The organism is Xenorhabdus japonica (genome assembly GCF_900115195.1).
Taxonomy (GTDB): Bacteria; Pseudomonadota; Gammaproteobacteria; order Enterobacterales; family Enterobacteriaceae; genus Xenorhabdus; species Xenorhabdus japonica.
Window position 1 is genome coordinate 1 of the sequence record NZ_FOVO01000017.1, and the last position, 57,671, is coordinate 57,671.

The window sequence follows — 57,671 nt, forward strand, 5'->3', positions numbered from 1 at the left end:
GGATTGTAAATCACAAACGATCATCAATGTTCCTACCTTTATGTACTGAAGGCACATCACTGAACTAACTGTTCAATTTAGACCCGTTTGCCCTAACTTCTGCCTCAGCCATAATTAAGCGTTGCATAATGTTATCTGGCATTTTACAGAAGGCTTTGGTGATAAATATCATCAATAACCCCATATCCCGTGCCAATTCATTCATTCGTGCAGATATGGGCCAATTCCATGATGGATCGCTATTCCATCCGCACCTGATGTACTTTTGTGAATGAGGCAAGGTATGAAGATCAGAGAGAAAAATAGTTTCATCCAATTGATTAACGACTCGCTTACCAAAATCAATACCATTTTCCCAACTGGAAACAGCAGAAAAACACATTCCATAACAAGCCATACTTTCTGGTAAGCATCCTGTTACAACATCAGTAGTTAAACTATTAAATGGCAATCCTCCAGCAACTCCTGCTCTTATCAACATTGGCTCTGCGGGTTTGAGTTTATGCTCGTTGCTATATGCTTCGTTACTTTTCCTGACTAATTGTTTAATAAATTTTTCCTGTTCTTTTCCTATATACATATTAGGTATCCATTATTTCCCGGCCGGGTATTTTATTTTGATAAGAAGTATCTGGATAAATTTTTAATGCCTTAATAAATCTATCTCCGGTAAAAAATTCACGACGATGCAAGAGTTGACTGTTATCATACAAAAGTAAATCACCTTCACTCCATTGATGTGAGTAAATGTTTTCTGGTGATAATATTTTTTCTAGGATAGCTTCTTTAAGCTCTTTTGAATTTATCAGGAGCTGATTATCATCAAGAAATTCCATAGTGTTTTCACTGACATAAATATATTGCTGCTTTGTTCGTACATTTTCAATTATCACGGGATGAGCAACTGTGATACGAGGAGCATTGTCGTGTGAAGCCGCAGGTTGGCGGGTTGACCACAACTTGTTTAATATTGAAAGCTCATCAGGGGTAAATTCCAGATGATCTACAGCAGTGGAAACAAAAGAAGTATTTCCCCCCTGACATCTCACAACTTCACTGTAAAGTATGCTGACGGAAGCTGGATTGATGCGAAACTCTTGATCTGAATGCCAAAAATCTGTTTCATTACCAGCAAAACCTAATTGTTCCCCTTTGCTATCACGTAAGTTGGTTAAATAAGCGATATATTTCCGGTTATCTGATAGAGAGACTTTCCGGGCTGGTTCTTCAAGTTTTCCATTTCCTATATGTTGGGCAAAGCTGACAAGATCCTCATCATTCATTTTCTGATTATTAAAAATCAGCAAACCATAAGTGGATAGATGTGATTTTAGAGTAATGTAATCCTCATTTGATATCTCAGAAACATTTTCACAGATAACATAAGCACCAAAATGCTTTCTGAAAGGTTTTATCGTAAACGGCATGAAAATCCCTCATATTTATTACAATTAATCATCTTCAATAAATACCAATGAAAGATTTATAAACCTCATAGGAGTAAATTAAATATATGAAATTTATTTCATATATTTATATGTATTGAAGATGTTTTGGTATTTCAGGAGAAGATGATAACTCAATGGCTCATCAGTTAAGGTAATTAAAAATTATTGGTTAAATAAAAACCTTTTTGGATAATGCTATTTTCAAATTTTATTAGTTAAAATTTTTTATTTTTAACAAAATTTAACGTAAGAGTAATACAAATAATTAATAGTAAAAAGAGCCTATTTTCATAGGCTCATTATAAGTAATTTATTATTTTTTCAATCTAAAAAAACTTGGTTAATTAATGTTCTAATTTTTGTTTATCAACCCATAAATGGTACTTTCTGACCCAAATTTATCCGTTCTTTTTTCTCTTCTTCATCAACAAATTGGTCCAATTTCTTGACAAAGATAGCTTGAAGCTGTTCCCAGAACTCTTCAAAGTGCTCTTCATCGCGTAAGCAGTAAGTCATTACCGCAGCGCGTAATACATAGATACTGCGAATCTCTTCCCATTCACTACGGTTAAAACCACATTTCTCCGCATAATGCCAAGGCGTATCACCATATTCTTTATAACTCAATATAGTTGATGATGTGAGAAAATCGTTGGTATAAGCACGTCCTGTGGAATATGAGCAAAGTTCATATAGACGCTTGTTGAGAGCATTATGATTGCTCAGGCTGTCATTACCGATTTCTTTGAATGTAAAGTTGATCATATGAAAATCAGGAGATGGAAAAATATGCGCTTCAAATCGATATTTACCGATTTCTATTGGCGGTAAATTTGCCAATTTATTCAATAACCTTTGTGCTGTGACAATACCAGCAGCAATGACTTTTCCGTACCCATTGATATTCAAAGGCAATAAACGATGAGCAGCCCAAAGTGCCGCTGCTGTTGCTCCTGATTTTGAACCTTCCATAATGGATGAGCCAAGTACTCCCCGATTTACGGTAGTCTTTTTATCATTATTATCTTCGAATACATACGCTGCATGAGAAGAGATCAGGTCGAGGATACGCTTGTCTTTCATGCAGATGGCACCCGCTGCATATTGAATAAAACCAACTTTATGCGGATCTACTGTAATTGAGTCAACTTCTTTCAATGCCTTGAAGCTCTGGTAAACTTCTGGTTTAGGCCAACTGGTATTTTCTGGCATGATCCCTACCGACTGGTAGTAACTGGCCAGCTCATCATATTCTATAAATTCTCCCTGCTCATTCAGAAGCATGGAACACGCATATCCCGCATAGGCAGCGTCAACGTGAATATAAAATGATTCGCCATAACGTTCTTCACATTCTTTCCTCAACGCAATGGTTTCATCAATCCGATCAATTGCGCCAACTTCAGTTGTTCCTACTACAGCAACCATTGCCAGAATTGGTTCACCTTGCTCAATTAATTCAAAGGTGATTTTCCTCATTTGAGCAACGTTAGTTTGGTAATTTTCATTTACAGGCAGTGGAATAATATTTCCCTGACCAATTCCGAAAATATCTGCGGCTTTCATCCAAGAATAGTGCTTGGATTGTGGAACCAATAATTTGCCCAAAATTTCCTCTTTAACTCCCGTACCACGGCATGTCATATCGCGAATTTCATTAAAGAGTCCACGTTTTTTCAGTTCGGTAATCAAATCCAAAACTTCAGCGGTTGGCATATTTTTTAATTGCCGAGATGTCTTATGGCTGACCAGATCTTTGGCTTTAGGATGTTGAGATATTGCAAAAGGCAATGTTTTTAAATTCCTGGCTACCCACATTCCTTCATAATTAGCCACTGTGCCACCAGAAGTAATATGTCCCCAAGATTGTTGAGGGTTATAGCCAAACATGCGGCAGAGATCTAATCCTGATTCAAGCTCTAGCTCTGTTGTTGTCGGGGAAGCTTCATAACTACAGTTATTCGGGTTGTACATCATGGCCATAACGTAGGCAAGATTAGAAACCATTAAGGTATCACTACTGATATGACCGAGGTAACGGGGGGAGAAAAAAGGAATAGATGAGTTTTTCAATTTTGCAGATAGCTGGTTTAAGATCCCTTCTGTGCGATAAAGTGTTTCTCTATAGTTATGTTCGTAGCGATCAACGGATGTAACTAAAGTAGTATCTTCAGGGTGAAAACCTGATCGCCAATGCATATGTTCGCTAACCGCATAATCCATCATCTCTCTAAAAAAAACAGCGTTCTCTGATTTTGGACCTAAAAATAACGCATTTACATTTAAATTCGGATGAAATGGCTTAGTCATAATCACACAACCTTTTAGTTGGTTCTTTGTTTTTGTCGTAAATTAAAAATTTATTAATAATTTGTTTTGATTTTCTGTTTTAATGTCGAATGTCTTGCGACAGTGATAAAACACCCACAATAACTAACTGAAAATACTTTGTTTGATTTTCGAACGTTGCGTAAAAAACATTCTGCAACATATGTCTAATCAATCTATTTTATATATATAAAACATAGTTCTTAGAATATTAATAATAAGTTAATAATTAACTTTAAATTTGTGCACTACCACAAAAAAATGAGAATAATATCTTATAGTATTTTACTATAAATATTTCTTTGTAAACTATGCAGCAGAAAAACTATAAAATAATAAAAGTAGTAAATAATAAAAATAGTGATTTCCATATATAACAGAAGCTGTGACAACGTCACAGCTTCTGTTATATATGGAACTAAAAGCGAAAAGAATAGGATAATCAATCGAGATAGTATGAATTATTTATCATACATTTCACATAATAAAAAATGTGTATCGATTGATCACTTCAGCGATAAACATGAAAACCTCTCCAATCAAAATATAATTTCTTACATCTAATCAATGAATTATCTCTTTTCATCCTAAAAGAGTAAGTTTAGACTGCCATTTCAACAATATATAAGCATTATGAAAGCATTCTTAATTTTAAGGCGCTTTTAACGTAAGTAATTGTCATACAATAAAGATCTATGACAACATCATCTACGCCGATTAAATCCATATATTATTAATTAAATTTCATTTTGTTTAATATATTATATTTAGTAACTAAAATGTTATGTAAATTCGAAATGAATCCAAAAAAATTTCACTTTTTTGCTTAGTGATGATAAATACCGTGATTAATGGGCGTACCTAGCTCTTATCAGAACAATCTAAATATGTTAAATTTACGCATATCAATCACTTCTCATGAGCATCTCCTATGATCCCGGAAAAACGTATTATTCGTCGGATTCAATCTGGTGGTTGTGCAATCCACTGTCAGGATTGTAGCATTAGCCAGCTTTGCATTCCTTTCACCTTAAATGAACATGAACTTGACCAGCTTGATAATATTATTGAGCGTAAGAAACCTATTCAGAAAGGACAAACGTTATTTAAGGCTGGTGATGCGCTGAAATCACTCTATGCCATCCGCTCTGGGACTATAAAAAGCTATACTATTACTGAAGAAGGTGACGAACAAATTACAGGTTTTCATCTTGCTGGTGATTTAGTTGGATTTGATGCCATCATAAATACTGAACATCCAAGTTTTGCCCAAGCATTGGAAACATCAATGGTGTGTGAAATCCCATTTGAAACATTGGATGACCTTTCTGGGAAAATGCCTAATCTTCGCCAACAGATGATGCGTCTAATGAGTGGGGAAATTAAAAGCGACCAAGAAATGATATTGCTGCTTTCCAAAAAGAATGCTGAAGAAAGACTGGCTGCCTTTATTTACAATCTGTCACGCCGCTTCGCACAGCGTGGTTTTTCTCCTCGTGAATTCCGCCTTACCATGACACGCGGTGACATTGGTAATTATTTAGGCTTGACTGTTGAAACAATTAGTCGCCTACTTGGCCGGTTCCAGAAAAATGATATCTTGGCTGTCAAAGGCAAGTATATCGCAGTCGAAAATATGGATAAATTGGCTGAGTTGGCAGGAAAGGCTCCAGCTAATGTGTATCAACGTTAGTTAAATTTTAAGCCAGATCACTATATTTTGCTGATCTGGCATACCCTTAGCCTGTTATAGTTGCTTATATTGGTTTATCTTTCTATATGAGAGAGGCATCCAGACTCTGCGAGGAACTCAATATGGCAAACTACCAAAACCTCTTGGTTGCAATTGATCCCAATCAGGATGATCAACCCGCATTAAGACGCGCAGTTTATATCGTGCAACGTAATGGGGGGAGAATTAAAGCGTTTTTACCTATTTATGACCTTTCATATGAAATGACCACTTTACTTTCTCCGGAAGAAAGAAGTGCAATGCGAAAAGGTGTAATAGGCCAACGAGTCGCTTGGATAAAACAGCAAGCCCATTATTATCTCGAATCAGGCATTGATATTGAGATCAAAGTGGTTTGGAATAACCGTTCTTATGAAGCCATCATTCAAGAAATTATCACTGAAAATCATGACTTATTATTGAAAATGGCACATCAACACTCTCGGTTGGAATCCATGATTTTTACTCCACTTGACTGGCACTTGTTACGTAAGTGCCCTTGCCCGGTCTGGATGGTAAAAGATCAAGTATGGCCAGAAAATGGTTCTGCTGCTGTCGCTGTTAATTTATCCAACGAAGAACCTTACCATAATGAACTGAATCTAAAATTAGTACGTGAAACGCAAGACCTTGCCAACCGAATTGTAAAAGATCCTTTGATTCATCTTGTCAGCGCTTATCCGGTCGCGCCTTTAAACATAGCAACTGAGCTGCCTGACTTTGACCCGAATGTATATAACCAAGCATTGCGCGGTCAACATTTGATCGCCATGAAAGAATTACGACAGAAATTTTATATTGATGAAAAGCAAACCCACGTTCATGAAGGTGTACCAGAAAAAGTAATTCCTGAAATATGTGATGAATTAAATGCAGGTGTAGTTGTTTTAGGTATTCTTGGACGAACTGGGCTGTCAGCCGCGTTTATTGGTAATACAGCAGAACATGTTATCTATCGACTTAAATGTGATTTGTTGGCTATAAAACCTGATGGGTTTGTTTGCCCGATCAAGGTAGAAGAAGAGTAACGGGGTTGAACCGTGATTAATAAGTGATAAGGGCTTGTTGATAGATAAATTACAGATGGGTATTAACTAAAAAGCTCCTATATTAGGAGCTTTTTAGGATAAATGAAAAAACTCTCTGTTTTAGTAAATTGGTAAAAATGATTAAATAGAATAAAGGTTATCTGCTTTATCAAAAATTGAGATTTCTGGCTGCATTCTTTAAACGTTCATCTCCTCGGCGATCATATTTCTGGGTTGTGGTGATGCTTGAGTGCCCCATCGCATCTTTGACGGTTACGATATCTTCACCATTGTCTAACATAGCTGATGCAAATGTTCTACGCAGATCGTGTGGCGCAAATTTTTCCAGCCCACTTTCTATCCTGCGTGACTCAAGGATGTGATAAATTGCTTGGTCTGACAAACGGTTATCAGTTACATCATCATGGCGACGAATTCGGGTAAAAAGTGGGCCTGAATGATCCCCGCGTACTTCATCTATCCAACGAGTTAAACGTTCCCATGTTCCTTCCGGCATATAGGATAACCGTTCTTTATTACCTTTTCCCATAACTCTTAACGCTTGCTCGCGACGAATAATGTGTTTCATGTCGAGTGAAACTATTTCTGAACGACGAAGTCCGCATCCAACAAGCACACCAATGATAGCTGCATCACGTAATCCTTTTGTGCTGATATCATTTTCACAAGTAAAAAATAAAGTTTTTATTTCATAACGTTCAAGTGCCCTGCCTTTTGGTAACCTATTTCCCCTGACAGATCGCACTTGTTTTATATGCTGAAAACAGTCGGTATCGAGTTGTTTCATTGTCCATGCTTCCAATGCAACGCCTTTCAACGCAGAAAGATAAGTATTAATTGTTGCGGGCGCTTTACCTGAATCTGAAAGCATTTCCATAATTGCTTGAACATGATGACGACGAAGTGCGTGCCAAGTGCAATCTTGTACATTTTGGTATCCCAGCATTTTTGCCACGATATCCAGAAATGATTTCATAGTTTGGCGACTACGTTTCGATCCAAGACTGACAAGATATGCAATTGCAGGATTGTCGTATATTTGTTTTCCAGATGCAGATAACGACATCAACATACCCTGTTCTTGTTGAGAGTCGGTCAGCACAATAAGTGATTTTTTATCACCGTTATTTTCGTGGTTATTTTGATTATGGTTGTTCAAAGCTATCTCCCGACTTCAATGTCTGCAATTCGCCAAAACATAATCCATAGATAGAGTTTAAACGGAACAGACATTTCCATTTTCCTATTCCTATTCCTGATGGTTTGTTTTTTGCTCACCTCGAGCGCGTATTATTGATTGAGTTACGTAAAAATTACGGCAATTTAACTCCACACTATCTTATTCAATAAATCTTACTTTTTCAAATGTATATTTTAATAAGTAGAATAAATTAAATATTCTCAATAGACTGTAATTGTATGTTTTATAAAGATAAAGTTTTATAGATAGTCTATCTGTCAACTATTCCAGCATTGAGGTAACGGATAATCTGACTCGTTATAACGTCTATATTTTGTTGAGTGTGTTGTACATTAAAAGATGAAGAATATAAATAGCATTCCATGTTATGGAAATATAATGAAAAAGAGCCTCGTGTTATAACATGAAGCTCTTGGTTATTTAGAAGGCTCAAAATCTATTAGACATATTAGACATATTAGACATAGCAGTCATAAAGCGCGAAGAATTGTTTCTACACTCCCTTTAGCATCGCCAAACAGCATTTGTGTATTCTCTTTGAAGAATAATGGGTTTTGTACCCCGGCATACCCTGTATTCATAGAGCGCTTAAACACGATGACGTTTTGGGCTTTCCAAACTTCCAATATTGGCATTCCGGCGATAGGGCTTGAAGGATCTTCCTGAGCAGCCGGATTTACGGTGTCATTTGCTCCGATGACTAAAACTGTATCGGTTTCAGAAAAATCATCATTAATTTCATCCATTTCCAAGACAATATCGTAAGGAACTCTAGCCTCTGCAAGCAGCACGTTCATATGTCCCGGCAAACGTCCCGCAACAGGATGAATACCAAAGCGAACATTGATACCTTTATCACGCAATTTCGCTGTGATGTCATGAACAGGATACTGCGCTTGTGCAACTGCCATGCCGTAGCCTGGTGTAATGATTACTGATGTGGAATTTTTCAGCAATTCAGCAACATCTTCCGCCGTTGTTTCACGATACTCTCCCATATCGTGTTCATCACTGGATAAAGCACCATCTGTACCGAAACCACCCGCTATGACACTGATAAAGGAACGGTTCATCGCCTTACACATAATATAAGAAAGAATTGCTCCTGAAGAGCCCACTAAAGCACCAGTGACTATTAGCAAGTCATTACTTAGCATGAAACCTGCCGCCGCAGCTGCCCAGCCTGAATATGAGTTCAGCATGGAAATAACGACAGGCATATCCGCACCACCAATGGAAGCAACTAAATGCCAGCCAAAAGCGAGTGCGATGACTGTCATCACCAGTAAGGTGAAAACTTGTAAGCCAACATTTTCTGTTTTTATAAAAGTTAACATTAATATCAGAGAGACAATCAATGCTGCCAAATTAAGTTTATGTCGGTGTGGTAACATCAATGGCTTGGAAGATATTTTTCCACGCAATTTACCGAATGCCACAACCGAACCGGTAAATGTTACAGCACCAATAAATACCCCAAGGAAGACTTCTGTCAAGTGAATGTTTTCCATAATGGGAGTAGCGAAAATATCATGGGTAATGAAGCTATTGAAACCAACCAAAACTGCTGCCAAACCGACAAAACTGTGCAGGATAGCAACTAATTCTGGCATTTCGGTCATTTCGACTTTTTTGGCGAGGCGAATACCAATGACTGCACCGATAACCATAGCTAAAATGATCCAACCAACTTTACCCGTATCAGGCCCTAAGATAGTAGCAAGTAACGCAATCGTCATACCAACGATGCCAAAAATGTTACCGCGTTTGGAGCTTTCGTGGCGGGAAAGCCCGGCAAGACTGAAAATAAACAAAATGGCGGCAACAATATATGCTGCTGTAACTATTCCGCTTGATATTATTCCGTTTAACATAAGTAACCCCTTATTCTTTACGAAACATTTTCAGCATACGTTGGGTGACAGTAAAGCCACCAAAAATATTAATGCTGGCAATTAACACTGCAATGAATGAAAAGAAACTCACCCATCCACCTCCACCAATTTGTAGTACGGCACCAACCACAATAATTCCGGAAATAGCGTTGGTGACAGACATCAATGGCGTGTGTAATGAGTGGCTGACATTCCAAACAACGTAATAACCCACCACACAGGACAAGGCAAAAACGGTAAAATGAGATAAAAATTCTTTCGGTGCAACATGTGCTAACCAGCCATACAGGATTATCGCTAACGCAAACATTCCATACTTCAGCCACGGAGATTTGGGGGGTTCTGTCGGTTTTTCCTCTTTTTTTGCTGATGTTGGTTTGGTAGTTGCTGGCTGAGCTGAAACCTGAATCGGTGGCGCGGGCCATGTGATTTCACCTGCTTTAATAACAGTGACACCACGAACAACGATATCATCAAAATCAACAACGATTTCTCCATTTTTCTCTTTGCACAGTAGTTTCAGCAAATTGACGAGGTTTGTTCCATAAAGTTGTGATGATTGAGTGGGTAGGCGACTGGGCAAGTCGGTATAACCGATAACTTTCACACCATTTGGTGTCACAACGAGTTTATCAGCCTCCGTGTATTCACAGTTGCCCCCATTTTGGGCGGCCAGATCGACAATCACGCTGCCAGGTTTCATGGAATCAACCATTTCTTTTGTAATAAGCCGTGGTGCAGTTTTCCCCGGAATCAAGGCGGTTGTAACGATAATGTCGACTTCTTTTGCTTGTGCAGCAAACAATTCCATTTCTGCTTTGATAAAGGCTTCTGACATCACTTTTGCGTAACCGTCTCCACTGCCTGCCTCTTCTTTGAAATTCAATTCCAAAAATTCGGCTCCCATGCTTTGTACTTGTTCCTTAACTTCTGGACGTGTATCAAAAGCACGGACAATCGCACCAAGGCTACCTGCTGCCCCAATAGCAGCCAGTCCAGCAACACCTGCCCCAATAATCATCACCTTGGCTGGTGGTACTTTACCTGCTGCTGTAATCTGCCCTGTGAAAAAACGACCAAATTCATGGGCAGCTTCAACAATGGCACGATAACCAGCAATATTCGCCATTGAGCTAAGAGCATCTAAAGATTGTGCACGAGAAATTCGTGGAACTGCATCCATGGACAAAACAGTAATCTTGCGCTCTGCAAGTTTTTCCATTAACTCCGAATTTTGCGCTGGCCAGATAAAACTAATCAGCGTAGTACCTTCTTTCATCAAGGCAATTTCATCATCTTCAGGGGCGTTTACTTTTAAAATGATATCTGATTGCCAAACCTGGTGGCTTTCTGCTATATCAGCCCCTGCTTTTTGATAAGCCATATTATCAAAACTGGCAAGTTGCCCTGCTCCCGTCTCAACTGTGACATTAAATCCCAATTTACGCAATTGCTCCACGGTTGATGGTGTGGCAGCAACGCGCGCTTCGTTGGAAAATCGCTCTTTTGGTACACCAATATGCATAATGTTTCCTTCTTTAAGAATGAAATATTGCTGATTATTACCTTGTTGAAGCCTATTTAACGATTAGATTGATTTTATTTCTGCTATCAGCAAAACCTATCAATAGAATATAAAATAGTAACGTAATAAAAATAATGTCAACGAATTATCATAATAAAGTCAGAAAAATCAAAATAACCTGTCAAGGTAAACAATTATTCAGCTTATATAACTTACTATATTTATTAAAATTCTCAGTGCCATGTACTACAAATTAGTAATCGTTTCTTTAGAAGGCATAATTTCTTGCGACAATTAGCATTATTACATGTAATAATTGCGATCTATGTGATGCATAACAATGTTCAGCACGTTATAAATATTTTAATGCGCAAGGCGAAAGGATTTTTTATGAAGCTGAAGACAACGATCATCGCTACTGCGGTGTTCTCGTTAACTACTATTTTAACTACTACTATTACTGTTGCACATGCGGCTAAAGAATTGACTCCAGAACAAGCCGCAGAGCTTAAACCTTTTGAGCGGATCGCAGTCACTGGTCGTTTTAATGCAATTTATGAAGCTGCTGATGCGGTTTCCCGTCAGGCGGATAAAAAAGGCGCTGAGAGTTTTTACATCCAAAGTCTCGACGATCTCAATGGACGTGGTAATTTACGTGTTGTAGCCGATTTGTACCATAAAGATGCGGAAAAAGCAGATAAAACACCTAATTATCGCATCTATCGTGGCATCAAAGAGTTACCTAAGACAGAAGCAACCACTTTGGAACCTTTCGATACTGTAACAGTAAATGGTTATTTCCCTACTGATCCTGACCTGAAAGAAGCTATAGCTAAAGCAGCAAAAAAGAAAGATGCAGCATCTTTCTTTATTGTTCGTGATATCGCACCAAATAATGGCGGCAACCAAATAGTCACAGCATATGTTTATAAAGAAGATGCGCCAAAACGTAAAGTTCAATCTAATGAAGCTGTAATTCCGGCCGATTCTGAATCAGGGCGACAAGCTTTGGCACAAGGTGAAGAAGAAGCTAAGAAAGTCGAAATTCCAGGTATTGCTTCTTCAACTTCAACAAGCAATGTGGTTGGTCGATTTTTTGAAACCCAGTCATCAAAAGGTGGACGTTACACGGTAACTTTACCTAATGGCACAAAAATTCAAGAGTTGAATAAGGCGTCAGCTGCTCAGATGGTTCCATTTGACTCCATCACCTTCTCTGGTTATTACACTACCGCACCTGAGGTTTCTTATCAGGTTGCTAAGCGTGCAGCAGAGAAAGAAGCAAAATACTACCATATCACTAGAGAATGGCAGTCTAATGGTGGTAACGTTACCATCAGTGCAGATTTATTCAAATAATCACAATCTTTTAGTTAAGCTGTTCATGAAGAGGGCACAAAAACATTTGTGCCTTTTTGTTGGCTTTTTGAGCGCTTCATCCGCTATCTGTATCAGTAATCCACCATACGGAAACTTATTTTTAATTTGTTTTCTTATTGATAAGCACAATTTTATGCATAAAATTTATGTTTTTTTGCATAGTCAACCATTGCATACAATCCTTTCACTCCGTAGAATCGCCCTGTTTTTTTAGATTTATCGACTAAATCTTTCCTGCAATCCATAGCATGGATGCAATAAATGTCCAATATGTGTTCGATATTCAGGACAAGTGTTCTGGCTAATCGTCTCGATTATATTATTTTTAGGAACGTATCTTTGGAAAAGAAATTAGGCCTTACGTCTCTGACAGCACTGGTACTCAGTTCTATGGTCGGTGCCGGCGTATTCAGTTTGCCGCAAAACATGGCGCAGGTAGGTAGCCCTGCTGCATTAATGATTGGTTGGGGAATAACAGGCATAGGTATTCTCTTTTTAGCCACTTCCTTACTTTTACTTTCACGACTTCGCCCTGATTTGGATAGCGGTATTTTTACTTATGCAAAAGAAGGTTTTGGAGAATTAGTTGGATTTTGTTCTGCATGGGGATATTGGTTCTGTGCAATTATTGCCAATGTTTCTTATTTAGTTATCGTTTTTGCCGCATTAAGTTTTTTCACCGATACTGAACAATCTGTAATCTTTGGTGATGGCAATACTTGGCAATCCTTGATAGGTGAATCCATATTATTGTGGTTTGTTCACTGGCTGGTACTGCGTGGTGTACAGACGGCTGCAGGAGTCAACCTACTGGCTACAATAGCAAAATTATTACCATTAGGCATATTTATTATTTTATCCATCATCGCCTTCAAAATGGATGTGTTCTCTTTTGATTTCAGTGGCATTGAAATGGGCGTTCCTGTTTGGCAACAAGTTAAAGATACAATGTTAATTACACTATGGGTTTTCATTGGTGTTGAAGGCGCAATTGTTGTTTCAGCACGAGCCAGAAAACGCAAGGATATTGGCATCGCAACCGTATTGGCTGTTATCTCTGCATTAGGGGTATATGTGCTTATTACTCTGCTTTCATTAGGATTGGTTTCTAGACCTGAATTAGCAGCCATGCGCAATCCTTCAATGGCAACGCTGATGGTCGAATTAATGGGTTACTCTGGTCAAATTGTAATTATTGCTGGTTTGATCATTTCTGTTTGTGGTGCTTATCTGAGTTGGACAATCATGGCGGCAGAAGTACCATTTATTGCTTCCTTACACGGTTCATTTCCCAAAGTATTTAAGAAACAAAACAGCAAAAAAGCACCTGAGTCATCACTTTGGATCACAAACAGCGCAATTCAACTTTCTTTGATTGTAATTTGGTTAAGCAGTTGTAATTACAATACATTACTTTCCATTGCGTCAGAGATGATTCTTGTACCCTACTTTCTTGTTGGTGCATTTTTAATGAAGGTTGCTTTTCAACGTAGTAGTCGTGCTTTACTCACTATTGCTTTAGGTGCTTGTATTTATGGCTTATGGTTACTGTATGCTTCTGGTTTAATGAATCTTTTGCTATCAGTTGTTCTATATGCCCCTGGATTACTGGTTTTTTTATATGCACGCGCACAAGATCAGGAAAAACCCCCTTTGAATGTAGTAGAAAAACTAGCTATGGTGGTTCTGTTTCTGATAACGATTCCATCTATGTGGTTGTTAATTCACTGATAGTAATTCACATCATCAGATTGTTTTTCTAAAGCAGAATAGCTTTTTATTTCACACCCAAATGGGTAGTTTAAGAGGAGAAATACATTTCTCCTCTCCTTACTAATGACATATCACGTTTTAAATTGTTTTTGATTTTTTCTCTATTGTTTCATATTTCTTTTGTTTGGATATCAATATTTATGTTGTAACTAAATGGATAAATGTAGATCATTATGCGATCAATACATAAGAATTAATTCTATTTTTATAGTGCGGTATTTTTGGGTGAAATGATAATTCTTCTGTGAACATATTTTTTTCTGCCAATAATTAATAATATTAAGTTAACTTTACGCGGATTAAAATTGTATAAATTTAATTTAAGAATAGATTTAACGGCCGACATAATAAGAATAATTGATATAAAAACTCTATTGATAAACAGTGGTTACAAATTGATAACATTCGGTTAAAGAAATAGCAAAAAAATATTTAACAAACATATATATGTTTTACATTATCTTTATTTTTACAGGATATCATCAATTAATAGTAAATCTTATAAAACAGAATAAAAATTCATTAGCATTCAAAAAAAACTACACCTTATGAATAACAATGCTATTAATGATAGCTTAATAGTTTAAAAACTCTGAATAATGAGATTAGTCAAGTTATTATTTTAATCTTTGTTAATTACTCGCTACTATATTCTTTACCTTATGCGTTAATAAGGGAATATGAACTGTTGTTATTTATTGTTTTTTTCAGATGTAAACCTAAGCAATCCACTTGCTGTATTAATATACGGCCTTAACGTTAACTTAATAATTTATTTCTCTGTCGAATAAGTTCGTCTGAGATGGGATGTATTAAAAGTGAAAACAAAATTACTTATTTCATCTTTATTTGTATCATCTGTATTTATGTCCACAGCACACGCTGCCGATGGACAAATCAAGTTTACGGGAAAGATTACCGATACTGCGTGTAAGGTTGATTCAAGCTCAGCTAATCAAACCGTAAATATGGGGACTATCAGCTCAAATGCATTCAATGGGCCTTATAGCACCTCCGCCCCTACCCGTTTTAGTATAAAATTGTCTGACTGCCCAGCAAATATTAAACATGCACAGGTAAAATTTGATGGTCAAACGGATAGAGCCAGTAGTCATCTTTTGGCATTAAACAATAGTAATGGCGAGAGTGTTGCTCAGGGTGTCGCTATCGCTCTTTATGAAAATGACGGTAACTCAAGAATCAATATGGCTGAAAATTCTCGTTCTCAGAGATTGAGCGGCCAAAAAACTAACGAAATGAATTTTGTTGCCAAGTACATAGCGACAGCTGATAAAGTAACTCCTGGTTCGGGTGATGCAGTAGCTAACTTCACTATTATCTATAATTAAGATAACCAAGTTAATCATATAATTAAGGCATTATTTAGATAAAACACTATCAACTAAATAATTTATAACCAATGGAATTAATGGCAAGGAAGCCAAAACAATATATAAACAATCTAAATATGCCTGTTTATTAATAAATAAAAAACAAAGTGCATTGGAAAAAATTTATTGTTTGGAGCAGCCATTTTGAAATACTTTCGCATTTTAATTCTTATTTTCATCTACATTTTCAGTACCAATATTGCCCTTGCAGGTGTTGTGATTGGTGGCACACGCGTTGTTTATATTAGTGATCAAAAAGAAACATCCATTTCTATTAACAATCCAGAAACTGATATTTCTTATCTCATTCAATCGTGGGTTCAAGGCGAACATGATGAAGCTAAAGTGCCTTTTATTATCACCCCCCCGCTTTTTAAATTAACGGCTGGGAATGAGAACATTTTACGCATTGTTAAATCTGGAAATAATTTACCAAATGACAGAGAATCTTTATTCTGGCTTAACATCAAATCTATTCCTGCTACAAACAAGTCAGAACAAAACCAATTGCAAATCACAGTGAAATCTCGGTTTAAATTATTCTATCGTCCAGCCAATTTAGTGGACAACGCCAGCGTGGTTTATAAAGAACTGAAGTTCAAAACTGATGGGCATAAACTGATCGCTAATAACCCAACGCCCTACTATATTTCTTTTTCTGAGCTATCTACCGGTAATGGTGCAAAAAATTATGAAATCCAATCAGCTGGAATGATTCCGCCTTTTGGACAAGCAAGTTGGGATATTCCTATTAAAAACATCAATCAAGTGGCCTGGAAAACGATTAATGATTTTGGCGGTATAACGCCAGAAGAAAAACGCACGTTCTGACCAAAAAATTATAAAATCTACATATACCTAATAACTTTTAAGATATAGCTTGAAATATAGCGGGTATATAAAAACTAGAAAACTATCTTAGAAAATCATCATGGATAAATATCGACATTATCTTCAACAAAACATTTCTGATAGTTGGGTGTTATTTATCAAGCTAAGCTTACGCTATTTATACAGAAAATTTTTTATCTGTATATTTTTAATCACATGGTTTTGGTCACATACCAATAAAGCTTATGCTGAAGAGTATTTCAATATCAATGCATTGGAAACCCACTCAGGATTTCCTAAAGATATTGATCTATCTGTTTTTACTCAAGATGATCAACAACCACCTGGGCGTTATTGGGTAGATATCTATCTAAACCGAGAAAAAGTAGATACCGGTAATATTGATTTTGTTATTGTAAACAATAAGCTTTTTCCTAAACTCAAGATACAGCAGCTCAAGGAAATGGGAGTGAATATTGACTTATTCCCATTATTGCGCGATCTGCCGCAAGAAACAGAACTCACTGATCTTGGTCAGTATATTCCATCCGCATCGTCTTCTTTTGATTTTAAGCACCAACGGCTGGATATCAGTATTCCACAAGCTGCGTTAAACTACCAAATCAGAGACTATGTTCCTCCTCATTTATGGGAGCAGGGATTAACTTCTTTGTTGGTTAATTATAATTATAGTGGTTCCATGACTTGGCAGGATAATTACTCTGGTTCGACGACGAATCATTTTCTTAATCTCAGAGCAGGTGCAAACTGGGATGCATGGCGTTTACGGAATTATTCTACCTATAGCAGTCAGAATAAAAAATGGCAAAGCCTTACTACTTATCTCCAACGAGATATTCATGTATTAAAAAGCCAGTTAACACTAGGAGATAGTTATACATTTTCCCCTATTTTTGATAGTTTCCAATTTCTTGGAATACAGTTAGCTTCTGATGACAACATGTTGCCTGATAGCATAAAAGGTTTTGCTCCGACAATTAGGGGAGTTGCGCAAAGTAATGCCCAGGTTACCATTAAACAAAGTGGTTACATTATTTATGAAACCTATGTTTCTCCCGGGCCTTTTGTCATTAACGATCTCTATCCAACTATTGCTACTGGCGATCTGGAAGTCATTGTCAAAGAAGCCGATGGAAAAGAACATCGTTCTGTGCAAACCTTTTCTACTGTGCCCATCATGTTAAGAGAGAATGGCCTGCATCATTCGCTGGCTCTGGGAAAATACCATTCTAATTCCCAGCAAGGTAAAGAACCTTATTTTATGCAGGGTACGGTGATTTATGGTATTTCCAACCGTGTCACAACATATGGTGGAACAACCATCGCAAAGGACTATCAATCCATAGCTTTGGGGACAGGTTATAACCTTTCTGATTGGGGGTCTCTGTCTTTTGATGCGACTTATGCCAAAACTAATTTTATCTCTAATTCCAGTGGTTATGGGCAATCCTATCGTTTCCAATATGCCAAAGATATTTCTAAAATCGGCACTAATGTTACCCTAACAGGTTATCGTTATTCGACTCAAAATTTTTACGATTTCAAAGAAGCCAATGAGTTAGATACAACCAATAATGGCCATTACCACGCCAATAAGCGAAGTAAATTGCAGCTACACATCAACCAAAATCTGGGTGATTGGGGCAGCGTTTATTTATCTGCTTTTCAACAAGATTATTGGTATCAAAAAGGTTATGAGAGGAATATCAGTGTTGGCTATGGTACGAATTACAATTCTATTAATTATAATCTGAACTATTCATACAGTGTTCTTCCCGGTTCAAATCACAATGAGCAGATTGTGTCATTCAGTATTCAAATTCCTCTTGAACACTGGCTAAAAAACAGCTGGACAAGCTATAACATGACCAGTAGTAAAAATGGTGATACTTCTCATCAGCTCAGTTTAAATGGTAGTGCTCTTGAAGATAACAATCTGATTTATAGTATTCAACAAAGTTATTCCCGTCACAATAAAACCAGTGGCGGAAGTATCAATGCCGAATATAAAGGAGCATTTAGTCAGATCAGCGCGGGTTACAATTATGATGAACACTCTAATCAGCTGAATTATGGGTTAAATGGTGGGTTAGTTGTCCATCCTTACGGAGTTACCTTTTCTCAATCTCTTGGTGATACGTTGGTGTTGGTGCGTGCCAATGGCGCTCAGGGAATTAAAGTACAAAACCATATCGGCATTAAAACTGACCGGAAGGGTTATGCCATTGTGCCTTATGTTAGCAGCTATCGAAAAAACCGTATTTCTCTGGATACGCATTCAATGGGCAATAATGTTGATATTGATATCAACACACAAACCATTATCCCAACCAGTGGTTCACTAAGTCTGGCTAATTTCCAGACTCGCATCGGGCATCGTGTTTTGTTAACGCTTTCTCATAATGGTAACGAGGTTCCATTTGGTGCAATAGCAACGTTAGAGCAGAAAAATAATATAGATGAAGCCAATAGCGCTATTGTCAGCAATGATGGGCAAGTTTATCTCAGTGGGATTCCCAAATCTGGCAACATATGGGTGAAATGGGGACATAAAGAAATACAAGAGTGCCGTGTCAATTATCGACTATCTGATGAAGAACCTGCTTCAGGTTTGTATATGGTTGAAGCATCTTGCGAATAACAAGATCGACACATTCTTTAATATGCAATTGAAAATAGTGGAAATTATTCTATGGCCAACAAATTAAAATTATTATTGGCAAGTACATTTTTCATTGGCACGATGAGTAGCTTTGACAGTTTAGCGAATTATTATTGCCAATATTCTACGGGTTTTGTACCCGGCAGGACTCCGGTTTCTTTTGGTACAATTACGGTTCCTCGGAGTCATCCTATCGGAACAACCATTAAAGAAATACGTCTGGATCAAGTGGATGAAAAAGGTAATATCGTTCTCTGTAATACTCCCACCCACACAACATGGGAAGCCCCTGATCTTGCATCTGCAAACTATAACTATGATGCTATTTATGAATCTGGTGTTCCGGGAGTTGGTATCCGCATTAATACGTGGGCACCGGGTTATGGTATTGATTGGCTACCCAGAACGGCGACCAATCCATTCACTTGTCCCCCACCGAGGCAATTTCAACGGGGAAAACAATATTGTGGTAAATCATGGGGTTATTTAACAGTTCAGTTAATCAAGATTGCGCCAATAACCGGTTCAGGAGCCGTCAGACGGGTGAACTTAACTCGTGCTAAATTAGGTTATGATACTCTTGTTCACACTTTCTATTTGTCGAATACGTATATCATGACTAAAGGCTGTTCTCTCAGTCAAAAGGTGGTTCCAGTCAATATGGGAGATATTAAAAAAAGTGATTTTCGAGGTATTAACAGTACGGCGGGCATGCGGCATTTTAATATCAAAATAGAGTGTGATGCTAATGTAAATGTTGGAGTGACTCTGGATGGAAACCCTGCAAATTGGAATACCAAAAATATTTGGGCATTAGATTATAGTGACAACGTCACGGCAACAGGAGTCGGTTTGCAGATATTGTATCTAAATCGCCCCGTATCAAACTCCCCGTTTATATTTGGTTCCAGCCAGTTAGGTGGAAATATAACAATTCCATTGCAAGCCCGTTATGTTCAGACGGGTGCGGAAATTACACCGGGCAAAGCAAATGCCACAGCAACAATCACGTTAACTTACCAATAAACTCTCGCCCTCCATAACAGCAATATTATTGTTATGGAGGGATATTAAAATTGCCTTAGAAACTGCCCGTCTGCGACCTTTTGGCTCTGTCGCCATACATAATCGCTTGGCTGTGCCCAATAAATGTGTCGATTAACGATAAACACGGGTGATTGCTAATGATTTAAAATTCCGACTATTTTCGATTAACTTCTGGTGTCAGAGAGACATAAATTTTGGCAAAAATCATCAACGCCGCAGTAAAATTCTTCTAAAGTAATCATAGCCTGAAGGTCCCCACTATTTTGTTTTCTTTGATAAAAACTTTGATCTTGCCTCAAGTGCTTTAATTCCCTTCTTAAGCGAAATTTAGGTAAATTAGCTTGAATGTAACCACAAAATACGGATCGCATATCATCAGGAAAATTTAATTTCTCTTTTTTTAATTTACTCCGGGGAATAGTGACAGATCTTACTCTTTCCGAACCATATCTGCCTTGAGCAAAAATAGGTGGAATCGTAAAGGATTAAGCTGTTAATTCATTATATTGTCATGAGTGGGTGGTTAATTATTATGCGTTCAACTCAATCTTCGGACTCTTCATCTGCCAAGGAAAAACAGGCCAATTTATCTAAATTTGATCCTGCAACGTTTGATAAATATGCAGAACTCTATGAAAGAATGATCTCTTGGCCTTATCGTAAGGAATTAGAGCTTCCAACGTTAGAAAAATTACTTGGAGATCTCTCTGGTTTAAATGTGCTGGATTTCGGGTGTGGGCCTGGTGTAATTTCGCGCTGGTTGAATGAGCAAGGAGCAAAATGCATTGTTGGTCATGATATTTCCGAAGGCATGCTTAATTATGCCCGCCGACGTGAGGAAAAAGAGCAGCATGGAATTCACTATATTTCAAAGATTAATGAAAATTATAACGTATATTTCGATGTAGTCCTTGCTGTTTATGTGATGCCTTGTGCGGCTAACTACGAGGACTTAATGGCGATGAGCCAAACCATGGCCAGAGTGTTAAAACCGGGTGGTCGGCTGCTCACACTACCTATCCACCCTGATTTCAATTCAGATCCGGAATATTATCGCCCCTTTGGCTTTCGTCTGATTGAAGAGCAACCGCGCACGGACGGTAGCTCCCTTCGGCTTCACATCTGCCAGCCACCTTACGATGTTGATATACAGGCCTACTATTGGTCGCGTCCGACACTGAAAAATACGTTACAGCAGGTCGGTTTTCAGACTGTAAACTGGAAATCGTTGAATGTGTCGGCCAACACTCTGATCTCGAATCTTTCATCCTACGTTCAATGTCCACATGCAGCCATTCTTGAATGTATCAAGGGGGATGCATGTTAATCAATTCTGACCAGCCTTCTTTCTCCCATAAGTCCAGGTTGTTCTATCTGCCAGATTACTTCCTCGGATTGGAAGGTCCTTGGCAACAGCCATTCTTGTGGGGCGGTCCCCGTCGTTCCACGCACAATGAAATCCCCTGCGTGCAGGGAACGCACCGTAGTGAAATATTATTGACCATTGTTGAAATGCTGTTTAGTTAGTTTTAGTGTTTTTTGGGGTTATTGGTAGTAGTTAAAAGTATGTTGTAACTAACTAGGTTGATAATCGAAAAAACGGGTAATAAAAATATTATCCATCTTTTCCAAATAAAAATTTTAAGTAAAACTCACGATTAGGGTTGTAGTCATTTGACTACAACCCTATACATATCACGATGCAATATTTTCCATTACCTGCAAAATACGCTTGTCTGATATTGGGTACGCAGTACCCAGTTGCTGGGCAAACAAACTGATCCGAAGCTCTTCAATCATCCAACGAACTTCTTTTACTTCCGGCAATTGTTTCTGTTGGATTGAAAGTTTTGCCAACCATTGTTGCCATTGACGCTGGATATTCTCAATCCTGCTCATATGTGCTCTATCCTTGTTAGGATCCACTGCTAATTTTTTCAGTCGGCGCTCAATTCCATTCAAATAGCGCAGAACATTTGCCAAACGCTTCCAACCGTGGGAAGTCACGAATCCATTAAAGACCAAACCAGAAATTTGTTCTTTGATATCCGATAATGCCAGTGCGAGGGAAATATCTACCCTCCCTTTAAGACGCTTATTGATATTAAAGACTGCTGTCAGGATCTGTTCTACTTGTTTGGCGATATCAACTACTGCATCATTCAAATCAGCACGAACTTTATCCTGTAAGCTGGAAAATGCCTGTTCACTCCATGCCAGGCCGCCATTTTCTGAAATCAACCTATCAACACCACAGGAAATACAATCATCAATCAAATCCAACACTTTTCCATATGGATTGAAATACAGCCCCAGTTTAGATTTATTCGGTAATTTTTCATGCAGATATTTAATCGGGGATGGAATATTCAGTAATAGCAAGCGGCGCGTTCCTTCCCACATTGCATGCTGTTGTTCGGATTCGGTTTCGAACAATTTAATTCCGATACAGTCCTTTTCATCCACTAATGCCGGAAATGCCTTAACGGAATAACCCCCGCGCTTCTGCTCGTAGCAATCAGGCAATTCACCAAAGCTCCAGATATGTAATCCACTTTGCTCTATGCCATCGTCTGCAACCGCCGAAAGTGTTTCCTGAACTTTTCCTTTCAATTTCAGCTTCAATACTGACAGATCTTTCCCTTCTGCTAACGGTTTATTTTTTTCACCTGTTCTTTTCTCTCCAAGAATGCGGAATGTGATCTTTAGGTGTTCAGGCACTTGTTCCAATTGCCAGTCATCACGTGACACCGTCACTCCCGTCATGCGACGTAATTCTTTCTCAAGGCTGTCCAGTAAAGGAGCCTGAGGTTGTGTAACCCGCTCCAGAAATGCCTGCGCATAGTTAGGTGCCGGGACAAAATTACGACGTACTGGTTTTGGTAGTGATTTAATCAATGCAACAACTAATTCATGGCGAATGCCCGGAATTTGCCAATCAAATCCTTCATCCTTGACCTGATTCAATATCGGTAAAGGAATATGTACGGTAACGCCATCAGCATCAGTTCCCGGTTCAAGTTGGTAACTCAAGCGGAATTTCAAGTTATCTTGATACCAGTAATTCGGGTAATCCAATGCACTGACTTTGTTTGCATCTCCCTTGATCAACATACTCTTTTCAAAGTTGAGTAATTCCGGTTGATTTTGACTGGCAACTTTCCACCAGCGATCAAAGTGACGCGATGAAACAACATCTTTACCAATTCGCTGATCATAGAAACTAAACAAAATTTCATCATCTACCAGAATGTCCCGTCGACGAGATTTATGTTCCAGTTCTTCTACTTCTTCACGCAATTTCAAATTAACGCGGAAAAATGAGTGGCGAGTTTGCCAATCACCTTCTACCAAAGCATGACGGATAAACAATTCGCGGCACAGTATAGGGTCTATTAGGCTATAATTGACCAATCGCCCTGTCACAATTGGCAGTCCATACAAGGTAACTTTTTCTGTTGCCATCACCGCACCCTGAGACTTCTGCCAGTGCGGTTCACTATAGTGCTTTTTGATTAGATGAGCAGCCAGTGGTTCTACCCACTCTGGTTCGATCCGTGCCGCAATCCGTCCCCACAGGCGACTGGTTTCCACTAGTTCAGCAACCATTCCCCATTTAGGCGACTTTTTAAATAATCCGGAACCAGGAAAAATAGAAAAATGGGCATTGCGTGCACCAGTATATTCCTGTTTATCCGTATCTTTCTGGCCAATATGGGATAATAACCCTGTCAGCAAGGCAACATGGATACTGCGATAATCGGCTTCCTGAGCGTTGATCGGTAAACCAATTTCTTTTACAACTTGCCTGAGCTGAGTGTAAATATCCTGCCATTCTCTAACACGGAGATAGTTCAGATAATCTTGACGGCAAAGTTTGCGGAACTGAGAACTGGAAAGCGCTTTTTGCTGTTCTACCAGAAAATCCCACAATCTCAAGAAAGCGATAAAATCTGAATCCTTATCTGCAAAACGGCGGTGTTTTTCATCAGAAGCCTGCTGTTTTTCTAACGGCCTTTCCCGTGGATCTTGAATCGATAGTGCTGAAGTAATCACCATCACTTCGCGAACACAACCATGCTTCTTGGCTTCCAGTACCATGCGAGCCAGCCGGGGATCGATAGGCAACTGAGCCAATTGGCGTCCCATTGAGGTCAAGCGATAAGTCGCATCTGACAATGACTCTGGGTCAATAGCTCCCAACTCTTCCAATAGGCGAACACCATCTTGAATATTGCGTTTATCCGGTGCCTCAACAAATGGGAATGCGCTGACATCTCCCAAACCAATAGAAGTCATTTGCAAGATAACGGAAGCCAGATTAGTACGCAGGATTTCAGGATCAGTGAATTCTGGGCGTGACAAAAAATCATCTTCCGAATAAAGGCGAATACAAATCCCGTCTGAAACACGACCACAACGCCCTTTTCGTTGGTTGGCAGATGCCTGCGATATAGGTTCTATAGGCAAGCGTTGTACTTTGGTTCGATAGCTGTATCGGCTAATGCGTGCAAAACCTGTGTCGATCACGTATTTGATGCCAGGCACAGTCAATGATGTTTCCGCCACGTTAGTGGCCAAAATAATACGACGACCAATATGAGGCTGAAAAATTCTGTTCTGTTCACTGTTAGACAACCGAGCAAAAAGTGGCAGAATTTCGGTATGCGGGAAATTTTGTTTATTAAGTGCATCCGCCGTATCACGAATTTCTCGTTCACTGCTCATGAACACTAGTATGTCACCAGCGCTTTCACGTCCCAATTCATCTACTGCGTCAATGATGGCTTCAAGCTGATCCCGATCACTGTCATTATCATCACTAGCCACGGGACGATAGCGCACTTCAACCGGATAAGTACGTCCAGATACTTCAATAATTGGCGCATTGCTAAAATGGCGGGAGAAACGTTCAGGATCAATGGTTGCAGAGGTAATTATGACTTTCAGATCAGGCCGCTTTGGCAATAATTGACGCAGGTAACCGAGAATAAAATCGATATTTAAGCTGCGCTCATGAGCTTCATCAATAATCAACGTATCATATTGCAATAACAAACGATCTTGTTGCAATTCTGCTAACAAAATACCGTCAGTCATCAATTTGACTAAAGTATTTTCACTGACCTGATCATTAAAACGAACTTTATAACCGATCGTCGAGCCAAGTACTGTTTCCAATTCATCCGCAATGCGATTAGCAACTGAACGTGCTGCCAAACGACGAGGTTGGGTATGGCCGATCAGCCCTTTGACCCCTCTTCTCAATTCAAGGCAGATTTTGGGGATTTGGGTCGTTTTACCCGAACCGGTTTCCCCGGCGATGATAACGACCTGATTATCCCTAATGGCTTTATAGATATCGTCTTTTTTCTGGCTAACTGGTAGATTTTCAGGATATTGAATCGAAGGACATGCGACCTGACGATTTATGACTTTCTGTTTTGCAGTAGTAATATCCGCAGCAATAGATTGTGCTACAGCCTGCAAGGAGGCTTGATTCTTTATTTTTGCTGCTCCATGCAGACGTTTTCTTAAACGGAACTGATCGCGCAGCGATGTGTGATCAAGTTCAGCGAATAATTCAGCAAATGGTGCTGTCAAAGGTGATTCCACGTGATAAATCCTTGTGACGTTTTTAACTGAGTAGCGCTGTCTTTGCAGGCTCAGAGGATAGTTCTTTATGATTTAAATATTAGAAGTGTAACATATCTTATGCAATTCCATGTACTCCACACATCGCGCCCAAAAGATGCCATCTGCCTGTAATGATGATGTTCTTCCTGCATTGCTTCAATGAATTTGAATGTATATCTCAAAATATTGAGCTATTGACTGAACAACTCTCTATATAAAATATGATGCATAAGCGATATTATCAATGAAGTTATTAGTATTTCAGATAACTCGCGTTGTAAATAATGAGAATTACAGATCACTCGAATTGTAAGTAGCTAGAATTGTAAATAAATAAGGAAGTAAAGAATGAGTAAAGTACTAGTTCTGAAATCCAGCATCCTGACGCAATATTCCCAAAGCAGTCAACTGGCCGATTATTTTGTTGAAAAGTGGTTAGCCGATCATCCAAAGAACAACATCACTATACGCGATCTGGCTGAAAACCCAGTTCCAGTACTAGATGGAGAATTAGTCAATGCCTTGCGCCCAAACGGTTCTGAATTGACAGAGCGCCAACAATCAGCATTGACGCTGTCAGATGAGCTAATTGCAGAGTTACAAGCACACGATGTTATTGTAATCACCGCACCAATGTATAATTTTACTATCCCCACTCAACTAAAAGCCTATTTTGATCTGATTGCCCGTGCTGGCATGACTTTCCGTTATACTGAAACAGGCCCTGAAGGGTTGTTGAAAGGCAAACGTGCCATTATTTTAACCAGCCGTGGCGGCATCCACAAAGACAGCCAAACAGATGTGATGACACCATACTTACGCATTTTTCTCGGATTTATCGGTATTACAGATGTGGAATTTGTATTTGCTGAAGGTTTGGCTATGGGTGCAGAATCCGCTAATCAAGCACATCAAGATGCGCATAACGTGATGAATGGGATCATAGAGAAAATAGCACAAAAACAGTCCGAAGAAATCATTGCTTAATAAAGATTATTTTAACAAAAATGCTATTTAATAAAGAAATAAGCGCGCCACATAGCGCGTTTATTTCTGTACCCAGTGACCATTAATGCCGATCCTGAAACAGCACGGCTTACCAATTTTTCTCCCACTATTTTTGCGACTTGCTCTATTGTCATGTTATTTTGAGCCGCGATCTCAGCATATTTCTTTTTACGCTCATCATTAATTTTTTTAACCATTGATTGAGCATCTTGGGTATTTTTTACTGGTGCCAAATAGCCACTGAATGTCTCCCCCACCAGCCTTTGTTGTTTTGCTTCACTCAGCGTCATACCCACAGCAGAAGAGCTGAACAGCAGACTCAACACAAGTATCACTCCGACTTTTTTCATATTCCAGCCCTTAGAATAAGTTAGAGTTATTTTTAAACATATCTTCAATTTGCCTGTCGACCTTAATATGAATTTCATGCTCGATCTTTACGTTCATGTTTATATTGATGGGCTTATCCGGTGTTGCTACTTCCAGTCTGACACAACCCACCAATGCCATATTAAGTAAAGCCATACTGACCAACATCACACTCATTTTGAGTGTCGGCAACTTGAATCCAAAATTCATTATCATTTATCACTCCCATTCATTACAGATATATTTTTCTGTAACCATTCTTCCAGATTACTGCCAAACCGCAGGCTACGCCATAACTGAAAAATATTCTCCTCATGATGATAATTCAGCCTAACTTCACGTTTTTTATCTACCATAGGATTCACTCCGCTAATTTCTGAATGTAATGTCAAGATCCCTAAATTATCGAGGGTAACATAGGCTTTTGAACGACTGATCTCCAAATAACGCAGCCAATCCATTGCCATACCTGCTGATAAGTCATTATTTCCTATAGAGTCAACTGTATCCTTATCCAATCTCAGTGTCAGATAGCCTTCATTAGATATCCATCCTCGCGGAATAATCCAACGTCTATCATTAAATAATACGGGTAATTCACCGCTAATCCTCCCTGACATCGCTATTTGTTTAACTTTTAATACGCCAAACAACTTACTCAAACTCAGTTTATTAAACCGTAATACAGCAGCTTCTTTTTGTGGAATCTGTAATCGCTCTATGTCTAATTTACCATCCAGCATATCCACATTCACGTTAGTCAGTTTCAATGGCTGATTATCAGTTGGTGGATAGTAGCCCAATAGATCAGCTGCTACATTTTGCATCTCAAACAACCCATTAATTGTTTTGATCCGCAACTGAACGGGAGATGCCAGCCCTAATTGCCATGTATGCTCTTGTAAACGCCAAGGTAAAATAAAATTCAGGCCATCAATTTCTCCATTTTTCAGCCACATACCTGCATCTTTTACCACCCAATGACCACCAGCACGCAATCCCTGTCCCTTTGCTGCCGAAAAAGCAGCTTGGGCATAAATATTTCCACCACGCACGGTAATACCCAAATCTGGCGGAATCAAGGATTGAAAGGCTAATAAAGATTGTCTCGGCCAATGAGCTTTTCCTCTCAATCGCTCCCCATCCCAACGGCTATAAAATGGAATGGGACCAATACCCTTAGAATACAGCTTGCCATTCATTATAAAATTATTCGGGGATTCTCCTGCAAGCGTGGCATTAAAATCAAAAGGAGGAAGAAAGCCTCCAGAGTGAAATTCTGTTTTCTGAACAGATAACTGTAAATCTCCGGTTAAGTTACAGCGATTTGCCGCACGCTCCCAAATTATCGGTTTGGTTAGTTTTAAACGCGGTACTTGCATCTTCACGAGGCCATACTGAATAAGATCAAAGCCGGTATTTAATGCATCTACCGTTATCTGTGATTGGTTCCAACTTCCTTTACCCGCGATATCCCATTTGGCTTGCAACGGAGGTAAATTTCCACCTCCCCAATAACGCCAATTCCAATTCCCCTGATCGGGTATAAAATCTTTTGCAGAACCATCCATATGGAGTTTAAATTTCCCCCAATAACTGTCTTGTGCCGTCAAAATGGCCTGAAGACGGCCTGTAAAGCCATTACGAGTCAAATAAGTACCCGCCAAAGGTAACCGGGCTTCTTTGACCGTAAATGTTTCACTGATTTTCCCCCATGCCCTAAATAAAGCACCTGAACGAAAAGTAATTTTGGGGTCAACTAAAGGCCCTGTGACAACAGCAGGTAATGACATGGCCATCACCATCTGACCACCATTCATTTGCCCAGTTAACTGAAATGGAATATGAGCGTTAGCTATATTGATTGGTGTCGGTTTTACGGAAAGAACAATATTGCCTTTACCCTGATCATTTTGAGTGAGCAGATTAATACGCCCACTGACAGACATACCAAGCAAGCCTTTTTTCCATTGTTCAAGTGTAATATTCACCCCACCAGATAATACTTGGTTAGCTTCTAACCATTGCCATTTACCATTAACTATCCGGAACTGCGTTTCGTCGAATGACCAAGGTAATTCTGCCAGCATCTGCTTATTTTTTTCTTCAATAACAGTGAGCAGCCCACTCTGCCCCTGCCATTTCAATACCAGTTGCAATGGATCCGGATATTGGCTCAGAGATAAGCGCGTTATAATTTGTCCTTGCTCTGGTAGCGTTGCAATATTCAAGGGCAATGTAATATTGCCATTCAGGGAAATCACCTGTTCAGGTAACTTGATAAAAAAACGCTGAATAATGAGATCTTGTTTATCTGTAACATGCGCATTGAGTTCTAATTTCTCACCTTGATAAGAGAGTATTTGCCCCTGAGGTGATGAGATTAATTGGAGTTTACCAGCAAATTCCGTCCAAGGCGTGAGAGACAGACGATCAACAGTAAGATTAATCGAAGGTAGCGCGGATAATATCTCTTGAACAGATAATGGGGTCGATTGCTTTTCCCCGACAGGTAATTGCGCCAAACACTGACTTTGACTATCAATATTGGCAGCATGAATATTCCAGTAGCGATCTTCACTCTTTTCCTTGGATATTTCCCTGAATAAATACTCTACAGATAACCCTGAGGCATTGATCCACTCACACTCTTTTGCTTTTAATGATAGCTCATCTAACCATAATGTATTCTTTGCCCACCGAGGCTGGCTCAAAGAAAAAGTGACTCCCTGTGGTAACCAATGACTGGCAATCAATGGCAACCAGCGTGGAAGTGTATACCATCCCGACAGCGCCGATAAAGCCAGCAGTATCACTACCACTGCAAACACTTTGAGTATTTTTGCCATTAAATCCTTATCCCTTCTTTATCAACCTGAGAACAACTTCCTGTTATGATAATCTCATATCAGGTTCTAAGCCGGTTTATTATATAAGCTATTGCTGTGAATAGCTTATCAGGCGATTTATTCGAGTATAGCGAAAAATTAATGCTTAGAACCCTCAATAGACGTCATTATTGCCAGCAGTTTTGCAGCAAAGTGAATTCAATAATTGGTTCGGATGATTCTATAGTTACTGTATTATGGTGGAGATGTTGTTATGAAATTAGTTGTTTACAGTACAAAGCAGTATGATCGTAAGCATTTTGAAATGCTCAACCAAAAACTTGGTTTTGGCTATCATATTGAGTTTTTTGATTTTCCCTTAAGTCCACAAACTGCCAAAAATGCCGTTGATGCGGATGCTATTTGTATCTTCGTCAATGATGATGGTGGGCGCGAAGTGCTGCAAGAATTGGCAGAGATGAACATCAAGGTCTTGGCATTACGCTGTGCCGGATTTAACAATGTAGATCTGGATGCAGCGAAAGAATTAGGTATTCAAGTTGTTCGAGTACCTGCTTATTCTCCTGAATCTGTTGCCGAACACACGGTTGGATTAATGTTATGCCTTAACCGACGTATTCACCGAGCTTACCAACGCACCCGCGATGCCAATTTTTCCCTTGAAGGATTAACTGGTTTCAATATGTATAAACGAACTGCGGGCATTATCGGAACGGGAAAAATCGGTCTTGCAACTTTACGGATTCTGAAAGGTTTCGGTATGCGTTTACTGGCACATGATCCCTACCCCAGTTCTGAAGCCTTGGGTATGGGTGTAGAATATGTGGACTTAGATACCCTATATGCTGAATCTGATGTGATCTCCCTGCATTGCCCCATGACACCAGAAAATCATCACCTGTTGAATGAAACAGCATTCAGCAAAATGAAAGATGGCGTGATGATCATCAATACCAGCCGAGGCGCTTTAATTGATTCCATTGCAGCCATTAATGCGCTGAAACAACAAAAGATTGGGGCATTGGGCATGGATGTTTATGAAAATGAAAGAGATTTATTTTTTGAAGACAAATCAAATGATGTTATTCAAGATGATATCTTCCGCCGCTTATCTTCTTGCCATAATGTCCTGTTTACTGGTCATCAGGCATTCTTAACTGAAGAAGCATTAACCAGTATCAGTGAAACGACTTTGCAAAATATTCAGCAATTGATTTCCGGAAAAACTTGTCCGAATATTGTTGAATAATCTTCAATATTTGGAAACCGTACGTGGCAGATTGCCCAGTATCAACTGGGTAATCGAAAAATACCAACGAATTCAAACAATAAAACCCCGCCAAGGCGAGGTTTAGGGTTAATTTTCTATTTTATTCTTATGACAACATAATTCCAATCATCAATGTTACTGTAATCCAAACCCCTACAAACGTTACATAGCTTATCCATCTGTTATTCATTTTGCTTTCCCTCATTATCAAACAAACGTCCATAGCTGCACGGTAGTGGTCCTAACTGTCTGACATAGAAAAACGACAAACAGTAGTTCATATATATTTGGTATGCAGCATAAGTTCCATACTAATATTTATTACAACAGGCATAAAATTAGCTAATTTGTTGTAATAATAAGACAATGCTTAGGTAATAAATGACTTCATTCAAGATTGGGTTTTTCAATTTAATATACGAACTATGACAATATATAAGAAAAAACGTCCAAAGTGGAGAATTGTGGCAAATTAACAAATACTCTACGGAAGAAAATATTAACAATAGGCGTAGGTAGTTGTATAGAATAATGCTGATTGTAATGTTAAGTTATACATTGATTAATCCCTAATTAATATATTTCAGAAAATATCAACAGCAACATAAAAAAACTCTATATTTGATGGCAATAAAAAACCCCACAAAGCGAGGTTTCTCTCATTGTTTTAATAAATTACTCACCTGAACCAGATTCAGTACGCTGTTTTTCGGGATATAGCGATGCACTCCAGTTACTATAAGTACAGACGAATATCGAAGGATCTCTGTTTGAAAATGGCATAGCCATAGATTTGATTTTTTCCGCCAACTCAATAGATTCCATCGTCGAATTTCCGATATAAGTCCCACTAGGCAGGTGATGCCATTTTCCGTTAGGAAAACGGATAGATTGACTGAATTGATTAGCCGTCATCCTTTTATGGAGTTTTTCATAACCGTCAGAACCAGTGCCATAAAGTTCCACGCGAATCAAATAACTTGCCATTTTTCTTTCCTTGTTTTGACTATTGCCTTGTTATGACTATTGAACAAACAAGTTATCAGTTTTGCTTTATTATTTAAAGTCAGAAAAATGAGAAAAAAATCCGATACTTATAGCAATTTCAGTGCTAGCGCACTAATGTCTCTGGAATTAATATTCTAATAAGAGTGAATTACATACGGTATGAATCTAATACATTAAATCAAATGTGGAATAGGTAATCTTTGAAAAGTGCCATCAAGAGTAACCTCTTTGTTCTTCTTCATAGCACTTTTCAGTTTATTAGCAGCAAAGTCCCTTTTAGATAAATTAATTTATATCAAAAAAATAACTATTCTGGTCTTAAGATATGGTCTTCCCAATTCACCACATCCGCTTCACGTACAGCAATATGCCTAACAGAAATAAGCTCCACATGCATTGCCGATTTTGAACCTCTGACCAATGGATGCCACGGAAGAAGTTTTCTCCCCTCACCAACCAGACGATAAGCACATGTCTTTGGCAACCATTCAAAAGTATTCATGTTCTCACGGGTCAATTTGATACAGTCAGGTTCGTATCTGAAACGATCCTCATAATTCTTGCACTGGCAGGTTTTAATATTCAGTTGATTGCAGGCAACATTAGTGAAATAAATTTCATCTGTATCCTCATCCATCAACTTATGCAGGCAACACTGGCCACAGCCATCACATAGAGCTTCCCACTCTTGGTCTGTCATTTGTTCTAGGGTTTTCACCTGCCAGAAAGGTTGAGACATAATTTCTGTCATTCCTCGTGGTTAAATCACTCTGGTTGTCAAAACGTGTTCATTGAGAGAAACGTTTAATACATCACCAGATTGTAGTGGCCCTACGCCTTCGGGTGTTCCCGTCAAGATAATATCGCCCGGGCGCAAGGTAAAAAAGCGTGACATATAGCTAATCAACGGAATGATAGGCGTTCGCATGTCACTCGTATTGCCGTTTTGGCGCAATTCGCCATTTACAGCCAAAGAAAGCTGGATATTTTGTGGATCTTCAAAAGCACTAACTGGAATAAACCCTGATATCGGGCATGATCTGTCAAATGCTTTGCTTTTTTCCCAAGGCTGTCCTGATTGTTTAAATACACGCTGCAAATCACGTAATGTCAAATCCAGTGCAACTGCAAAGCCTGCAATCGCCTGACTGACTCGCTCTTCATTGGCATTCTTGAGTGTCGAACCAATCAAGACTGCCAATTCTATTTCGTGGTGCACAGAACCCAATTCCTGCGGGATAAAAATAGGTTGACATAGATCACACAGCGCCGTTTCAGGTTTGATGAATATCACCGGCTCTTCAGTGGATTGGGAGCCCATCTCTTTCATATGCTTGTCATAATTACTGCCGACACAAACAACTTTATTAGCAGGAAAATCCAACAATACGCCCTGCCAATCCCGATGCTGGTACATAACATTCTTCCTTTATCTTGTATTCAAACCCGATAATCTCAAATTGGATACTTTCAAGATCCGATTTTCAGTGAGTGAGGAAATTAGTACTTTGCTTAATGCCGTCCGCCATCATACCAACACTGAGTGCAAAATAGTAAGAACGATTCCAATGCATGATAGTGCGGAAATTTTGTGTTACCCAGAATGCTCGGTGTTCCGGATCATCAGTAATGACTATCCAACCTTTAGTATTTACAGGCAGATTAGCAAAATGCGGGGATGAAATCCCCAATGCCTGCCATTGGGCAATGGTTTTTCTCTGTACGGGTTTAATGCCTTCCAATGCGGTATTAAAGCCGGCGGGTAACGAAATGGCATATCCCCAGGGTAAATCTTGTTGCCACCCTTCCTTATGCAGATAATTGGCAGTCGAGGCAAAAACATCCTCTTTATTATTCCAAATATCAATTTTGCCATCATCATCACCATCAGCCCCATACGTTAAATAAGATGTCGGCATGAATTGACTTTGCCCCATGGCACCTGCCCAAGAGCCTTTTAGCGTTTGATTTTCATTGATATATTGATTTTCAATTATTGTTAACGCTGCCAATAACTGTTTTATAAAAAACGCTTCCCGACGTCCCTCAAAAGCCAAAGTGGATAATGCCGAAATGACATCTTCTTTTCCCTGAATTTTCCCAAAACCACTTTCTAAACCCCACAGAGCAACAATGTAGGCTTTGGGTATACCGTATTCGCGGCTTATCCTTTCTAACTGAGGTTTATTGTCTTCGTATTGTTTGGCACCCTGTTCGATCTTCCAGGCTGGCAAGGCGCGCTTTAAGTAATCATCCAGAGTGACTTTTTTTTCTGGCTGGTTACGATCAGATTTAATGACACGCGGAATAAAATGGATATTGGCAAATGCCCGATCCAAAGTTTTTTCACTGATTCCTTTCTCCCGAGCTTGCTGTCTCAGCAAAGCCACATAAGCAGGAAACTGTGATGGCTCACGGGAATTCAATGGAAAATCGTGCCCCAGTACCCTGATTTCTGCTTGAGATAACGAAGTCAGCATGGATTGATTATACAATTGTTTGCTATTTGATTTACTACTTGATGTACCACACCCCACCAACAGAGTTGCTGTCAATAAAGTTAGCCCAGTGATTAATTTCATAAATCAGCTCCTCAATTCTGGATCAGCTCAGGATCAGGCCGTCGCCAACAATTATTGTTGCTTGGATAGCTTATTTGAAGCCAAATGTTCATTGATCAAACTTTCTACAGACGGTGGTACTTGCAGGTAAAAACCTTGTTCATTCAATGCGGTTTTTACTTTTTCAATATCAGCATTCGCTAATTTTTTTCTTTCAGATAATGAAATCATCATTGAATATTGAGATTCCCCAAATGCCTTTAACAGATCTTCAGGAACGCGTGAAAAATCACCTTTTTTTTCAATATACAGATATGTTTGGTCACGTTTTGAACTTTTGTAGATTACACAAATCATTGTCATAAACTCTTTTAAATTAACTCTGCGACTTGCTTGAATAATTCACTAACTATAACATGCTTATTATATTTAAGAATATCGTCTCCCAGAGACGGTTCTAGGAAAATGTTAGTGTAAACTACTTTGGGAAACTTAACCTTGCTGAGTCAAAATATCGATGTCACAATCGCCAATTGAGCTAAAAGGCAGTAATTTTACGCTTTCGGTCGTTCACTTGTATGATGATCAGCCGGAAGTTATTCATAGAGCCATGCAGGAAAAAATGGAACAAGCACCTGAATTCCTGAAAAATGCTCCCATTGTTATCAATATATCAGCTCTCCCTGTTGGTGCAGATCTTCCTGCACTCCACCGAGCTATTGAATCAGTTGGGTTACGCATTGTTGGTTTCAGTGGTTGTCAAAATGAAGAACAACGAAACATTGTTCTAAAATCAGAACTTCCTTTATTGAAAGAAGGTAAAAGTCAGAAAGTTCTTACACAAGAAAATAAACCCACCGAACCTATTTTCAAAAAAACTCGTATAATTAATACACCTGTTCGTTCAGGACAAAGAATTTATGCGCCAAACAGTGACCTCATTGTGACAAATAATGTGAGTGCTGGTGCAGAATTAATCGCTGATGGAAATATTCATATATATGGTGTGCTGCGTGGACGAGTATTGGCAGGCGCATCTGGTGATCAAGAAAGCCAGATTTTCTGCACCCATTTAAACGCTGAACTCACCTCTATTGCAGGTCAATATTGGATCAGCGAAAAAATCCCGGAGAGTTTTGTTGGTAAAGCAGCGAAATTACGTCTGGTGAACAATGAATTAACTATTGAAACCTTAGTCTAGCCCTTATAACAAGGAATCGCTTCATGGCACGCATTATTGTTGTTACATCTGGTAAAGGTGGCGTTGGCAAAACCACTTCAAGCGCGGCCATTGCTACCGGTCTCGCCCAAAGAGGAAAAAAAACCGTCGTTATCGATTTTGATATCGGCTTACGAAACCTCGACCTAATTATGGGCTGTGAACGCCGAGTGGTTTTTGACTTCGTGAATGTCATTCAAGGTGATGCCAGTTTGAATCAAGCACTTATCAAAGATAAGCGAACAGAAAATCTATACATTCTGCCCGCCTCCCAGACCCGTGATAAAGAAGCCCTCACCCGAGATGGCGTCGAGAAGATTCTGAATGAATTGGATCAACAGGGATTTGATTTCATTATCTGTGATTCACCTGCAGGTATTGAAAGCGGCGCATTGATGGCACTCTACTTTGCCGATGAAGCAATTATTACAACAAATCCGGAAGTTTCTTCTGTTCGTGACTCTGATCGTATTTTAGGTATTTTGGCGTCCAAATCACGCCGTGCAGAGCAAAGTAATGATCCTATCAAGGAGCATCTTCTACTTACACGTTATAACCCAGGACGCGTAAACCGTGGTGATATGCTGAGCATGGAAGATGTACTGGAAATTCTGTGTATCCCTTTGCTTGGTGTCATTCCAGAAGATCAATCTGTTCTCCGCTCATCCAACCAAGGAGAACCCGTCATTTTGGACAAAGATTCTGACGCGGGTAAAGCATACGAAGATACTGTTTTACGTTTACTCGGTGAAGAACGGCCTTTTCGTTTCATCGAAGAAGAAAAAAAAGGCTTTTTAAAACGCCTGTTGGGGGGTAACGCATGGCTTTGTTAGATTTCTTCCTGTCGAGAAAAAAACCGACAGCCAATATCGCCAAGGAGCGGCTACAAATCATCGTGGCAGAACGGCGCCGTGGTGACTCTGAGCCTGCCTATTTGCCCGAAATGAAACGGGATATTCTGGCTGTAATTTGTAAATATGTACAAATCGATCCAGATATGCTTTCTGTACAGTTTGAGCAAAAAAATGATGACATCTCTGTACTGGAACTTAATGTAACATTACCTGAGGTTGAGGAATCGCCAAAATAACAGCCTCAAATGGCGCTATTTAATTTAAAACGGTGATTTTTCAAGAATAATAAATCGGGATACTAATGCATCCCGATTTAACATTCAGACACATATTTGATCGATATCTTTTTACTGAGCCTTTCACCTGTTTTTCCTCTTCTCGCATTTCCTTCTGATATTCACTATACGATTAACGAATAATGGACTATCTTCCCTACCTGATATACAGGCGGGGAATTTAAATCACATATTAAGGCTACATATTAAAACTACATATTAAAACCATATATCCAAAAGAGGTATGATCATTACTATTCTGAATAGCTTGCCAATATTTCAGTTATAGGTTCAGCCAGCAATCTGCCACGCCAGCCCCTGATTAACTCAGGTTGATACTCCGGCGATTTCAATTTCCAATGCCAGCAAAGTAATTGATTGATTTGACGGCGGGAAGCCAATAGCTCTGCACTGAAATGATGGGATTCCCCTATTTGAGTGACTAATGATTTAATTTCCTTGAACACCTTGCGATAATCGGGATAATCAATCAAATTTATAATTTGAGCCGGACACTCTTCTTCTAGAGTATCCCTGCTCTCCACAACCATCGCCAACAATCGGCGACCATGACAACGAATTTCTTGCCCACTCAATCCCAAGGCGTCCAATTCTCCCAAAGAAGTTGGCATATAACGGGCAACCTGCCATAAATTTTCTTCACGGATCACGAAATTGACCGCCAGATCACGCTCCCGTGCCTGATTTAATCGCCATGCAGCCAATTTTTTCAAACAAGCTAATTGCCTTGGACGCAATTGCCATGCGTTACCAATATCTTTATAAGCAGATTCCGGCATCTGTATTTTTTTGCGGCGTTGGGCTATCAAATTGCTTTCATCTTTTGCCGCATCCAAATATCCCGCCAGCTCTGTTTTTTCTATCAAAATATCGGCGAGCGGTAATAAATAGTAGACATCTGCCGCAGCGTATTGACATTGTTTTCCACTCAATGGACGAGCCAACCAATCAGTGCGGGATTCACTCTTATCCAATTCAATATGTAAATACTCAGCAACCAATGTTGCAAATCCACATGATATGGGGTGACCAATAAACGCTGCCAGTACCTGAGTATCAATCATGGGTTCTGGCAAGCACTGGAAGCTATTACTAAAAACCTCCAAATCTTCACTACCAGCATGGATAAGTTTCAATACATTTGGGTTGGTTAATAGCTCCCTAAAGGGCTGCCATTGCGAAATTTCAAGGGGATCAATCAGAGAAAGCTGTTCGCCATCAAACAATTGTATCAAACCTAATTGGGGATAGTACGTCCGTGTACGTACAAATTCAGTATCTAGTGCAACTCTTGCGTGTTTCTTTGCCTGCTCACAGATTGACTGCAATTGGGCATCGGTAGTTATCAGCTGGTAACTACAATTAGACAACAAAATATCCTTTAAATACATTATATTACATAGCCATAAATTCTAAAAAACTCAACAATGTACACAGTTATGTACAAACAATAAAAATCTCTAAACATCCTTTACTCGGATAGCTGTTTCTATAGTATTAGACATGCTTTCCACTTGCCACAATTTTGATAAATTCAAATCTCACAATATCAAACAGACATCTAAGACAAGAGATGCAAACTGGAAAGTAAACCCATTACAGATTTGGGATAATACTGCATCTAAATCTGCACTATGCAGGAGTTAAAGACGAGAAATCCCGTGTTTAGATAATTTATTGATTTTACTTACTTCTGTCACTGTGCCAGAAATTAATGGAATCAAGGGGTTGGGAAAAGACCACGCAATTCACGACCTTGATACTAGACATGACTAAAGACGCCCCCACGGATTTCAGGCAACAAAAAACCCCGCATTTGCGAGGTTTAACTATCTGAATGTATGCCTATTTAAACAGGCAACATAACTGATTTACAAAAAATACATTTTGCTCCGTATGGATTACTCTCTGATACATCAAAGAGATATTTCCGACACTGTGAGCCTTTACAACATGGACATCTGAAATAGATGTCGCCTTAGAGAGCCACTACATTTGCAGCCGCTGGGCCTTTCATACCATTTTCGATGGTAAATGAAACTTCTTGCCCTTCATTTAAACTTTTAAAATCATTGCCTTGGATTGCAGAATAGTGAACAAACACATCTTTGCTGCCATCTTTTGGAGAGATAAAACCGAAGCCTTTATCGTTATTAAACCATTTTACTAAACCAGTCATTGTATTAGTCATATGAATTCCTTTAAATTTTTTGAGTTGCCGCAAGGCAGAATAAGGTTTGTTTTTAATTTGTACGTACTTATGGGAACTAATTAGAAGGAATTCGCAATGAAGGGATATCAAAGATAACGCTAAATGGTGAACTGCTTTAAACTTGCTTGTCATAAATAGGTCTGTACTTCCAAACCGATAACGCCATTAACTCACATCTTCACTAATATAGCAAACTTTATTTTCTATCTCGCTTTCTAAAACATCATTCTTTTAGCATTCATAAAACATGCACAACAATGTCGGTAAAAACCGACGTTGTTGATGTAATAGGCAATCTTAAAACATTTCATTTATCTCTATACCCACCTCTTTCAAGCGGTTGCAGTGTAGCCGCCTATATGTAAATCGATGGGGATATAGCAATAAACATAATCAATTTGTAGTAACATTATTCACTTTTGCCAATTCTTCATTGCGTAGCTCTTTACGAAGAATTTTACCTACATTGGATTTTGGTAACTCATCGCGAAATTCAACGAGTTTCGGCACCTTATATCCTGTCAGGTAACGACGGCAATGCGTTTTGAGTTCATCCTCTGTCAGGCTGGGATCTTTACGAACCACAAATACTTTGACCGTCTCTCCTGAGTTTTCACTCGGAACGCCCACTGCTGCCGACTCTAACACTTTAGGATGGGAAGAAACAACATCTTCTACTTCATTTGGATAGACATTAAATCCGGAAACAAGAATCATGTCTTTTTTCCGATCAACAATGTGGAAAAAACCTTTTTCATCTATGTTGGCAATATCCCCAGTTGCTAACCAGCCGTCTTTCAGCACCTCGTCCGTTGCATCAGGGCGGTTCCAGTAACCTTTCATTACCTGTGGCCCACGTACCCACATTTCACCTGCTTCGCCCAGTGAAACTTCATTATCATCACTCCCTACCAGCTTAATTTCTGTTGAAGCAACGGGGAAGCCAATACTGCCACTGTAATAAGACAAGTTATGTGGATTAGCAGCAACCAGAGGAGAACATTCTGTCAGCCCATAACCTTCCAATAGATGGCAACCCGTCAGGTTTTGCCATTTTTCAGCCACCACTCTTTGCACAGCCATGCCGCCGCCAACAGATAAACGTAATGAGGAGAAGTCCAGCTTCAGGAATTCCGGATTATTTAGCCAAGCATTAAATAGTGTGTTAACACCCGATAGCGCAGTAAAGCGATAACGAGATAGTTCCTTGACCGTACCGCTTATATCGCGAGGATTGGTAATCAACAGATTTTGCCCGCCCAATTCTATGAAGAACAAGCAGTTTATTGTCAAAGCAAAGATATGGTACAACGGCAATGCAGTTACCACTAACTCTTGTCCATACCTCAGCAACGGAGAATAACTGGCTTTGGCCTGTTCGAGGTTTGCCAGCATATTACGATGAGTCAGCATTGCACCTTTGGCTACGCCTGTGGTTCCGCCCGTATATTGCAGAAAAGCCAGATCCTCACCTTTCACATCCGGTTTGACATACTGCATGCGGTAGCCTTTTTGCATCGCACTACGGAACGAAATGGCATCCGGTAAGTGATACTTAGGCACGAGCCGTTTGACGTATTTAACAACGAAATCAACAAGAGTTCCTTTGGGACGGGAAAGTTGGTCGCCCATGCGTGTTAAAATAACGTGCTTGACCTGCGTGTTGAAGACAATCTTTTCCAGGGTATGTGCAAAGTTAGAAACGATAACAATAGCAGATGTCTCACTGTCATTAAGCTGATGTTCCAATTCACGCGGGGTATAGAGTGGGTTAACATTTACAACAATCATACCTGCACGCAGAATGCCAAATAATGCTACGGGGTATTGCAGTAAATTTGGCATCATTAGTGCCACGCGATCCCCTTTTTTCAACCCCAATCCATTCTGTAAATAGGCAGCAAACGCGCGGCTACGCTCTTCCAATTTACGGAACGTCATTACCTCGCCCATATTGATAAATGCGACTTGATCGGCATAATGCGCCACAGCATTTTCAAACAGTTCAATCAACGACGAATAACGGTCGGGATCGATTTCTGCCGGAACATCTGCCGGATAATGTTTTAGCCAGATTTTTTCCAAGTTGAATACTCCTGAAATCTAATTGCGATGTAATCACTGACCATAAAACAAACCAGATCTATATATTTAACAAATTATTAACTCAGCGTACCAGTTTGAAAAGAAACAATGTTCAGGTTGGCGATATACATCACTAATTTAATACAAACAATTACTGCAAAAAAATAAGGCAGCTTTTGCCGCCTGAATGTTTTTTGTTATTTATCAATGAATTATTCAAGCTATTAACACTTAAATTTATAATCCGTTGATTATACACTGATTTACTAATTTTTGACTTAAAGTCTTCCATTATTCCTAACGGTTATAAGAAGAATACTCCAATAAAAGATAATTATTAAGAATAGAATTTATAATAGGGTTTAGCTTATAAGATATGCTTATAAAAGATAGAGGGTATTTATGCTGTTTTTAGCAACCTTGCTTGGAAATATGAGTTTCTTAAAATTAAAAATTATTCAGTTAAAACCGTTTCAACTGATACAGGTTGAAGTGACGAATAACCGCGCCAAAATGGAGCATAAGGATTACCATAATAACCCCATGGTTCAGTGTTCATCGCGGAAGGAAAAATCATTCTCTGAGATTCATGCCAGCGTTTCACTCCCGTGACATTCACTGCAACATAATTATACGAACTATTACCTACTTTCCCGTTCTCAAGACCAGTAATCACACCTACAACAGTCACATAATGACCTTTAAAATCACTGGGTTCTAAAAAAGTATTCGCGTAGGCATAAACTCGCCCCAGAGAAGGCGTACCTAAACGTGGGGCCGCATTGCCTGCCAGTGACATGGCAGAAATTTCCAATCGAGTCTGGTCTTTTTCATTTAAGACACTAAGTACTTTTCCACCAAAACGCCCTTCATGCCCAGTGTATAATTCAGGTGCATTTTTGACAGAAAGCAGATTTTCCACCGGCGTTTTGGTTGTTCCTTTAATAACGTCAGGAACTGATACACAGCCCGCGAGAACTAAAGTTCCCAACAGTACCGCCGCTTGCAATATGCTTCGATAGCATGTTGTATTGAGCATAAATTCTCCAACTCAGAAAAACCTTGTTAAGCTAACCATTAATCCGGTTAACCGCATTCTCGCTCTCTATACCCTTCGTCTTTCAAGTTGCCTCTTTGTTGGCTGCGCTCACTCACCCCGGTCGCATAGTTATCTATGCTCCTGGGGGGATTCGCTCCTTTGCCGCCGCGATGCATCTTGAAATCCATTGGGTATACACTCATGGACACCGCTTCCTACCATAAGTTGAATAAATTTTATTTCACCAAACAGAATTCCTTAACGACCCGGTAATTTTTTCCATGTAACTTCATTACGTAGATAAACAGGTTCAGCATGTTCAACTGCTGTCGACTCCCCCGCTTTCCACATCTGAACCGCTAGTGGCAGCATATCTTCTGCATGAGGCAAAGTGATATCACTTGCTATCAGCATTAAGTGACTGTGCAATAATTGAGGGTAAGCTTCCCACCCTGTTCCAGCAATCGCCCATTCACCTGACAAGGCATTCATGATCTCCTGCACCTGTTCAGGTTTCAAAACCGCTTCCGTTTCATCGCCTTGCCATTCACCTTGCGAATTACGGGTATATTGCCCCCAGTAGACTTCACCCATCCGGGCATCAATGGCAACCAGAATATTTGTTGCTCCCCTCAAACGAAAAACCCCTTGAGCCATCGTTTTCAGAGAAGAAACACCAATCAGCGGTAATTCAGCACCTAATGCCAGACCTTGAGCGATGCCAACCCCAATCCGTACACCGGTAAAACTGCCCGGCCCGCGTCCAAACGCTAACGCATCCAATTGTTGCAGACTCACATCACCTTTTGATAATACGTCTTGAACCATCGGTAAAATACGTTGAGTGTGTTCTCGTGGGGAAATTTCAAACTGTGCCTCAACAGCACCTTCATTCCAAAGTGCAACAGAACAGGCTTCAGTTGCAGTATCAATAGCTAAAATCCGCGTGGACATGCCTTAACCCCGGCAAGAATAGAATTCAAAAACAAGGGGCTATATTACCATAGCCCCAACATCATCGCTCCGACAATTTTACTTCTGATTATTTTACTCCGGACAATTTTACCCTGACTTTGATGGACGTGATTTCAGAAACGCTATCGCTTTTGATAAATCACGTGTACGAGGAGCGGGAGGCAAACTATTCAGAAAAACCTCACCGTATGGACGCATCACTAACCGATTATCACAAATGACGACAACACCATAATCATCAATATCACGAATCAGCCGTCCAACGCCTTGTTTCAAATCAATCACCGCATCAGGAAGTTGAACTTCATTAAAGGCATCTCCTCCCTTAAGTTGGCAATCCTCAATACGCGCCTTAAGCAATGGATCATCCGGCGCAGTAAACGGCAACTTATCAATAATAACGCAGGATAACGCATCACCACGAACATCGACCCCTTCCCAAAAGCTGCCTGTCGCCACCAGCAAGGCATTACCCGCTGAGATAAATTGTGTCAGCAATTGTGTCTTGCTTGTCTCACCCTGCACCAATACTGGCAATGTCATACTGGCACGAAATTCTTCTGCCAAACTGCGCATCATTTGATGAGAAGTACAGAGGAAAAAACAACGTCCTTTATTACTTTCAATCAATGGCTTCAACATACGAGCCAACCATTTTGCGCCGCCATTCTGATTAGGCGATGGCAAATGACGTGGAACACACAATAACATTTGACGTTGATAATCAAATGGACTAGGCAGGAGCAGTGTTTGTGCTTGTTTCAACCCCAAACGTTCAGTGAAATGGCTTAGTTGTTCATTGACCGATAATGTTGCCGAAGTAAAAATCCAACAACCCAATTGTTCATGGATCATCTCGCTGAATTTGTCAGAGACAGATAACGGTGTCAGTGCCAGCAAAAAGTGCCGTCCATAACTTTCGAACCAATAGCTGTAATTGGGTATGTTGACATCAATCAGACGCTTAAGACGATTGCGGTAAACCGTTGCTCGCTCAAAAGCCGCATCCAGCATGGATGAACGCCCCAAAGAAAACTTCATTACGTCATAGCAAAGCTCAAGAGCATCATCCAACCGTACTAACGCCCGCTGAACCTGTTGCTGTTGCAAGGCTTCGCGGAGATTGCCCCGATAGCTGTTTTCACCCAATGACAAACGAAAATCTTGCACACTTTGGCTAAGGCGATCTGCACTTTTTTGTAATTGTGCCTGATCGCGCACTTCAATACGGTAAGACATGATGATATCACGTGATAAATCCATCAATTGGCGGCTACTTAACTGCTGACCAAAGTATTGGCTGGCAATATCGGGAATTTGGTGAGCCTCATCGAAAATCACAACATCAGCCTGCGGGATTAATTCACCGAATCCCGTATCCTTAACCACCATATCAGCCATAAAGAGATGATGATTAACTATCACGACATCTGCTTCCATCGCTTTTCGGCGGGCTTTCAGAACAAAACATTCCTTATAGCGAAAGCAGTCACTACCAAGACAATTGTCATTGGTACTTGTGACCAGCGGCCAGACAGTGCTGTCTTCCGCCACTTGATGGCAACTGCTAATATCGCCATCTTCTGTATGGGCTGACCAATGCCTCAATTTGATGACTTCCGCCAATATTTCAGCTTCCATCTGAGAATTGCCGATCGACTGTTGTTCAAGGCGTTCAAGGCATAGATAATTTGAACGCCCTTTTAATAGCGCCAGATCGCCTGTAAAACCTAAAGCACCAACGATAGTAGGAAAATCTCGATTGTAGAGCTGATCCTGCAACGCTTTGGAACCGGTAGAAATGATTACTTTTTTACCGGAACGTAAAGCAGGCACTAGATAAGCAAATGTTTTACCGGTTCCTGTTCCTGCTTCCACTACCAGTTGTTGCTGTTTTTTGATCGCAACAGTAATAGCCGAAGACATTTCCCGCTGAGCATCACGTGGCTTAAAACCCGGTATGGCTTTGGCAAGTACGCCATTTTTCGCAAAATCGTCTGACACGAACTGTCTCTTTCAATAAATTGTGGCAGAATTATGCCAATACTGAGTTGTAATAACCACCCAATTCAGCAAATAAACTGTATATATTAACAGGAGATTTAATGACTATTAAACGCATCGATCCAGATACTCGTTGGTCAGAAGCGGTCGTTCACAATGACACTATCTATTATACCAGCGTGCCAGAAAAGCTGGACGGCAATATTACAGAGCAAACCGCCGATACTCTGGCTATCATTGATACACTGTTACATCGTCTTGGCTCAGACAAGAGTAAGATTTTGGATGCTACGATTTTTCTGGCAGACAAGGCCGATTTTGCAGGTATGAATGCTGCTTGGGATGCATGGGTTGTTGCGGGAAGCGCTCCTGTCCGTTGCACTGTCCAAGCGGCATTGATGAATCCTAAATATAAAGTAGAAATCAAAATTATCGCCGCTTTATAAGCTTCTTCATCAAAAAACAGGGTATTGAACGAGTTTTCGCTCGTTCAATACCATTTTGGAAATAAATGTATAAAATGAAGTTTAAGGTATGAAACGTAAAAATTAAGCCATCTTAATCATAATCATACCAATCAATAACAGTACAATACCGCCCCATCCCTTAAAATTCAGTCGTTGATTAAACATGATCCAACCGGCTGCTACTGTAGCAATAATGCCAAACGCTCCCCACAGAGCATAAGCAATGGAAAGTTCAATACCTTTTACTGCCTGAGCTAACGAACTAAATGCACCCAAAACAGCAATCAGGGATAAAATACCGATCCAGAAGCGCTGAAAACCATTGGATAATTTTAATAAAATATTTGCCACAATTTCCAAAACAACAGCCAGAACCAGGAATGCACCATGCCACCATTCAAATTGGGTTAGCATATCATGCCTCCTTGACTTGCTTGTTCAAAACATTATTTGGTGGGGGTGATGTATTGTTTGAAGCATGGTCTTGAGCTTTTTTTGACCCTACCTTGATCAAAGCAATACCTGCTATCAATAATGTCAATCCACCAATTTTCATCAATGACAGTGACTCATTGAACCACAGTACACTAAAAGCAGTAATAAACAGGATCCCAATACCTTCCCATAGCGCATAAGCTACACCTAATGCCACTTTTTTTACCGCAATTGCCAGCAAAATATAAGAAGTTGTGATCATGGTGTACATCACAATCATGCCTGTAAAATCACCCGAAACGCTGGCTTGTTTCATCGACAGAGTGCCAATCACTTCTGCCACGATTGCCAGTGCAAGAAATATCCAATAAATCATTTTTTTCTCCTGAACATACTGATAAGCATGCCAAAATATCAAGCTATAAGTGCCAACAAGATCGGCTGTAAATGCAACTACGTAATGTCAGAATCAACCTGACGTTTTAGCGAAATATTTTGGCAAAAGGGAAATGCCGGTGAAAAACCGGTTAGCAGGAGAAGGCCCTAAAGGGCGCCGCACCAATAGTGCTCACTGGATAAGATAGTTGATAGGAAAAAAACGTGGGTACAACGTTGAATTTTTTTACTATGTTGAATGTTGACGCTTTTGGCGCTATTCATGGTATTTTATTCTTTCATCACACGATGTTCACTGTGTGATATACTACGAACCCTCATATTGATAATGTTAATGGAATATTTCTACCATAGTTCAAAATAAAAAGCAACATCTTGTATTTTCTTATTATTTTCATTCATCATATTCTCAGCCATTCCAAGATAATCAAGCATGTGCCATCAAATACCGAATTTAATTAGCAGAGCTAATATTATTTTAAGGAAGACAGCCTATATTATATCCCAGTAACTCAACAATCAATTTTTATTATGTTATTTTTCGACATAAGCTCAAGTTATTAAACATGGATTCAGCACAGATCAGTAATTTATTTTTAAATAGTATGTTACTTTGGAATAATAAATGAATGACGTTCAATAACATCTTATTATTTAATAACAGCCGGGCATTAAGCCCAGCTATTATTTTAATGAGTAGATTTAGTACAAATCAAATAACATACAAATTACTCAAATTCATTCCATGAACGCCCATCACGGGTAATCATGGCAATAGAAGCGACTGGCCCCCAAGTACCTGCCTGATAAGGCTTTGGTGGTTCGTTATCCGCACCCCATGCTTCCATAATGGAATCAACCCACTTCCATGCTTCTTCCACTTCATCACGACGGACAAACAACGCCTGAATACCGCGCATAGCTTCCAACAATAATCTTTCGTAGGCATCCGCAAGGTGCGTTTGATTAAACGTTTCGGAGAAACTCAAATCCAGTTTGGTCGTTTGCAAACGATGTTTATGCTCCAGCCCCGGCGCTTTATTCAGCACTTCAATATCAATACCTTCATCTGGTTGTAAGCGGATCGTCAATTTATTCTGAGGTAATTTCTGGTAGGATTCTGCAAACAGATTCAGAGAAGGCTCTTTGAAATAAACAACAACTTCAGAACACTTAGCTGGCAAACGTTTCCCTGTTCTCAGGTAGAAAGGCACACCAGACCAGCGCCAGTCATCAATATCAACACGAATCGATACAAACGTTTCTGTTTTGCTGGCTTTATTGGCTCCCTCTTCTTCCAGATAACCAGGAACTTTCTTGCCGTGCACAAAACCCGCCGTATATTGTCCGCGAACAGTTTTTTTCCGCACATTGGTGTGATCAATTCGACGCAATGAGCGCAGTACTTTTACTTTTTCATCACGAATACGATCAGCTGTTAAGTCAGCCGGTGGCGACATAGCAATCATGGTCAGGATTTGCAGAAGATGGTTCTGGATCATATCCCGCATCTGCCCTGCCTGGTCGAAATAGCCCCAACGTCCTTCAATGCCAACTTCTTCAGCAACAGTGATTTGCACATGATCAATCGTGTGATGATCCCAGTTATTGACAAAAAGTGAGTTGGCAAAGCGCAATGCCAATAAATTCAATACGGTTTCTTTACCCAAATAATGGTCAATGCGGTAAATTTGGCTTTCATTGAAATATCTTGCAACTTCATCATTAATCGCTCGGGAAGAAGTAAGATCCGTTCCTAATGGCTTTTCCATCACGACACGGTTGGGTTCTGCATTCAATTTCGCAGCTCCCAATCCATGACATACTGAGCCAAATGTACTTGGCGGCATCGCAAAATAGTGAATCGCAGGCAAGTTATCCTTATTAAGTATTTTTGCCAATTCGGTGAAATGTTCCGTTTCATTTACGTCCAAATTACAAAATTCTAGACGTGAACTGAGCTTCTTCCACAATTCTGAATCCAATTTCTCGGACATAAATGTAACTAACGCTTCTTCAACGACTTTGATATAGGCTTTTTTATCCCAGTCTGCGCGACCGACGCCAATAATTCGAGTATCAGGGTGGATATAACCCGCTTTTTCTAACTGATAAAGGGAAGGCATTAATTTCCGGCGTGCTAAGTCTCCTTTCGCCCCAAAAATTACCAAATTACAAGCCTGAGCTGTAGACATCACCGCCATGTTGCATCTCCTCAATTACGGGATATTGTAATTTTTTTACAGAATCTGTGGGTAATGTACTCTTTTGGTTATATGCAGTAAACACTGATTATTCATGTCTTCTTTCGTATTTCACGTTGCTGCTGTTTTGGTTGCAATGTGAGTTTATTGAGCGCAGGCTATTAAATAACCTCATGCTCATTTTCTATACGCTATTTTCACATTCATATTAGTGTTATATTCACTAATAATATGGTCAGAGTTTATACCGAATGGTAACTATCAACTGAAAATTTACAACGATTAAGAAGTAATCTTACCAAGTTGAAAGTTAGATACTTGTCATATTTTCATGAAAAATCTCAAGTTATCCGGTTGTTCCCACTGCCAGCTTTCCATAACAAGTAGTATATTTTCATGAAAATGACATAGATTTCTCCTGTTAATGAAATCGCTAAAACCGAGGTTGAATTGCGTTTTATGAACACACTGGAACGGCTCCAAAATAGTCTTGATGTTTTGAGTAAGTCAGAAAAAAAGGTTGCGCAGGTCATTCTTGCTTCACCACAAACTGCCATCCATTCAAGTATTGCCACTCTGGCTAAAATGGCGAATGTGAGTGAACCGACGGTTAATCGTTTTTGTCGACGCCTCGATACCAAAGGTTTTCCCGATTTTAAATTACATCTGGCCCAAAGTCTCGCCAATGGTACACCTTATGTAAACCGCAACGTAGAAGAAAATGACAGTGTCACCTCTTATACAAACAAAATTTTTGAATCAGTTATGGCAAATCTGGAAACGGCCAAAAGTAACCTGGATATTGCAGCAGTTAACCGTGCCGTCGACCTTCTGACACAAGCCAGAAAGCTCTCTTTTTTCGGTTTAGGAGCATCAGCGGCTGTAGCCCACGATGCTATGAACAAATTTTTTCGCTTTAATATTCCGGTTACCTATTTTGATGATATTTTGATGCAACGCATGAGCTGCATTAACAGTACCGAAGGCGATGTTGTCGTACTGATATCTCATACAGGAAGAACAAAAAATCTCGTAGAAATTGCCAAACTGGCCCGCGAGAATGATGCAACCGTAATCGCCATTACCTCAACAGGTTCCCCATTAGCGCAGGAAGCTACTCTTTCCATTTTGCTGGATGTTCCTGAAGATACGGATATTTATATGCCGATGGTTTCAAGAATTGCTCAATTAACCATCATTGATGTACTGGCAACCGGTTTTACACTGCGCCGAGGCTCAAAATTCAGGGATAACCTGAAGAGAGTCAAAGAAGCGTTGCGTAATTCACGGTTTGATAAGCATGAATCATAAACCAGAAAATAGACTGTGTTTTTGTTCACTATTTATCAACTCTCCAGACTGATAGCATATATAGACTTTTCCTTATCTGCATATTCGCAGCACGGGGTTAATGCTCAACAAATAAAATGGTTATTCTAAAGTAATTAAAAACCCATATACCCAATGGATTTCGGGTTACAGCACAACGGTAAGGGAATGAATTCCTGAAAACATAGATAACTATGTGGCCAGAATGAGTGAACTCAGTCAATAAAGCTGCAACTTGGAAAACACAAGGTATATATACTTCATAGGTCAACGGAGTAATACATGTCCAAACGGCTCAGAAGAACAAAAATCGTCACTACACTTGGCCCGGCTACAGATCGTGACAACAATCTAGAAAAAGTTATCAGCGCGGGAGCCAACGTCGTCCGCCTTAATTTCTCTCACGGCACAGCGGAAGATCATGTCCAACGTGCAAATAAAGTACGCGAAATTGCCGCCCGTTTAGACTGTCACGTCGCTATCCTTGGTGATCTTCAAGGGCCTAAAATACGCGTATCCACGTTTAAAGAAGGAAAAATTTTCCTGAATGTTGGGGATAAATTCCTGCTGGATGCCAATCTGGGTAAGGGAGAAGGAAATAAAGAAAAAGTCGGTATTGACTATAAAGGTCTACCGTCTGATGTAACAACCGGTGATATCTTGCTATTGGATGATGGGCGCGTTCAGTTGAGAGTCCTGAAAATTCAGGCCATGCAAGTCTTCACGGAAGTAACTGTTGGAGGCCCACTTTCCAACAATAAAGGCATCAATAAACAGGGCGGTGGATTATCAGCCGAAGCCCTGACCGAAAAAGATAAAGAAGATATTATTACAGCCGCCAAAATTAATGTTGATTATCTTGCTGTTTCTTTTCCTCGTTCAGGTGAAGATTTGAATTACGCCCGTCGTCTTGCACGAGATGCAGGCTGTGAAACCCAAATCGTCGCAAAAGTTGAGCGAGCCGAAGCCGTCAGCAACGACGAAATTATCGACGAAATCATTCTGGCGTCTGATGTTGTCATGGTTGCCCGTGGTGACCTTGGTGTTGAAATCGGCGACCCTGAACTGGTTGGTGTACAGAAGAAACTGATTCGTCGTGCCCGCCAACTGAATCGTGTCGTGATTACTGCCACACAAATGATGGAATCCATGATCACCAACCCAATGCCGACACGTGCTGAAGTCATGGATGTTGCTAATGCGGTACTGGATGGTACTGATGCGGTTATGCTTTCTGCCGAAACTGCGGCAGGTCAATACCCAGCGGAAACCGTTGCTGCTATGGCACAAGTCTGTATCGGAGCGGAAAAAATGCCGGGCCTCAATGTTTCCAAGCATCGCTTGGATATTACATTTGATAGCATTGAAGAAGCGATTTCAATGTCTACCATGTATGCAGCCAATCATTTAAAAGGCGTCAAAGCAATTATTGCCATGACCGAATCTGGTCGCACGGCCCGCATGATGTCTCGAATTAGCTCTGGCCTGCCCATTTTCTCCATGTCACGCCATGAATCGACCTTAAACCGTACCGCACTTTATCGTGGTGTAACACCTGTTTATTGTAGTTCACACACTGATGGGATCGCTGCGGTAAGCGAAGCTGTTAACCGCCTGCGTGATAAAGGCTACCTCACCACCGGAGATTTAGTACTGGTGACTCAGGGTGATCAGATGAGAACAGTTGGCAGTACCAATACCTGCCGCATACTCGAAGTTGAATAATAAGTAATTTAATAATGAATTATTCATAAAAACAGATGATAAGGGGCAGTACACTGCCGCTTATCATAATTAATCGGGAGGCTGAAATTATTCAAGAATCAAAATTCTTTCCTTTTATAAGGCTCAATATCCCCTTCTTTCCGTGTCTTGAGCAATTTTAAGATCCAGGTATATTGTTCAGGATTAGGTTTAACCAATTCTTCTAATTCCTCATTCATGCGACGAGCAATATAAACATCATCCTGCCCTGCAATATCGTCCATTGGTGGACGGATATAAATATCCAACTGATGGGTTTGGCAATTATAAACCGGAAATAACGGCACAACAGCTGCCCGGCAAACTTTCATTAAACGTCCTACCGCTGGCAACGTTGCTTTGTATGTAGCAAAAAAATCGACAAATTCGCTATGTTCTTCACCATGATCCTGATCGGGCAAATAATATCCCCAAAAGCCTTCGCGCACCGATGCAATAAAGGGCTTAATTCCTGCATCACGAGAATGCAGACGTCCACCGAAATGCTGTCGCGCTTTATTCCACAAATAATCAGCAACAGGATTACTCTGATGGTTAAACATACCTGATATTTTGTAACCACGTGCTGACAAAAGCATGGCAGGAATATCAATTGACCATCCGTGAGGAACCATTAGGATGACATTTTTTCCTTGTGCTTTTAATGTATGAAAAATTTCCTCACCATGCCACTGAGTACGCTTCAACGTTTCTTCAGCACCTTTTAGGCAAAGTTCTGCCAGCATAACAAATGACTGAGGCGCACTAGCAAACATTCTATCAATCAAGTTTTCGCGCTGTTGTTCCGTTAACTCAGGAAAACAGTAAATTAAATTGATTTTTGCTCTGCGACGAGCGCTTTTCGCTTTTTTACCCGCCCAAACACCTATTTTGGCTAACAATGGATCACGCCATTTTGCTGGAATATAAACTAATCCGGCCAACACTCCTACACCAGCCCAAAGCCCCCAATAGCGAGGATGCAAATAAGATCGATGAAACCGAGGGACATATCCCAATTTACTATCTGTATCTTTTTCTCTATTCATGAGCTAACTCTGATGATTCCAACTCTCGCTTTCAAGGCACAAGTTTATAACAACAAATAATATAAAAGCGGATGATAGCAATCATCCGCTTTTATGTCTGTCAATAATCTGAAGCAGGGACACTTAATCCGGCAATAACTTAATCTAGCAACAATTGAGGTTTAATCTCCTTAATCATTGCTACATATTCTGTACGCTCTTTACCACTTAGCCCACCAGAACTCGGTAATTTTGCAGTGAGCGGATTAACCGGTCGCTGATTATCCCAGAATTCAAAGTGCAAATGTGGGCCTGTTGAACGTCCTGTACTTCCTGATAGCGCAATGCGCTCACCCCGTTTCACCTTCTGACCCGGTTTTACCAATAATTTCCGCAAGTGCATGTATCGAGTGGTATATTGACGACCATGTCGAATAGCGATGAAATTACCCGCTGCACCATCAAATTTAGATACAATGACTTCACCATCACCAACTGCCAGAACAGGAGTTCCTACAGGCATAGCAAAATCAACCCCTCTGTGTGCAGTAACTCTGCCAGTGACTGGATTTAACCGATGTGGATTGAAAGAAGAAGACACTCTGAATTGTTTAGTTGTAGGCAAACGCAAGAAACCACGCTCCAGACCGGAAGCATTGCTATCATAAAAATGGCCATCATTGGCACGGAAAGCATAATAATCATTACCTCCCCTCTGTAAGCGAACACCTAACAATTGGCTCTGTTCACTTTTTCCATCAAGCATTTCACGAGACATCAGCACAGAAAAACGATCGCCTTTACGTAATTTACGAAAGTCTATCTGCCATTGCAGCGCTTTTGTCACTTCTCTGGCTTCACTGCTGGTTAATCCAGCGGTCAGGGCACTACCATTAAAACTACCATCGACTGTGCCTATAATAACTTTATTTTTCCATTCCCCTTTCTGGAATTCTTGTACTTTTTGGAAATCATTACCTTCACGGGTATAAGTGCGAATTTCACGACGCGAAATATCCCACGTCAGTGTTCTTAAATTACCGTTATCGTCAGTAGTCCACGATAATGACTGACCAATAGCTAAATTACGCAACTCGCTATATTGATTTGCCAACAAAGCAATATCAGAGGAATTAATGCCAAACTGATTTAAAATCGAACTCAGGCTATCCCCATTGGAAACAACATACTTATGCGGAACATTTGCTACTGCATCAGAACTGCCATCTTCATCCCCAATACCTTCATTGGGAAGTTGCTCATTATCATCCCCTGCTACATCATCTGTCGCATCTGGATATGTTACTTCTGGAACACTATCGGAAGTATTGAGAATAATGCTACCTGTCCGTTCTTCTTGTTCATGGTAAATAACCGGTCGCCATATCGCGATAGCCAAAGTGACCAGCGTTAAGGATCCAAGCATGATCTTATGTGGTTTGGGCAGGTTGTTGTATACCAGAACGATAGTTTTAGCTATCTGCTGCACTAATAAAATTCCTTATTGTACTAATTCAGGCAGCTCGCATATTGTTGTGACAGCTGAGTTATAAATTTCATATAGCTATCTTTATCCAATGCAATGCCACCCCCTAAAGGGTCAAGTATTCCTATGCGCACATCTGTGCCTTTTGCTACGGCATGAATAACGGCTGGCCTGAATTGAGGTTCAGCAAAAATACATTTCGCTTTCTGCTCGACCAATTGTGTTCGTATATAGTGTAACCTCTGTGCACCAGGTTGTATTTCAGGATTAACCGTGAAAACTCCCAATGGAGCCAATTGGTAGTGTTTTTCAAAATAACCATATGCGTCATGAAAAACAAAATAACCCTGTTTTCTTATGGGCTTTAAAATATTAGCAATATTCTTATCAGTTTGTGCAAACTGTCCATTGAATTTACGTAGGTTTACTTCTAGTCGCTGTTTTTGTTGAGGGTATTGTTCAATAAGCTGATCATATATTGCCTGAGCGACTTTCTTCGCAATCTCTGGAGAAAGCCAAATATGCATATTATATTCGCCGTGATGATGATGTTCATGATCTGTATCATGTTTATGACTATGTAATTCACCATAGAAATCATTAGCATATTTACTATTTTTCAACAACAGTGGTTTGATAGTTAATAATTCAGCCAGTGTCAGTTGTTTTTTCCGTTCAATTTTAGCTATCGATTTTGCCAAAAAAGTTTCCATATCCGGGCCAATCCAGACAACCAAATCAGCCTGGTTAATTTTTTTTACATCCAGAGGCCGTAACGCATAATCATGTGGAGAAGCGCCATTAGGCAAAAGTACCTGAGCATTTGTTACACCATCAGCAATGGCGGCAGCAATAAAACCCAGTGGACGAATAGATGTAACAACATCTGCTTGCACAGCGCCATTCATTCCTACTACTAATGCAGTAGCTAGCACGATTTTACGAAAAAATTTATGCGCGTATTTCTGTGGCTTATGTAACATAATATGAATATTCCATGCAAAAAAACCAATTGTGTTATATTATAACATTTCAATGATTCTGCAAGATTCTTTTAACACGTTAACTATGATAACCCTAAAAAATATTACGGTTGAATTTGGTCACCGCAAGGTATTAAACAATATTTCATTTAATCTCAAGCAAGGTAAAATTCTGACCCTGATCGGCCCGAACGGAGCGGGGAAATCGACTCTGGTTCGAGTCGTTCTTGGTTTAATCCAAGCTACTTCGGGAACTATTGAAAAAAGCCCTGTGCTGAAAATTGGTTATGTTCCGCAGAAACTTAACCTTGATCCTGCTCTGCCCATGACCGTAAAACGTTTCATGATGCTAAGACCCAACGTGAAATCAGCAGATATCATGCCAGTATTAGATCGGGTCAACGCTATCCACTTGCTGGAACAACCCATGCAGAAACTATCAGGTGGAGAGACTCAACGAGTGTTACTCGCCAGAGCCTTACTTAATCAACCCCAACTTTTGGTTCTTGATGAACCAACACAAGGTGTTGATGTCAATGGCCAACTGGCACTTTACGATTTAATCAATCAAATCAGGACAGAGCTTAATTGCGCTGTACTTATGGTATCCCATGATCTGCACTTAGTAATGGCGAAAACAGACGAGGTCTTATGCCTTAACCAACACATTTGCTGTTCTGGAACACCAGAAATGGTATCAATGCATCCAGAATTTATTGCAATGTTTGGACGTCATGGTGCAGAGCAACTGGCAGTTTACCGCCATCACCACAATCATCATCATGATCTTAGAGGGAAAGTCATTTTGAAAAATGTTGGAGAATCACGTCGATGATTGAATTATTGCTTTCCGGCTGGCTAGCCGGTATTTTTTTGTCCATTGCCGCAGGGCCTCTTGGTTCTTTTGTCGTTTGGCGCAAAATGTCCTATTTTGGCGATACACTTGCACACGCATCACTGCTTGGTGTCGCATTCGGTTTCTTACTGAATGTGAATCCGTTTTATGCGGTTATTGCCGTTACACTCATTCTGGCGATTATTTTAGTTTGGCTGGAAAAACGTCCACAATTGGCGATTGATACATTATTGGGCATTCTGGCTCACAGTGCTCTATCACTCGGTTTAGTCGTTGTTAGTTTTATGACCAATATCAGAGTCGATATGATGGCTTACTTATTTGGCGATTTACTGTCTGTGACTTATGACGATCTCTGGTTGATTGCAGTCGGTGTCGCGATTGTTGTCGGATTACTGATATGGCAATGGCGCGCTTTGCTATCAATAACAGTTAACCAAGATCTGGCTTTTGTCGATGGCATTAAAATCCAACGCCTGCGTGTTCTCCTAATGTTAGTGACAGCATTAACCATTGGGTTGGCGATGAAATTCGTCGGGGCACTAATTATCACTTCTTTGTTGATTATCCCTGCCGCTACCGCTCGTCGTTTCTCCCGCACACCTGAACAAATGGCATGTTTTGCAATTATTCTCGGTATGCTTTCTGTTACGGGAGGATTAACGTTATCAGCATTTTATAACACTCCGGCAGGGCCTTCCGTTGTACTTTGTTCAGCAATATTATTTGCATTGAGTTTAACGTGTAAGGCAAAAAGCTGATATTTATCCCTTCTCTCTTCAATTTTCTACTTTTTAACAACTCAAATACGACCAATAAGGGTTACAATTTAACTAGTTGTAACCCCTTTATTATTTGGGGAGTAATTAGCTTACACATTTATCGAATTGCATTGCATATTTATCGCATTACACTTTCATAGATTATGATCCACTTTCCTTGCTTAAACCAAAATGCTGATAAGCATGATTGGTCGCAATTCTCCCTCGTGGTGTTCGTTGGATAAGTCCTTGTTGAATCAGGAAAGGCTCCAATACATCTTCGATAGTTTCTCGTTCTTCACCAATCGCCGCTG

At 39.8% G+C, this 57,671-nt stretch carries 49 protein-coding genes (1 of these 49 running past the window's edge); 20 read left to right on the plus strand and 29 right to left on the minus strand.

The window, feature by feature from the left end; translation table 11 throughout:
* Positions 1–64: 64 nt before the first annotated feature.
* From BM135_RS08450 to BM135_RS08460, 3 genes are all read right to left on the minus strand, one after another.
* A complete protein-coding gene (locus BM135_RS08450) occupies positions 65–580 on the minus strand; it encodes a hypothetical protein (protein ID WP_175486032.1) in 516 nt (171 codons plus the stop codon).
* 1 nt (position 581) lies between these two features.
* Complete coding sequence (locus BM135_RS08455; RefSeq protein ID WP_092519321.1) at positions 582–1,427, minus strand: TauD/TfdA dioxygenase family protein; 846 nt, start codon at positions 1,425–1,427, stop codon at positions 582–584.
* Positions 1,428–1,814: 387 nt separating this feature from the next.
* Positions 1,815–3,758: a pyridoxal phosphate-dependent decarboxylase family protein gene (locus BM135_RS08460; protein WP_092519322.1), complete on the minus strand. Its 1,944-nt coding sequence runs from the start codon at positions 3,756–3,758 to the stop codon at positions 1,815–1,817.
* Positions 3,759–4,707: 949 nt separating this feature from the next.
* On the opposite strand from BM135_RS08460, the gene BM135_RS08465 reads away from it, so the two are divergent.
* Positions 4,708–5,469 (plus strand): fumarate/nitrate reduction transcriptional regulator Fnr, encoded by a 762-nt coding sequence (locus BM135_RS08465; protein WP_092519323.1) that lies wholly within the window; start codon positions 4,708–4,710, stop codon positions 5,467–5,469.
* Positions 5,470–5,591: 122 nt separating this feature from the next.
* Complete coding sequence (gene uspE / locus BM135_RS08470) at positions 5,592–6,536, plus strand: universal stress protein UspE (protein ID WP_092519324.1); 945 nt, start codon at positions 5,592–5,594, stop codon at positions 6,534–6,536.
* 169 nt (positions 6,537–6,705) lie between these two features.
* Here uspE and BM135_RS08475 read toward each other — a convergent pair whose 3' ends face one another.
* From BM135_RS08475 to pntA, 3 genes are all read right to left on the minus strand, one after another.
* The gene (locus BM135_RS08475; protein WP_245737342.1) at positions 6,706–7,629 is read right to left on the minus strand and encodes a tyrosine-type recombinase/integrase; all 924 of its coding nucleotides are present in this window, start codon (positions 7,627–7,629) and stop codon (positions 6,706–6,708) included.
* A gap of 599 nt (positions 7,630–8,228) precedes the next feature.
* Complete coding sequence (gene pntB / locus BM135_RS08480; RefSeq protein WP_092519373.1) at positions 8,229–9,617, minus strand: Re/Si-specific NAD(P)(+) transhydrogenase subunit beta; 1,389 nt, start codon at positions 9,615–9,617, stop codon at positions 8,229–8,231.
* A gap of 25 nt (positions 9,618–9,642) precedes the next feature.
* Complete coding sequence (gene pntA / locus BM135_RS08485; protein ID WP_092519326.1) at positions 9,643–11,178, minus strand: Re/Si-specific NAD(P)(+) transhydrogenase subunit alpha; 1,536 nt, start codon at positions 11,176–11,178, stop codon at positions 9,643–9,645.
* A 390-nt stretch (positions 11,179–11,568) separates the two neighbouring features.
* On the opposite strand from pntA, the gene ydgH reads away from it, so the two are divergent.
* From ydgH to BM135_RS08525, 8 genes are all read left to right on the plus strand, one after another.
* On the plus strand, positions 11,569–12,537 hold the full coding sequence (ydgH, locus tag BM135_RS08490) for a DUF1471 family protein YdgH (protein ID WP_092519327.1): 969 nt from the start codon (positions 11,569–11,571) through the stop codon (positions 12,535–12,537).
* 360 nt (positions 12,538–12,897) lie between these two features.
* Positions 12,898–14,289 (plus strand): basic amino acid/polyamine antiporter, encoded by a 1,392-nt coding sequence (locus BM135_RS08495; RefSeq protein ID WP_175486035.1) that lies wholly within the window; start codon positions 12,898–12,900, stop codon positions 14,287–14,289.
* A gap of 860 nt (positions 14,290–15,149) precedes the next feature.
* A complete protein-coding gene (locus BM135_RS08500; RefSeq protein WP_092519329.1) occupies positions 15,150–15,680 on the plus strand; it encodes a fimbrial protein in 531 nt (176 codons plus the stop codon).
* 168 nt (positions 15,681–15,848) lie between these two features.
* Positions 15,849–16,553 carry a fimbrial biogenesis chaperone gene (locus BM135_RS08505; RefSeq protein WP_245737339.1) on the plus strand — a complete coding sequence of 235 codons (705 nt, stop codon included), beginning with the start codon at positions 15,849–15,851 and terminating at the stop codon, positions 16,551–16,553.
* Positions 16,554–16,653: 100 nt separating this feature from the next.
* Entirely contained in the window at positions 16,654–19,215 is a 2,562-nt protein-coding gene (locus BM135_RS08510; RefSeq protein ID WP_092519330.1) for a fimbria/pilus outer membrane usher protein, read from the plus strand.
* Between the two features lie 51 nt (positions 19,216–19,266).
* A complete protein-coding gene (locus BM135_RS08515; RefSeq protein WP_092519331.1) occupies positions 19,267–20,262 on the plus strand; it encodes a fimbrial protein in 996 nt (331 codons plus the stop codon).
* Between the two features lie 532 nt (positions 20,263–20,794).
* Positions 20,795–21,610: a class I SAM-dependent methyltransferase gene (locus BM135_RS08520; protein WP_245737340.1), complete on the plus strand. Its 816-nt coding sequence runs from the start codon at positions 20,795–20,797 to the stop codon at positions 21,608–21,610.
* Positions 21,604–21,810, plus strand: coding sequence for a hypothetical protein (locus BM135_RS08525; RefSeq protein WP_092519332.1), 207 nt, complete (start codon positions 21,604–21,606; stop codon positions 21,808–21,810). Before BM135_RS08520 ends, BM135_RS08525 begins: the two co-directional genes overlap by 7 nt.
* Before the next feature lie 168 nt (positions 21,811–21,978).
* On the opposite strand, the gene hrpA is transcribed toward BM135_RS08525, so the two are convergent.
* A complete protein-coding gene (gene hrpA / locus BM135_RS08530) occupies positions 21,979–25,899 on the minus strand; it encodes an ATP-dependent RNA helicase HrpA (protein ID WP_092519333.1) in 3,921 nt (1,306 codons plus the stop codon).
* Between the two features lie 369 nt (positions 25,900–26,268).
* Between hrpA and BM135_RS08535 the strand changes: the two genes are divergently transcribed.
* Entirely contained in the window at positions 26,269–26,907 is a 639-nt protein-coding gene (locus BM135_RS08535; RefSeq protein ID WP_092519334.1) for an FMN-dependent NADH-azoreductase, read from the plus strand.
* A 23-nt stretch (positions 26,908–26,930) separates the two neighbouring features.
* Here BM135_RS08535 and BM135_RS08540 read toward each other — a convergent pair whose 3' ends face one another.
* The 3 genes from BM135_RS08540 to BM135_RS08550 are packed head-to-tail and all read right to left on the minus strand — an operon-like array spanning position 26,931 to position 30,146.
* Positions 26,931–27,278, minus strand: coding sequence for a YdbL family probable chaperone protein (locus tag BM135_RS08540; protein ID WP_339385092.1), 348 nt, complete (start codon positions 27,276–27,278; stop codon positions 26,931–26,933).
* A gap of 10 nt (positions 27,279–27,288) precedes the next feature.
* Positions 27,289–27,474 carry a YnbE family lipoprotein gene (locus BM135_RS08545; protein WP_175486039.1) on the minus strand — a complete coding sequence of 62 codons (186 nt, stop codon included), beginning with the start codon at positions 27,472–27,474 and terminating at the stop codon, positions 27,289–27,291.
* A 35-nt stretch (positions 27,475–27,509) separates the two neighbouring features.
* Positions 27,510–30,146 (minus strand): YdbH family protein, encoded by a 2,637-nt coding sequence (locus tag BM135_RS08550; protein ID WP_092519336.1) that lies wholly within the window; start codon positions 30,144–30,146, stop codon positions 27,510–27,512.
* A 253-nt stretch (positions 30,147–30,399) separates the two neighbouring features.
* Here BM135_RS08550 and BM135_RS08555 point away from each other — a divergent pair, with 253 nt between their 5' ends.
* A complete protein-coding gene (locus BM135_RS08555; protein WP_092519337.1) occupies positions 30,400–31,395 on the plus strand; it encodes a 2-hydroxyacid dehydrogenase in 996 nt (331 codons plus the stop codon).
* Between the two features lie 696 nt (positions 31,396–32,091).
* Here BM135_RS08555 and ghoS read toward each other — a convergent pair.
* The 5 genes from ghoS to BM135_RS08580 all read right to left on the minus strand — a co-directional run bounded on the left by ghoS (position 32,092) and on the right by BM135_RS08580 (position 35,342).
* Positions 32,092–32,403 carry a type V toxin-antitoxin system endoribonuclease antitoxin GhoS gene (gene ghoS / locus BM135_RS08560; protein WP_092519338.1) on the minus strand — a complete coding sequence of 104 codons (312 nt, stop codon included), beginning with the start codon at positions 32,401–32,403 and terminating at the stop codon, positions 32,092–32,094.
* Positions 32,404–32,731: 328 nt separating this feature from the next.
* Positions 32,732–33,166 carry a YcgN family cysteine cluster protein gene (locus tag BM135_RS08565; protein ID WP_217644294.1) on the minus strand — a complete coding sequence of 145 codons (435 nt, stop codon included), beginning with the start codon at positions 33,164–33,166 and terminating at the stop codon, positions 32,732–32,734.
* Positions 33,167–33,184: 18 nt separating this feature from the next.
* Complete coding sequence (locus BM135_RS08570; protein WP_092519340.1) at positions 33,185–33,841, minus strand: fumarylacetoacetate hydrolase family protein; 657 nt, start codon at positions 33,839–33,841, stop codon at positions 33,185–33,187.
* Positions 33,842–33,908: 67 nt separating this feature from the next.
* A complete protein-coding gene (locus BM135_RS08575; protein ID WP_092519341.1) occupies positions 33,909–35,006 on the minus strand; it encodes a lytic murein transglycosylase in 1,098 nt (365 codons plus the stop codon).
* 51 nt (positions 35,007–35,057) lie between these two features.
* Positions 35,058–35,342: a YcgL domain-containing protein gene (locus BM135_RS08580; RefSeq protein ID WP_092519342.1), complete on the minus strand. Its 285-nt coding sequence runs from the start codon at positions 35,340–35,342 to the stop codon at positions 35,058–35,060.
* Between the two features lie 160 nt (positions 35,343–35,502).
* Here BM135_RS08580 and minC point away from each other — a divergent pair, with 160 nt between their 5' ends.
* From minC to minE, 3 genes are read left to right on the plus strand one after another with little or no spacing between them, the layout of a single operon-like run.
* The gene (gene minC / locus BM135_RS08585; RefSeq protein ID WP_092519343.1) at positions 35,503–36,186 is read left to right on the plus strand and encodes a septum site-determining protein MinC; all 684 of its coding nucleotides are present in this window, start codon (positions 35,503–35,505) and stop codon (positions 36,184–36,186) included.
* Between the two features lie 23 nt (positions 36,187–36,209).
* Positions 36,210–37,037 carry a septum site-determining protein MinD gene (minD, locus tag BM135_RS08590; RefSeq protein ID WP_092519344.1) on the plus strand — a complete coding sequence of 276 codons (828 nt, stop codon included), beginning with the start codon at positions 36,210–36,212 and terminating at the stop codon, positions 37,035–37,037.
* On the plus strand, positions 37,025–37,294 hold the full coding sequence (minE, locus tag BM135_RS08595) for a cell division topological specificity factor MinE (RefSeq protein WP_045970705.1): 270 nt from the start codon (positions 37,025–37,027) through the stop codon (positions 37,292–37,294). Before minD ends, minE begins: the two co-directional genes overlap by 13 nt.
* A gap of 293 nt (positions 37,295–37,587) precedes the next feature.
* Here minE and rnd read toward each other — a convergent pair whose 3' ends face one another.
* From rnd to yoaA, 7 genes are all read right to left on the minus strand, one after another.
* On the minus strand, positions 37,588–38,745 hold the full coding sequence (gene rnd / locus BM135_RS08600; protein WP_092519345.1) for a ribonuclease D: 1,158 nt from the start codon (positions 38,743–38,745) through the stop codon (positions 37,588–37,590).
* Positions 38,746–39,203: 458 nt separating this feature from the next.
* Entirely contained in the window at positions 39,204–39,326 is a 123-nt protein-coding gene (ymcF, locus tag BM135_RS17385; protein WP_245737343.1) for a cold shock small protein YmcF, read from the minus strand.
* 6 nt (positions 39,327–39,332) lie between these two features.
* On the minus strand, positions 39,333–39,545 hold the full coding sequence (cspE, locus tag BM135_RS08605; protein ID WP_092519346.1) for a transcription antiterminator/RNA stability regulator CspE: 213 nt from the start codon (positions 39,543–39,545) through the stop codon (positions 39,333–39,335).
* A gap of 414 nt (positions 39,546–39,959) precedes the next feature.
* The gene (gene fadD, locus BM135_RS08610; RefSeq protein WP_092519347.1) at positions 39,960–41,651 is read right to left on the minus strand and encodes a long-chain-fatty-acid--CoA ligase FadD; all 1,692 of its coding nucleotides are present in this window, start codon (positions 41,649–41,651) and stop codon (positions 39,960–39,962) included.
* A gap of 454 nt (positions 41,652–42,105) precedes the next feature.
* Positions 42,106–42,690 carry a Slp family lipoprotein gene (locus tag BM135_RS08615; RefSeq protein WP_092519348.1) on the minus strand — a complete coding sequence of 195 codons (585 nt, stop codon included), beginning with the start codon at positions 42,688–42,690 and terminating at the stop codon, positions 42,106–42,108.
* 258 nt (positions 42,691–42,948) lie between these two features.
* On the minus strand, positions 42,949–43,644 hold the full coding sequence (gene tsaB, locus BM135_RS08620) for a tRNA (adenosine(37)-N6)-threonylcarbamoyltransferase complex dimerization subunit type 1 TsaB (protein ID WP_092519349.1): 696 nt from the start codon (positions 43,642–43,644) through the stop codon (positions 42,949–42,951).
* Between the two features lie 108 nt (positions 43,645–43,752).
* The gene (gene yoaA, locus BM135_RS08625; protein ID WP_092519350.1) at positions 43,753–45,669 is read right to left on the minus strand and encodes a DNA repair helicase YoaA; all 1,917 of its coding nucleotides are present in this window, start codon (positions 45,667–45,669) and stop codon (positions 43,753–43,755) included.
* A gap of 101 nt (positions 45,670–45,770) precedes the next feature.
* Between yoaA and BM135_RS08630 the strand changes: the two genes are divergently transcribed.
* A complete protein-coding gene (locus BM135_RS08630) occupies positions 45,771–46,115 on the plus strand; it encodes a RidA family protein (RefSeq protein WP_092519351.1) in 345 nt (114 codons plus the stop codon).
* Positions 46,116–46,217: 102 nt separating this feature from the next.
* Here the strand turns inward: BM135_RS08630 and mdtI are convergent, their stop codons facing one another.
* The 3 genes from mdtI to zwf all read right to left on the minus strand — a co-directional run bounded on the left by mdtI (position 46,218) and on the right by zwf (position 49,171).
* Complete coding sequence (gene mdtI, locus BM135_RS08635; RefSeq protein WP_092519352.1) at positions 46,218–46,550, minus strand: multidrug/spermidine efflux SMR transporter subunit MdtI; 333 nt, start codon at positions 46,548–46,550, stop codon at positions 46,218–46,220.
* A gap of 1 nt (position 46,551) precedes the next feature.
* Positions 46,552–46,947: a multidrug/spermidine efflux SMR transporter subunit MdtJ gene (gene mdtJ / locus BM135_RS08640; protein ID WP_245737341.1), complete on the minus strand. Its 396-nt coding sequence runs from the start codon at positions 46,945–46,947 to the stop codon at positions 46,552–46,554.
* Positions 46,948–47,695: 748 nt separating this feature from the next.
* Entirely contained in the window at positions 47,696–49,171 is a 1,476-nt protein-coding gene (gene zwf / locus BM135_RS08645) for a glucose-6-phosphate dehydrogenase (protein WP_092519353.1), read from the minus strand.
* A 459-nt stretch (positions 49,172–49,630) separates the two neighbouring features.
* On the opposite strand from zwf, the gene BM135_RS08650 reads away from it, so the two are divergent.
* Positions 49,631–50,482, plus strand: a complete 852-nt coding sequence (locus BM135_RS08650) for a MurR/RpiR family transcriptional regulator (protein ID WP_092519354.1) — start codon at positions 49,631–49,633, stop codon at positions 50,480–50,482.
* A 300-nt stretch (positions 50,483–50,782) separates the two neighbouring features.
* Complete coding sequence (pyk, locus tag BM135_RS08660; protein WP_092519356.1) at positions 50,783–52,225, plus strand: pyruvate kinase; 1,443 nt, start codon at positions 50,783–50,785, stop codon at positions 52,223–52,225.
* Positions 52,226–52,323: 98 nt separating this feature from the next.
* On the opposite strand, the gene lpxM is transcribed toward pyk, so the two are convergent.
* The 3 genes from lpxM to znuA all read right to left on the minus strand — a co-directional run bounded on the left by lpxM (position 52,324) and on the right by znuA (position 55,740).
* Positions 52,324–53,292, minus strand: coding sequence for a lauroyl-Kdo(2)-lipid IV(A) myristoyltransferase (gene lpxM, locus BM135_RS08665; RefSeq protein ID WP_092519357.1), 969 nt, complete (start codon positions 53,290–53,292; stop codon positions 52,324–52,326).
* A 139-nt stretch (positions 53,293–53,431) separates the two neighbouring features.
* The gene (gene mepM, locus BM135_RS08670) at positions 53,432–54,760 is read right to left on the minus strand and encodes a murein DD-endopeptidase MepM (RefSeq protein WP_092519358.1); all 1,329 of its coding nucleotides are present in this window, start codon (positions 54,758–54,760) and stop codon (positions 53,432–53,434) included.
* Between the two features lie 20 nt (positions 54,761–54,780).
* Positions 54,781–55,740 (minus strand): zinc ABC transporter substrate-binding protein ZnuA, encoded by a 960-nt coding sequence (gene znuA / locus BM135_RS08675; RefSeq protein ID WP_092519359.1) that lies wholly within the window; start codon positions 55,738–55,740, stop codon positions 54,781–54,783.
* 52 nt (positions 55,741–55,792) lie between these two features.
* Between znuA and znuC the strand changes: the two genes are divergently transcribed.
* Positions 55,793–56,575 (plus strand): zinc ABC transporter ATP-binding protein ZnuC, encoded by a 783-nt coding sequence (znuC, locus tag BM135_RS08680; protein ID WP_092519360.1) that lies wholly within the window; start codon positions 55,793–55,795, stop codon positions 56,573–56,575.
* A complete protein-coding gene (gene znuB, locus BM135_RS08685) occupies positions 56,572–57,357 on the plus strand; it encodes a zinc ABC transporter permease subunit ZnuB (RefSeq protein ID WP_092519361.1) in 786 nt (261 codons plus the stop codon). Before znuC ends, znuB begins: the two co-directional genes overlap by 4 nt.
* 162 nt (positions 57,358–57,519) lie before the next feature.
* Here znuB and ruvB read toward each other — a convergent pair whose 3' ends face one another.
* Positions 57,520–57,671, minus strand: the final stretch of a protein-coding gene (gene ruvB, locus BM135_RS08690) for a Holliday junction branch migration DNA helicase RuvB (protein ID WP_092519362.1). It continues 859 nt past the right edge of the window; 152 of the gene's 1,011 nt are visible here — the last part of the coding sequence; its start codon lies off the right edge, out of view; it ends in the stop codon at positions 57,520–57,522.

What these genes read in the sequence shown, in the direction of transcription:
- BM135_RS08460 (WP_092519322.1), bottom strand. Translation starts at nt 3,758, where the DNA reads ATGACTAAGCCATTTCATCCGAATTTAAATGTAAATGCGTTATTTTTA.
- BM135_RS08540 (WP_339385092.1), bottom strand. Translation starts at nt 27,278, where the DNA reads ATGAAAAAAGTCGGAGTGATACTTGTGTTGAGTCTGCTGTTCAGCTCT.
- BM135_RS08475 (WP_245737342.1), bottom strand. Translation starts at nt 7,629, where the DNA reads ATGTTGATGTCGTTATCTGCATCTGGAAAACAAATATACGACAATCCT.
- znuB (WP_092519361.1), top strand. Translation starts at nt 56,572, where the DNA reads ATGATTGAATTATTGCTTTCCGGCTGGCTAGCCGGTATTTTTTTGTCC.
- mdtI (WP_092519352.1), bottom strand. Translation starts at nt 46,550, where the DNA reads ATGCTAACCCAATTTGAATGGTGGCATGGTGCATTCCTGGTTCTGGCT.
- zwf (WP_092519353.1), bottom strand. Translation starts at nt 49,171, where the DNA reads ATGGCGGTGATGTCTACAGCTCAGGCTTGTAATTTGGTAATTTTTGGG.
- BM135_RS08465 (WP_092519323.1), top strand. Translation starts at nt 4,708, where the DNA reads ATGATCCCGGAAAAACGTATTATTCGTCGGATTCAATCTGGTGGTTGT.
- minD (WP_092519344.1), top strand. Translation starts at nt 36,210, where the DNA reads ATGGCACGCATTATTGTTGTTACATCTGGTAAAGGTGGCGTTGGCAAA.
- BM135_RS08615 (WP_092519348.1), bottom strand. Translation starts at nt 42,690, where the DNA reads ATGCTCAATACAACATGCTATCGAAGCATATTGCAAGCGGCGGTACTG.
- BM135_RS08545 (WP_175486039.1), bottom strand. Translation starts at nt 27,474, where the DNA reads ATGAGTGTGATGTTGGTCAGTATGGCTTTACTTAATATGGCATTGGTG.
- pntA (WP_092519326.1), bottom strand. Translation starts at nt 11,178, where the DNA reads ATGCATATTGGTGTACCAAAAGAGCGATTTTCCAACGAAGCGCGCGTT.
- BM135_RS08580 (WP_092519342.1), bottom strand. Translation starts at nt 35,342, where the DNA reads ATGATTTGTGTAATCTACAAAAGTTCAAAACGTGACCAAACATATCTG.
- minE (WP_045970705.1), top strand. Translation starts at nt 37,025, where the DNA reads ATGGCTTTGTTAGATTTCTTCCTGTCGAGAAAAAAACCGACAGCCAAT.
- minC (WP_092519343.1), top strand. Translation starts at nt 35,503, where the DNA reads ATGTCACAATCGCCAATTGAGCTAAAAGGCAGTAATTTTACGCTTTCG.
- tsaB (WP_092519349.1), bottom strand. Translation starts at nt 43,644, where the DNA reads ATGTCCACGCGGATTTTAGCTATTGATACTGCAACTGAAGCCTGTTCT.
- BM135_RS08455 (WP_092519321.1), bottom strand. Translation starts at nt 1,427, where the DNA reads ATGCCGTTTACGATAAAACCTTTCAGAAAGCATTTTGGTGCTTATGTT.
- pyk (WP_092519356.1), top strand. Translation starts at nt 50,783, where the DNA reads ATGTCCAAACGGCTCAGAAGAACAAAAATCGTCACTACACTTGGCCCG.
- BM135_RS08570 (WP_092519340.1), bottom strand. Translation starts at nt 33,841, where the DNA reads ATGTACCAGCATCGGGATTGGCAGGGCGTATTGTTGGATTTTCCTGCT.
- BM135_RS08525 (WP_092519332.1), top strand. Translation starts at nt 21,604, where the DNA reads ATGTTAATCAATTCTGACCAGCCTTCTTTCTCCCATAAGTCCAGGTTG.
- BM135_RS08520 (WP_245737340.1), top strand. Translation starts at nt 20,795, where the DNA reads ATGAGTGGGTGGTTAATTATTATGCGTTCAACTCAATCTTCGGACTCT.
- znuC (WP_092519360.1), top strand. Translation starts at nt 55,793, where the DNA reads ATGATTCTGCAAGATTCTTTTAACACGTTAACTATGATAACCCTAAAA.
- BM135_RS08550 (WP_092519336.1), bottom strand. Translation starts at nt 30,146, where the DNA reads ATGGCAAAAATACTCAAAGTGTTTGCAGTGGTAGTGATACTGCTGGCT.
- BM135_RS08450 (WP_175486032.1), bottom strand. Translation starts at nt 580, where the DNA reads ATGTATATAGGAAAAGAACAGGAAAAATTTATTAAACAATTAGTCAGG.
- ydgH (WP_092519327.1), top strand. Translation starts at nt 11,569, where the DNA reads ATGAAGCTGAAGACAACGATCATCGCTACTGCGGTGTTCTCGTTAACT.
- BM135_RS08575 (WP_092519341.1), bottom strand. Translation starts at nt 35,006, where the DNA reads ATGAAATTAATCACTGGGCTAACTTTATTGACAGCAACTCTGTTGGTG.
- znuA (WP_092519359.1), bottom strand. Translation starts at nt 55,740, where the DNA reads ATGTTACATAAGCCACAGAAATACGCGCATAAATTTTTTCGTAAAATC.
- BM135_RS08555 (WP_092519337.1), top strand. Translation starts at nt 30,400, where the DNA reads ATGAAATTAGTTGTTTACAGTACAAAGCAGTATGATCGTAAGCATTTT.
- lpxM (WP_092519357.1), bottom strand. Translation starts at nt 53,292, where the DNA reads ATGAATAGAGAAAAAGATACAGATAGTAAATTGGGATATGTCCCTCGG.
- BM135_RS08510 (WP_092519330.1), top strand. Translation starts at nt 16,654, where the DNA reads ATGGATAAATATCGACATTATCTTCAACAAAACATTTCTGATAGTTGG.
- BM135_RS08535 (WP_092519334.1), top strand. Translation starts at nt 26,269, where the DNA reads ATGAGTAAAGTACTAGTTCTGAAATCCAGCATCCTGACGCAATATTCC.
- BM135_RS08650 (WP_092519354.1), top strand. Translation starts at nt 49,631, where the DNA reads ATGAACACACTGGAACGGCTCCAAAATAGTCTTGATGTTTTGAGTAAG.
- uspE (WP_092519324.1), top strand. Translation starts at nt 5,592, where the DNA reads ATGGCAAACTACCAAAACCTCTTGGTTGCAATTGATCCCAATCAGGAT.
- cspE (WP_092519346.1), bottom strand. Translation starts at nt 39,545, where the DNA reads ATGACTAATACAATGACTGGTTTAGTAAAATGGTTTAATAACGATAAA.
- mdtJ (WP_245737341.1), bottom strand. Translation starts at nt 46,947, where the DNA reads ATGATTTATTGGATATTTCTTGCACTGGCAATCGTGGCAGAAGTGATT.
- BM135_RS08630 (WP_092519351.1), top strand. Translation starts at nt 45,771, where the DNA reads ATGACTATTAAACGCATCGATCCAGATACTCGTTGGTCAGAAGCGGTC.
- ghoS (WP_092519338.1), bottom strand. Translation starts at nt 32,403, where the DNA reads ATGGCAAGTTATTTGATTCGCGTGGAACTTTATGGCACTGGTTCTGAC.
- BM135_RS08515 (WP_092519331.1), top strand. Translation starts at nt 19,267, where the DNA reads ATGGCCAACAAATTAAAATTATTATTGGCAAGTACATTTTTCATTGGC.
- rnd (WP_092519345.1), bottom strand. Translation starts at nt 38,745, where the DNA reads ATGTATTTAAAGGATATTTTGTTGTCTAATTGTAGTTACCAGCTGATA.